At 43.9% G+C, this 57,671-nt stretch carries 63 protein-coding genes, 1 tRNA gene and 1 rRNA gene (1 of these 65 running past the window's edge); 63 read left to right on the top strand and 2 right to left on the bottom strand.

Features of this window, described 5'->3' with window-relative positions:
- The 21 genes from E4U82_RS09395 to rsmI form a co-directional block, all read left to right on the top strand.
- Positions 1 to 636, top strand: the 3' portion of a protein-coding gene (locus E4U82_RS09395) for a sensor histidine kinase (RefSeq protein WP_167751369.1). The gene continues 444 nt to the left of window position 1, outside the view; 636 of the gene's 1,080 nt are visible here — the last part of the coding sequence; its start codon lies beyond the left edge, outside the window; it ends in the stop codon at positions 634 to 636.
- Between the two features lie 168 nt (positions 637 to 804).
- Positions 805 to 1,446 carry a response regulator transcription factor gene (locus E4U82_RS09390; RefSeq protein ID WP_135109946.1) on the top strand — a complete coding sequence of 214 codons (642 nt, stop codon included), beginning with the start codon at positions 805 to 807 and terminating at the stop codon, positions 1,444 to 1,446.
- A gap of 410 nt (positions 1,447 to 1,856) precedes the next feature.
- Complete coding sequence (locus E4U82_RS09385; protein WP_135109945.1) at positions 1,857 to 2,789, top strand: ABC transporter ATP-binding protein; 933 nt, start codon at positions 1,857 to 1,859, stop codon at positions 2,787 to 2,789.
- 12 nt (positions 2,790 to 2,801) lie between these two features.
- Positions 2,802 to 4,067, top strand: a complete 1,266-nt coding sequence (locus tag E4U82_RS09380) for an ABC transporter permease (RefSeq protein WP_135109944.1) — start codon at positions 2,802 to 2,804, stop codon at positions 4,065 to 4,067.
- On the top strand, positions 4,064 to 5,182 hold the full coding sequence (locus E4U82_RS09375) for an ABC transporter permease (protein WP_135109943.1): 1,119 nt from the start codon (positions 4,064 to 4,066) through the stop codon (positions 5,180 to 5,182). Before E4U82_RS09380 ends, E4U82_RS09375 begins: the two co-directional genes overlap by 4 nt.
- Before the next feature lie 226 nt (positions 5,183 to 5,408).
- Entirely contained in the window at positions 5,409 to 5,486 is a 78-nt protein-coding gene (locus tag E4U82_RS20630) for a putative holin-like toxin (protein ID WP_425339516.1), read from the top strand.
- Positions 5,487 to 5,776: 290 nt separating this feature from the next.
- The gene (gene dnaX, locus E4U82_RS09370; protein WP_135109942.1) at positions 5,777 to 7,471 is read left to right on the top strand and encodes a DNA polymerase III subunit gamma/tau; all 1,695 of its coding nucleotides are present in this window, start codon (positions 5,777 to 5,779) and stop codon (positions 7,469 to 7,471) included.
- Positions 7,472 to 7,495: 24 nt separating this feature from the next.
- Positions 7,496 to 7,813 (top strand): YbaB/EbfC family nucleoid-associated protein, encoded by a 318-nt coding sequence (locus E4U82_RS09365; protein WP_135109941.1) that lies wholly within the window; start codon positions 7,496 to 7,498, stop codon positions 7,811 to 7,813.
- Between the two features lie 80 nt (positions 7,814 to 7,893).
- On the top strand, positions 7,894 to 8,490 hold the full coding sequence (recR, locus tag E4U82_RS09360; RefSeq protein WP_135109940.1) for a recombination mediator RecR: 597 nt from the start codon (positions 7,894 to 7,896) through the stop codon (positions 8,488 to 8,490).
- A 15-nt stretch (positions 8,491 to 8,505) separates the two neighbouring features.
- Complete coding sequence (locus E4U82_RS09355; protein ID WP_135109939.1) at positions 8,506 to 8,724, top strand: YaaL family protein; 219 nt, start codon at positions 8,506 to 8,508, stop codon at positions 8,722 to 8,724.
- Between the two features lie 70 nt (positions 8,725 to 8,794).
- Complete coding sequence (locus tag E4U82_RS09350) at positions 8,795 to 9,061, top strand: pro-sigmaK processing inhibitor BofA family protein (RefSeq protein WP_135109938.1); 267 nt, start codon at positions 8,795 to 8,797, stop codon at positions 9,059 to 9,061.
- A 217-nt stretch (positions 9,062 to 9,278) separates the two neighbouring features.
- A complete protein-coding gene (locus E4U82_RS09345) occupies positions 9,279 to 9,470 on the top strand; it encodes a sigma factor G inhibitor Gin (RefSeq protein WP_135109937.1) in 192 nt (63 codons plus the stop codon).
- Positions 9,471 to 9,827: 357 nt separating this feature from the next.
- On the top strand, positions 9,828 to 10,469 hold the full coding sequence (tmk, locus tag E4U82_RS09340) for a dTMP kinase (protein ID WP_135109936.1): 642 nt from the start codon (positions 9,828 to 9,830) through the stop codon (positions 10,467 to 10,469).
- Between the two features lie 6 nt (positions 10,470 to 10,475).
- Complete coding sequence (locus E4U82_RS09335; RefSeq protein ID WP_135109935.1) at positions 10,476 to 10,805, top strand: cyclic-di-AMP receptor; 330 nt, start codon at positions 10,476 to 10,478, stop codon at positions 10,803 to 10,805.
- Positions 10,806 to 10,879: 74 nt separating this feature from the next.
- Positions 10,880 to 11,320 (top strand): YaaR family protein, encoded by a 441-nt coding sequence (locus E4U82_RS09330; RefSeq protein ID WP_135109934.1) that lies wholly within the window; start codon positions 10,880 to 10,882, stop codon positions 11,318 to 11,320.
- 18 nt (positions 11,321 to 11,338) lie between these two features.
- Entirely contained in the window at positions 11,339 to 12,328 is a 990-nt protein-coding gene (gene holB / locus E4U82_RS09325) for a DNA polymerase III subunit delta' (protein WP_135109933.1), read from the top strand.
- Between the two features lie 4 nt (positions 12,329 to 12,332).
- Complete coding sequence (locus E4U82_RS09320) at positions 12,333 to 13,160, top strand: PSP1 domain-containing protein (protein ID WP_135109932.1); 828 nt, start codon at positions 12,333 to 12,335, stop codon at positions 13,158 to 13,160.
- Between the two features lie 14 nt (positions 13,161 to 13,174).
- Positions 13,175 to 13,519 carry a DNA replication initiation control protein YabA gene (gene yabA / locus E4U82_RS09315; protein ID WP_135109931.1) on the top strand — a complete coding sequence of 115 codons (345 nt, stop codon included), beginning with the start codon at positions 13,175 to 13,177 and terminating at the stop codon, positions 13,517 to 13,519.
- 67 nt (positions 13,520 to 13,586) lie between these two features.
- Positions 13,587 to 14,333: a tRNA1(Val) (adenine(37)-N6)-methyltransferase gene (locus E4U82_RS09310; RefSeq protein ID WP_135109930.1), complete on the top strand. Its 747-nt coding sequence runs from the start codon at positions 13,587 to 13,589 to the stop codon at positions 14,331 to 14,333.
- Positions 14,320 to 14,613 (top strand): GIY-YIG nuclease family protein, encoded by a 294-nt coding sequence (locus tag E4U82_RS09305; protein WP_135109929.1) that lies wholly within the window; start codon positions 14,320 to 14,322, stop codon positions 14,611 to 14,613. Before E4U82_RS09310 ends, E4U82_RS09305 begins: the two co-directional genes overlap by 14 nt.
- Positions 14,591 to 15,466, top strand: a complete 876-nt coding sequence (gene rsmI / locus E4U82_RS09300) for a 16S rRNA (cytidine(1402)-2'-O)-methyltransferase (protein ID WP_135109928.1) — start codon at positions 14,591 to 14,593, stop codon at positions 15,464 to 15,466. Before E4U82_RS09305 ends, rsmI begins: the two co-directional genes overlap by 23 nt.
- A gap of 150 nt (positions 15,467 to 15,616) precedes the next feature.
- Here rsmI and E4U82_RS09295 read toward each other — a convergent pair whose 3' ends face one another.
- The gene (locus E4U82_RS09295) at positions 15,617 to 15,895 is read right to left on the bottom strand and encodes a transition state genes transcriptional regulator AbrB (protein ID WP_135109927.1); all 279 of its coding nucleotides are present in this window, start codon (positions 15,893 to 15,895) and stop codon (positions 15,617 to 15,619) included.
- A gap of 301 nt (positions 15,896 to 16,196) precedes the next feature.
- On the opposite strand from E4U82_RS09295, the gene metG reads away from it, so the two are divergent.
- From metG to E4U82_RS09175, 25 genes are all read left to right on the top strand, one after another.
- A complete protein-coding gene (gene metG, locus E4U82_RS09290) occupies positions 16,197 to 18,155 on the top strand; it encodes a methionine--tRNA ligase (RefSeq protein ID WP_135109926.1) in 1,959 nt (652 codons plus the stop codon).
- Positions 18,156 to 18,221: 66 nt separating this feature from the next.
- Complete coding sequence (locus E4U82_RS09285; RefSeq protein ID WP_135109925.1) at positions 18,222 to 18,998, top strand: TatD family hydrolase; 777 nt, start codon at positions 18,222 to 18,224, stop codon at positions 18,996 to 18,998.
- Positions 18,999 to 19,236: 238 nt separating this feature from the next.
- Complete coding sequence (locus E4U82_RS20460; protein WP_135109924.1) at positions 19,237 to 20,490, top strand: resuscitation-promoting factor; 1,254 nt, start codon at positions 19,237 to 19,239, stop codon at positions 20,488 to 20,490.
- A 209-nt stretch (positions 20,491 to 20,699) separates the two neighbouring features.
- Entirely contained in the window at positions 20,700 to 21,269 is a 570-nt protein-coding gene (gene rnmV, locus E4U82_RS09275; protein WP_135109923.1) for a ribonuclease M5, read from the top strand.
- Positions 21,259 to 22,146, top strand: a complete 888-nt coding sequence (gene rsmA, locus E4U82_RS09270) for a 16S rRNA (adenine(1518)-N(6)/adenine(1519)-N(6))-dimethyltransferase RsmA (protein WP_135109922.1) — start codon at positions 21,259 to 21,261, stop codon at positions 22,144 to 22,146. The genes rnmV and rsmA overlap by 11 nt, the downstream gene beginning before the upstream one ends.
- Positions 22,147 to 22,377: 231 nt before the next feature.
- On the top strand, positions 22,378 to 23,244 hold the full coding sequence (gene yabG / locus E4U82_RS09265; protein ID WP_135109921.1) for a sporulation peptidase YabG: 867 nt from the start codon (positions 22,378 to 22,380) through the stop codon (positions 23,242 to 23,244).
- A 252-nt stretch (positions 23,245 to 23,496) separates the two neighbouring features.
- The gene (gene veg, locus E4U82_RS09260; RefSeq protein WP_135109920.1) at positions 23,497 to 23,757 is read left to right on the top strand and encodes a biofilm formation stimulator Veg; all 261 of its coding nucleotides are present in this window, start codon (positions 23,497 to 23,499) and stop codon (positions 23,755 to 23,757) included.
- Positions 23,758 to 23,940: 183 nt separating this feature from the next.
- Positions 23,941 to 24,117, top strand: a complete 177-nt coding sequence (locus tag E4U82_RS09255) for a small, acid-soluble spore protein, alpha/beta type (RefSeq protein WP_425339515.1) — start codon at positions 23,941 to 23,943, stop codon at positions 24,115 to 24,117.
- A gap of 360 nt (positions 24,118 to 24,477) precedes the next feature.
- On the top strand, positions 24,478 to 25,335 hold the full coding sequence (gene ispE, locus E4U82_RS09250) for a 4-(cytidine 5'-diphospho)-2-C-methyl-D-erythritol kinase (RefSeq protein WP_135109918.1): 858 nt from the start codon (positions 24,478 to 24,480) through the stop codon (positions 25,333 to 25,335).
- Between the two features lie 72 nt (positions 25,336 to 25,407).
- The gene (gene purR / locus E4U82_RS09245) at positions 25,408 to 26,223 is read left to right on the top strand and encodes a pur operon repressor (protein WP_135109917.1); all 816 of its coding nucleotides are present in this window, start codon (positions 25,408 to 25,410) and stop codon (positions 26,221 to 26,223) included.
- 129 nt (positions 26,224 to 26,352) lie between these two features.
- Entirely contained in the window at positions 26,353 to 26,643 is a 291-nt protein-coding gene (gene spoVG, locus E4U82_RS09240) for a septation regulator SpoVG (protein ID WP_135109916.1), read from the top strand.
- Between the two features lie 461 nt (positions 26,644 to 27,104).
- Positions 27,105 to 28,484, top strand: coding sequence for a bifunctional UDP-N-acetylglucosamine diphosphorylase/glucosamine-1-phosphate N-acetyltransferase GlmU (gene glmU, locus E4U82_RS09235; protein ID WP_135109915.1), 1,380 nt, complete (start codon positions 27,105 to 27,107; stop codon positions 28,482 to 28,484).
- A 15-nt stretch (positions 28,485 to 28,499) separates the two neighbouring features.
- Entirely contained in the window at positions 28,500 to 29,453 is a 954-nt protein-coding gene (locus E4U82_RS09230; RefSeq protein WP_135109914.1) for a ribose-phosphate diphosphokinase, read from the top strand.
- Positions 29,454 to 29,597: 144 nt separating this feature from the next.
- A complete protein-coding gene (locus E4U82_RS09225) occupies positions 29,598 to 30,239 on the top strand; it encodes a 50S ribosomal protein L25/general stress protein Ctc (protein ID WP_135109913.1) in 642 nt (213 codons plus the stop codon).
- A gap of 150 nt (positions 30,240 to 30,389) precedes the next feature.
- A complete protein-coding gene (gene pth, locus E4U82_RS09220) occupies positions 30,390 to 30,950 on the top strand; it encodes an aminoacyl-tRNA hydrolase (RefSeq protein ID WP_135109912.1) in 561 nt (186 codons plus the stop codon).
- 103 nt (positions 30,951 to 31,053) lie between these two features.
- Positions 31,054 to 31,284, top strand: coding sequence for an anti-sigma-F factor Fin (gene fin / locus E4U82_RS09215; protein WP_135109911.1), 231 nt, complete (start codon positions 31,054 to 31,056; stop codon positions 31,282 to 31,284).
- A 132-nt stretch (positions 31,285 to 31,416) separates the two neighbouring features.
- A complete protein-coding gene (gene mfd / locus E4U82_RS09210) occupies positions 31,417 to 34,941 on the top strand; it encodes a transcription-repair coupling factor (RefSeq protein ID WP_135109910.1) in 3,525 nt (1,174 codons plus the stop codon).
- A 3-nt stretch (positions 34,942 to 34,944) separates the two neighbouring features.
- Complete coding sequence (locus tag E4U82_RS19845; protein ID WP_167751368.1) at positions 34,945 to 35,091, top strand: hypothetical protein; 147 nt, start codon at positions 34,945 to 34,947, stop codon at positions 35,089 to 35,091.
- Between the two features lie 129 nt (positions 35,092 to 35,220).
- Positions 35,221 to 35,757 (top strand): stage V sporulation protein T, encoded by a 537-nt coding sequence (gene spoVT, locus E4U82_RS09205; RefSeq protein ID WP_135109909.1) that lies wholly within the window; start codon positions 35,221 to 35,223, stop codon positions 35,755 to 35,757.
- A gap of 174 nt (positions 35,758 to 35,931) precedes the next feature.
- Positions 35,932 to 37,380, top strand: a complete 1,449-nt coding sequence (gene yabN / locus E4U82_RS09200; RefSeq protein WP_135109908.1) for a bifunctional methyltransferase/pyrophosphohydrolase YabN — start codon at positions 35,932 to 35,934, stop codon at positions 37,378 to 37,380.
- Between the two features lie 5 nt (positions 37,381 to 37,385).
- A complete protein-coding gene (locus E4U82_RS09195) occupies positions 37,386 to 37,643 on the top strand; it encodes an RNA-binding S4 domain-containing protein (protein WP_135109907.1) in 258 nt (85 codons plus the stop codon).
- Positions 37,644 to 37,788: 145 nt separating this feature from the next.
- A complete protein-coding gene (gene yabP / locus E4U82_RS09190; protein WP_135109906.1) occupies positions 37,789 to 38,088 on the top strand; it encodes a sporulation protein YabP in 300 nt (99 codons plus the stop codon).
- Positions 38,085 to 38,678: a spore cortex biosynthesis protein YabQ gene (yabQ, locus tag E4U82_RS09185; RefSeq protein WP_135109905.1), complete on the top strand. Its 594-nt coding sequence runs from the start codon at positions 38,085 to 38,087 to the stop codon at positions 38,676 to 38,678. The genes yabP and yabQ overlap by 4 nt, the downstream gene beginning before the upstream one ends.
- Positions 38,679 to 38,684: 6 nt before the next feature.
- Positions 38,685 to 39,065 carry an FtsB family cell division protein gene (locus E4U82_RS09180; protein WP_135109904.1) on the top strand — a complete coding sequence of 127 codons (381 nt, stop codon included), beginning with the start codon at positions 38,685 to 38,687 and terminating at the stop codon, positions 39,063 to 39,065.
- Between the two features lie 73 nt (positions 39,066 to 39,138).
- Positions 39,139 to 39,519, top strand: a complete 381-nt coding sequence (locus E4U82_RS09175) for a S1 domain-containing RNA-binding protein (RefSeq protein WP_135109903.1) — start codon at positions 39,139 to 39,141, stop codon at positions 39,517 to 39,519.
- A gap of 517 nt (positions 39,520 to 40,036) precedes the next feature.
- On the opposite strand, the gene E4U82_RS09170 is transcribed toward E4U82_RS09175, so the two are convergent.
- Positions 40,037 to 40,110, bottom strand: a tRNA-Met gene (locus E4U82_RS09170).
- Positions 40,111 to 40,329: 219 nt separating this feature from the next.
- On the opposite strand from E4U82_RS09170, the gene spoIIE reads away from it, so the two are divergent.
- From spoIIE to E4U82_RS09085, 17 genes are all read left to right on the top strand, one after another.
- The gene (gene spoIIE / locus E4U82_RS09165; RefSeq protein WP_135109902.1) at positions 40,330 to 42,780 is read left to right on the top strand and encodes a stage II sporulation protein E; all 2,451 of its coding nucleotides are present in this window, start codon (positions 40,330 to 40,332) and stop codon (positions 42,778 to 42,780) included.
- A 92-nt stretch (positions 42,781 to 42,872) separates the two neighbouring features.
- Positions 42,873 to 43,613 (top strand): VWA domain-containing protein, encoded by a 741-nt coding sequence (locus E4U82_RS09160; RefSeq protein WP_135109901.1) that lies wholly within the window; start codon positions 42,873 to 42,875, stop codon positions 43,611 to 43,613.
- Positions 43,576 to 44,514, top strand: coding sequence for a protein kinase domain-containing protein (locus tag E4U82_RS09155; RefSeq protein WP_135109900.1), 939 nt, complete (start codon positions 43,576 to 43,578; stop codon positions 44,512 to 44,514). Before E4U82_RS09160 ends, E4U82_RS09155 begins: the two co-directional genes overlap by 38 nt.
- Positions 44,515 to 44,647: 133 nt before the next feature.
- On the top strand, positions 44,648 to 46,042 hold the full coding sequence (gene tilS, locus E4U82_RS09150) for a tRNA lysidine(34) synthetase TilS (RefSeq protein ID WP_135109899.1): 1,395 nt from the start codon (positions 44,648 to 44,650) through the stop codon (positions 46,040 to 46,042).
- Between the two features lie 16 nt (positions 46,043 to 46,058).
- Complete coding sequence (gene hpt / locus E4U82_RS09145) at positions 46,059 to 46,607, top strand: hypoxanthine phosphoribosyltransferase (RefSeq protein WP_135109898.1); 549 nt, start codon at positions 46,059 to 46,061, stop codon at positions 46,605 to 46,607.
- Positions 46,608 to 46,767: 160 nt separating this feature from the next.
- Positions 46,768 to 48,810: an ATP-dependent zinc metalloprotease FtsH gene (ftsH, locus tag E4U82_RS09140; RefSeq protein WP_135109897.1), complete on the top strand. Its 2,043-nt coding sequence runs from the start codon at positions 46,768 to 46,770 to the stop codon at positions 48,808 to 48,810.
- A gap of 176 nt (positions 48,811 to 48,986) precedes the next feature.
- The gene (locus E4U82_RS09135; RefSeq protein WP_135109896.1) at positions 48,987 to 49,769 is read left to right on the top strand and encodes a type III pantothenate kinase; all 783 of its coding nucleotides are present in this window, start codon (positions 48,987 to 48,989) and stop codon (positions 49,767 to 49,769) included.
- Between the two features lie 33 nt (positions 49,770 to 49,802).
- The gene (hslO, locus tag E4U82_RS09130) at positions 49,803 to 50,678 is read left to right on the top strand and encodes an Hsp33 family molecular chaperone HslO (protein WP_135109895.1); all 876 of its coding nucleotides are present in this window, start codon (positions 49,803 to 49,805) and stop codon (positions 50,676 to 50,678) included.
- A gap of 48 nt (positions 50,679 to 50,726) precedes the next feature.
- Complete coding sequence (locus E4U82_RS09125; protein ID WP_135109894.1) at positions 50,727 to 51,644, top strand: foldase protein PrsA; 918 nt, start codon at positions 50,727 to 50,729, stop codon at positions 51,642 to 51,644.
- Positions 51,645 to 51,713: 69 nt separating this feature from the next.
- Complete coding sequence (cysK, locus tag E4U82_RS09120) at positions 51,714 to 52,640, top strand: cysteine synthase A (RefSeq protein ID WP_135109893.1); 927 nt, start codon at positions 51,714 to 51,716, stop codon at positions 52,638 to 52,640.
- A 121-nt stretch (positions 52,641 to 52,761) separates the two neighbouring features.
- Positions 52,762 to 53,595 (top strand): dihydropteroate synthase, encoded by an 834-nt coding sequence (gene folP, locus E4U82_RS09115; protein WP_135109892.1) that lies wholly within the window; start codon positions 52,762 to 52,764, stop codon positions 53,593 to 53,595.
- Positions 53,588 to 53,953 (top strand): dihydroneopterin aldolase, encoded by a 366-nt coding sequence (gene folB / locus E4U82_RS09110; protein ID WP_135109891.1) that lies wholly within the window; start codon positions 53,588 to 53,590, stop codon positions 53,951 to 53,953. Before folP ends, folB begins: the two co-directional genes overlap by 8 nt.
- Positions 53,950 to 54,465, top strand: coding sequence for a 2-amino-4-hydroxy-6-hydroxymethyldihydropteridine diphosphokinase (gene folK, locus E4U82_RS09105; RefSeq protein ID WP_135109890.1), 516 nt, complete (start codon positions 53,950 to 53,952; stop codon positions 54,463 to 54,465). Before folB ends, folK begins: the two co-directional genes overlap by 4 nt.
- Positions 54,435 to 54,662, top strand: coding sequence for a helix-turn-helix domain-containing protein (locus E4U82_RS09100; protein ID WP_135109889.1), 228 nt, complete (start codon positions 54,435 to 54,437; stop codon positions 54,660 to 54,662). Before folK ends, E4U82_RS09100 begins: the two co-directional genes overlap by 31 nt.
- A gap of 205 nt (positions 54,663 to 54,867) precedes the next feature.
- Positions 54,868 to 56,349 (top strand): lysine--tRNA ligase, encoded by a 1,482-nt coding sequence (gene lysS, locus E4U82_RS09095; protein ID WP_135109888.1) that lies wholly within the window; start codon positions 54,868 to 54,870, stop codon positions 56,347 to 56,349.
- Positions 56,350 to 56,650: 301 nt separating this feature from the next.
- Positions 56,651 to 56,839: a hypothetical protein gene (locus tag E4U82_RS09090; RefSeq protein WP_135109887.1), complete on the top strand. Its 189-nt coding sequence runs from the start codon at positions 56,651 to 56,653 to the stop codon at positions 56,837 to 56,839.
- Positions 56,840 to 57,298: 459 nt separating this feature from the next.
- A 16S ribosomal RNA gene (locus E4U82_RS09085) occupies positions 57,299 to 57,671 on the top strand; the annotation flags it as partial.

Here is a 57,671-nt window from a genome sequence, read left to right as displayed (position 1 = left end):
CAGATGTTAAGTGAATATAGAAAACTGAAACGGATGAATCTGACTGCGGAACAGAATGCCAGACTGGAAGAACGGACAAAAATTGCCAGAGACATCCATGACTCGGTTGGGCACCGATTAACAGCATTGATTATGAAACTGGAGATGCTGGCTATTGAAACAAAGCATCCTGAATTTAATACATTAAAACAAATGGCTAATGAAAGTCTTGAGGAGACAAGAGAGGCAGTCAAAGCACTTAAAACAGATGAAAATGAAGGTATTGCAAGCGTCGTTCATCTGATTCGCAAACTGGAAGCAGAAAGTCATCTGCTTGTTCAGTTTACGATAAGACAGGGAATTTTATCGGTACATCTTTCAAATGAGAAAAATATTATTTTGTATCGTGCCATTCAGGAGGCACTGACAAATGCAATGCGGCATTCCAAGTCGAGGGAGGTTCATGTGACATTAGGAAAATCTGCAAACGAAGAGATTTCCTTTGAGGTCATCAATACAATCCATAATGCTGAACCATTTGCATATGGTTTCGGTTTGACGAATATGAAAAAGCGGTTAGAGGAAGCAGAAGGACGTCTCGAAACATACCAAACAGATGAAAAATTTGTAGTTAAAGGAACAATACCGGATTCATAAAGTGACCTGTGTGTGTCCTGCGTCGTGCAAGACCGAACAGAATCGGCCATTCAGGGACAATTTGCAGCCGTTTATAGTTATAGACGGGGTGAAATGAAGTTTTTTATTGGGACGCTTTTATCCATTGGGGATTACAGCCTTTTAAGGCGGATAAAGAGGTGAAGAGTTATGTGGCGTGTGCTTTTGGCAGAGGACCAATCCATTGTGAGACAGGGTCTCAGGGTGATTTTGGAGCAGGATGATAATATCACTGTTGTCCAGGAAGCGGCTAACGGTGAAGAAGCGATTGAAATCCTGGAAACGCACCTTATTGATTTTATTATGATGGATGTCAGAATGCCGGTTATGGACGGCATTGAAGCAACAAGGAAAATTAAGCAGAAATGGCCGGATATTAAAATTTTAATACTGACAACTTTCAACGATGATGAGTACGTGGTTGAAGCTCTGAAGGAAGGAGCTAATGGATTTTTGCTGAAAATATCGGAATCCGATAAATTAATCGAAGCTGTTTACAGTTGTATGAGCGGTGGCTTGGCACTCCACGAAGAAGTGGCTGCCAAAGTAATGCCGCGTCTTCTCCAGCGCTCCAAAAGCGGGCAGGAATTGGCTGTTTCCCTTTCAGAACGGGAACTGGCGATTACAAAGCTGATAGGCGAAGGATGGGCAAATAAGGAAATTGCTGAAGAACTCTATTTATCCATCGGTACGGTGAAAAATTATCTCACACAGATTCTGCAGAAAACAGGCCTCCGTGACCGGACGCAATTGGCTATCTATGCCGTGAAACATCATATTGCCGATGATTAGAGCACAGTTTAATCAGAATGTTTCCTTTAAGTCTTACAGCAGAAATAAACTGTGATGTAACGAAAAATTTGGGTGCAATAACATCGCTGCGGAAATAGTCCGTGCACCTTAGGGTGACCCGTGAGCCTCTTTGGTGAATGTTTTGCTCGTCCTGCGGGGTAGAAAGTAACAAACTATGCTGAAATCAACATAGCAATTACGTCGCAATTTATGGATAAGGTGTCAAAAAAAGAACCTTTAAAAATACAGCTATTTTAAACCATGGCTATTGCCGGGGCTTTCGGTAATAGCTTTTTATATTGCAAGCAGAAAATGACTTCAGTCACATAAAAATTATTGATTCAGTGACTTCAGGCAGTATACGCCTTACAGCAAACCATCGTAAAATACAAATAGAGGAGGGAGGAACAATGATTGAACTGGTGGATTTAACAAAGAAGTTCAAACAAAATGAAGCAGTCAAAAATTTAAATATGTTCATTGAAAAAGGTGAAATCGTCGGATTGCTCGGGCCGAATGGTGCCGGCAAGTCAACGGCTATTTCGATGATGTCATCATTGGTGGAACCGACTGGCGGTGACGTAAGGTTTAACAATGAGAGCATTTTGAAAAAACCTGCCCCATTACGGAAAATTGTTGGCATGGTACCGCAGGAAATTGCGCTGTATGATGATTTAACTGCAGAAGAAAACATGCAGTTTTTCGGACGTATATATCGGTTAACAGGTTCCGCATTGAAACGGAAAACTGATGAAGTGCTGGATCAGATCGGTTTGAGTGAGCGCCGTAAACAAGTGGTCAGTAAATTTTCCGGCGGTATGAAACGGCGTTTAAATATTGGTGTGGCAATGCTGCATGATCCGGAGCTGCTGATCATGGATGAGCCGGCAGTCGGTATTGACCCCCAATCACGCAATTATATTCTGGAAACTGTAAAGCGTTTGAATGAGGAAAGACAGATGACTGTTCTGTATACGAGTCATTACATGGAAGAAGTCGAATTTCTGTGTGACCGGATTTATATTATGGACCAGGGGAATTTGATCGCATCGGGCACAAAAGAGGAAATTAAGCAAATACTGTCTGCAGAGAAGACTATCTCCATCAAAACCCATCGGCTGAACGAGCGATTTATTGCGCTGCTTCAAGAAACGCCAACAATTAATCGAGTGATTGCCGGCGAAAAAGAAGTGACCATAACCGTCCCGAAAGAAATCAATATGTTTCCTAAGTTAATTCATCTGGCAGAGGAAGCCGAACTCGAGCTGAGCTCAGTTGATATCAAGAACCCGACCCTGGAAGATGTATTTCTCCATTTGACAGGTCGGGCACTCCGGGATTAGGTGGTGAATCATATGATTTGGCAAATTATGAAAAAGCAAGGACTTATGTTGATCAGAAACCCTGTCCAATTGTTTTTACTGATTGGGTTGCCTATGATATTAATTACCATTCTCGGAATGGCGCTCGCCAACTACATGAATGGAGAATCCAGCCCGATTGATGTCAAGCTGGCGATTGTAGAGCACGGCAACGAGGAAGAGCAATTGGATCGTTTTATGAATGATATGAAAACCGAATTACCTCCTGAAGCCATCGAGGGGATTGAGTCGGGAACTGCTGGTCTAACACCGATTAGTACATTAAAGGAAGATATTTTAGGCAGTGATGAACTGGACGGCAGGATTAATGTTCAAGAAGCATCTCCGGAAGAACTTGATAACTTATTGGATGATGAAACGTATACGGCTGTGATAGAAGTACCTGAGAATTTCACATATAACATGCTCGAATATATGGTACTTGATAAACAGGTACAGCCTGAATTAAAGGTTTCACAAAACGAAATGCAGGAAATTGGCGTATCCGTTGTAAACGGTATTCTGGAGCAATATCAGGAACAGTTTACATTAGGCACATTTGCAGGCAAAAGTGGAATTGATCCCGGTGTTCTTGATCTGAATGGCGATGCGTCAGAAGGCGTGATAACGACCGTTAATCAAAAAAACCCGATCACCGCGAAAGGTTATTATGCAGTCGGTATGGTTGTCATGAATGTGCTGTTCCTGGCTTCCACTATTGGCTCAATTGCATTTTACGAGAAGAAAATTCACGTATTCGATCGTATTATTCTGGGAAATGTGTCACGCTGGAACTATTTCATAGGGGTTCTGCTGTCAGGTATGATTTTCGGCTTTTTCCATTTATTGATTGTTTATGCATTTGCATGGCTTGTTTTTGGCGTAGCCTGGCCGGACTTGATGGCATTTTTAACTGTGACGTTTATCTATGCAATGGCAGTCGGCGGTATAGCTGTGCTGCTGACAGCGATAAGCTACCGGATCAATTCGGAGCTGATAACAAATTTTTTTTCCGGAATACTGGTAAGCCTGATGGCGTTTTTAGGAGGAAGCTTCTTTCCGATCGGTGACTCGTCTGCACTCTTTCGGACAATCGGCAATTTGACGCCAAACGGAGCAGGGATGTCGGCTTATATTGCTATTTTGAGAGGTGATGGCATTCCGGACGTCTGGAACCATCTCTTGTTCCTCATTATTTTTGCATTGCTGGCTATCATTCTGGCTGTTCTCAGCTTTCCGAAAAGGGGGTTGACGTCATGATTGGAATTTTACTTTCAAAACTGAAAATGTTTATCCGTAACCCGCTGATATTTATCATTTTCACCGTCATGTCGATTGTGTTTGCTCTTGTAATGGGTGGTTCAAACCTAGAGGGGAATATTCAGATACCTGCTTATGCAGCAGATGAATCAGCCAAGGAATCCACAGTTGGTGAGGCTTTTAATGAAATAGAGGGATTTGCTTTCAATTGGGTGGATGAAAAAGAAACGGTGGAAGAAGAAATATCAAACGGGAGAGCGGAGGTTGGCACCATCCTCCGGGAAGATGACTTTCAATTGATTGTCGGCGTAGAATCGCCAAATGCCGGTACAGTTGAACAGATGATTCAGAGAGCTTATACCAAAAAGCAGCGGCAGGAACAAATTCTGGAAGCGGCACGAACCTCGGGTACTATGGAAGCCGATGCTGTACGGACAGAATTGGAGAAAGCGATGACCAAACCAATATTTTCCATGGAAACGAGCTACTTCGGCAGTTCAGATGATTTTGAGTTTGACAGTACATTCCATACGCTGTTTGGCTTTGCATTGTTTTTTGTCATTTACACGATTGGTTATAATGTTTTACCAATTTTAACGGACAAAAAGGATGGTTTGTGGGATCGGATGATCTTATCGCCTGTAAAAAAGTGGGAGATGTATGTTGCCAATCTGATTTATAGTTTTTTTGAAGGCTATTTGCAGGTGCTGATTATTTTTCTCATTTTTCGTTACTTGGTAGGTGTAGATTTTAATGGGAGGTTTGCGGAAACCCTACTTCTTCTCGTTCCATACGTGTTCGCAATTGTCGCATTATCCATCCTGATAACAGGTTTGGTTAAAAATGTCCAGCAGTTCAATGCATTGCTGCCGATTATTTCAGTCAGCATGGCTATGATTGGCGGTGCATTCTGGCCGATTGAAATTGTTGAATCTGAAATTCTGCTGATGCTGTCCAAGATTAACCCGCTGACGTATGGTATGGAGATCCTGAACGGTGCTGCGCTTTATGGCTATGCGCTGGAAGAGCTAATGTACCCGGTCAGTATCCTGTTATTGATGGGTGTTGTGTTTATGGGAATCGGTATTCACTTGATGGAACGGCGGCATGTGTGACAGCTGGATCGATGCATGATGCGGTCAATCCATCCATTAAGCCAAAGGAACTGCAGGGTATTAGTTTTCCGATAAATCGCAAAAGAGACACATGTTTAAACTTTAAAATATCATAACAGTAAGGTATAATGGATACATGCAGTGATCGTTTTTCTCAAGGGGGGTCGGCGCACTTCTGTCGGTTGTAGTGTCATGCGATACGCTATAACGGAAGGAGGTGTTGCCTATGTCCGTGTTCGAGGCAATGGTTATCATGATTGCATTCTCAACGCTGGTTGTGGCAATCATCGACCATAAAAAATAGACCTCCCTTGGTTTATCAGCCGGTGAGGTCTATTCTTCACTAGCGCTGACCCCTCTTGAAGGGGAAGCGATTCATTGCTGGCCGAAGATATGACTGTATCTTCGGTCGTTATTATTTTATGTCTTTCTATGTATATTATAACACAAAAAGCCGGTTTGCAAACAAAAGTGTATGGTTAAATCAAAATTAAATCCTTCTGCTAACAGGGTTTTCATATTACTTTAAGGTTCACATTTACCCATGAAATCGGGTATAATTTAGATAGAACTGATAAAGGGGAAACATTCATTATGAGCTATCAGGCACTATACCGCGTATGGCGGCCAGGAACCTTCCAGGATGTTGTTGGACAGACCCACATTACGAAAACACTGCAAAATGCGATTGTTCAGGAGAAATTTTCACATGCTTATATTTTTTCCGGACCGCGGGGGACGGGGAAAACAAGTGCTGCGAAAATTTTTGCGAAGACGATTAATTGTGAACATGCCCCTGTCAAAGAACCATGTAATGAATGTGCAGCCTGCCGTGGTATTCAGGAAGGTTCGATTAACGATATAATCGAAATGGACGCGGCATCGAATACAAGTGTTGAGGACGTTCGAGAAATACGTGATAAGGTTAAATATGCTGCAAGCTCGGTTCCCTATAAAGTGTACATTATTGATGAGGTGCACATGATTTCAACAAGTGCATTCAATGCACTTCTAAAAACATTGGAAGAGCCTCCGAAGCATGTTGTCTTTATTTTGGCGACGACCGAACCTCACAAAATCCCGCTGACAGTTGCCTCAAGATGCCAGCGTTTTGATTTCAAACCGATTTCAAATAAATCAATTGTTGAACGGATGCGGACAGTTATTGAAGCGGAACAAATCGCTGTGTCTGATGAAGCACTTGAAACGATTGCACTCGCTGCAGAGGGTGGTATGCGGGATGCACTCAGTATTCTTGATCAGGCGATATCGTACAGCGATGAACGGGTTGAAGTGGAAGACGTCCTTGCCGTTACAGGCGGTGTGGCACAGGGAATTTTGACGGACATTGTCAAGGCCATGCATCATCAGGATGTGCAGAAAGCTTTAACATTGCTTGACGAGTTGATTCAGAACGGAAAAGATCCGGCACGTTTTGTGTATGATCTGATTTATTTTCTGCGGGATTTATTATTGTACAAAAGCGCCCCAACACTTGAGGATATCCTGGAGCGGGCGATGGTGGACGAACCATTTAAGCAGCTTGCTGGAGATGTTTCAGAAAACTGGATTCAGGACGCGATTACTCAGCTTAATCAGTGTCAGCAGGAGATCAAATGGTCAACCAGCCCGAAAGTATTCATTGAAATTGCTATTCTTACGATAACCAATCAAAACGCACAGACAGAGGAGAGACAAAATGCGGTAGACCCCGAAGCTGTTACGAGACTCACGGGCAGACTGGAACAACTGGAAAAGGAATTAACAGCATTGAAGGAATCACCTGCACCTGTTAAACAGCAGGCGCCGGGGCCGGAACCAAGACGGCAAAAGCCAAGAACATCCAAAAACAGTTACAACATTCCATATGAAAAAATCCGCAGTGTTCTGGATACAGCGGAAAAGCCAATCCTTAATGAAGTCCAGTCCCAATGGGCCTCATTTTTAAGTCAGCTGAAATCGACAAGCGCCCCTGCACATGCTACAATACAGGACAGCAAGCCTGCAGCCGCATCACGTGATACATTAATCGTTCAATTTAAATATGAAATTCATTGCGCGCTGTTTTTGGATAACCAGGATACCGTCGAATCGGTGCTGACAAGTGTGACTGGCAAAAAGTGGACGATTATCCCAATTCCAGTGAATAATTGGCAAGAACTGCGCAATGAATATTTAAGCAGGCAGGAACAATCAGCGAGTAGACAAGAAGATCAGCAGGAGGATTCCCTGGTGGAAGAGGCTAGAAAACTGGTAGGGGATGAGCTGCTGGAAATCCATGAACAATAGATAATTTTTTAGGAGGCGTTTTTTATGAAAGGCAATATGAACAATATGATGAAGCAGATGCAGAAGATGCAGAAAAAGATGATGAAAGCCCAGGAAGAACTGCATGAAATGACATTTGAGGCATCAACCGGTGGCGGTATGGTGACTGTCGTCGCCAATGGCAAGAAAGAGATCACCGATGTGCAGATCTCAGAAGAAGTTGTTGACCCGGATGATATTGACATGCTGCAGGATCTTATCCTTGCTGCGACAAATGATGTTATCAAACAGATTGACGACAAAACAAACGATACAATGGGTCAATTCACACAAGGAATGAATTTGCCTGGCGGAATGTTCTAATATTCGAGAATTGGCTGGTTGACCTTACAGGAAAAACGCAGGGATTCAAATGCCCGGTTTTTCTAACAGGAGGCATGCTCATGTATTATCCGGAACCGATTTCCAAACTGATTGACAGTTTCACAAAATTGCCGGGGATTGGGCCTAAAACTGCAGTTCGCCTGGCATTTTTTGTGTTAAATATGAAAGATGATGACGTCCTTGATTTCGCCAAGTCACTGGTGAATGCCAAAAGGGAGCTGACACATTGTTCAACGTGCGGACATATCACTGATCAGGATCCATGTGCCATCTGCCAGGACACCTCAAGAGACGGCTCGATTATCTGTGTTGTGCAGGATCCAAAAGATGTGATTGCGATGGAAAAAATGAAAGAATTCAATGGAAAATATCATGTGTTGCACGGCGCGATTTCGCCGATGGACGGAATCGGCCCAGAGGATATCAATGTGCCGGATTTGATCAGCCGGCTGAAAGATGAAGAGGTCGAGGAACTGGTTCTGGCTACGAACCCGAATATTGAAGGAGAAGCGACAGCGATGTATATTTCCCGGCTTGTGAAGCCATCGGGGATCAAAACAAGCCGGATAGCGCACGGGCTGCCAGTTGGCGGTGATCTGGAGTACGCAGATGAAGTGACGCTATCTAAAGCATTGGAAGGCAGACGAGATCTATAAAGACAGGTGAAGCGGATGGGGAGAAAAAAGCGAAAACGGGAAGTGGATGAACAATTATTGGATTCATTGTTTCATATTGAGCAAGAGTGGAAACAAATTCAGTCTATCGTGGACAAAAGCATCGAACCGACCGATGTTGGTTTTTACCACCAGAACCTCGCAAAGGCTAAGTATTTATTTTTATTGAGGGAAGCAAGGCGGCGGAAAATTAGTGCCATCCAGTACAATCAATAGATTTCAGTTCTTTTTCCCCAAGTCCTTTCATATATAAGTAGAAAGGGACAAGGAAAAGGAGTGACTCGGCATGAGTTCGACACTGGTTATTTCAATTATGGTTGTATTAATTGTCATTCTATTATTCGTAGGTGCCCCCGTTAAACCAATGCGTTTTATCGCGAACAGCACTGTGAAACTTGGGATTGGCATATTGTTTTTATTTTTCTTTAACGTATTCGGAGGAGCAATCGGTCTGCATATCCCCATTAATCTATTTACAGTTATCATTTCAGGCTTTTTGGGTTTGTTTGGACTGACATCACTTGCCGCCATTCATTTATTTATCATACCTTAAAAATTTGTTCTGGCCCATCGTTCGTTTAAATTGTAAAGAAATAAGCCCCCCTGGCATATACTTTAATTGTAACGTCAGAAAGGATCATTCATGGATAGTCTTTTTTAGGAAAACTACTCATTCACGAAAGAACAAATGCAAGTTTCTCTAAAAAAGTTTCAATGATTCGTATAAAATTCGTTAGATTAGGAGATACTAAACTAACGGAGGTGGGGAGATGGAACAAAACATAATGATGGAACGGTGCGGTATTTGCGAGGAAGAAAAGGAACAGGGCATTCATTTATACAAACTATTTATTTGCTGTGAATGTGAAAAAAACATGATTCATACCGAACCAAGGGAAGAAAAGTACCGCTACTATCTGCGAAAATTAAAAAATATGAATCAACCAACTTTATATTCCTAATAAATGGTGGTCGTCTGCGAATTTTAGCAGAGGCCTTTTTTGTTGTAGCGTCGGAAAGAGTGGCACTGCAACGGCGTCCGGACGCTAAAACTCGTGGTGCTAAGTTATCCGGATTATTTTGGTAATACTTTTGAAACAAAAGAAATTATAGCGCTCATCCATGAATACAATATACCAGTGCTGCTTACCCGGAGCTTTCCACCAATTATTAAGTGTTGTTCGCTGATGGGCTTTTGCCTTATGATGGGGTAAATTATTAAAAAAAAGCAGGCAGGTCCATTGGTGTCCAATTAAAAAATCCGCTGAATCATGGTATAATAGATACAGACAATCTTTTTGCAGAAGGAGTAACGACACGTGAACGGTTATTTTATCACATTTGAGGGTGGCGAGGGATCCGGTAAGTCATCCATTCTAAAGTCAACTGAAAAAAAACTGGCGGATCTTGGCTATCATGTCCTAGCGACACGGGAGCCCGGGGGCATCGAAATAGCCGAAAAAATCCGTGACGTCATTCTTGACCCGGAACATACCGCAATGGATGCACGGACCGAGGCATTACTGCTGGCAGCGGCACGCAGACAACATTTGACTGAAAAGATTCTCCCTGCCCTGGAAGAAGGGAAAATCGTTCTCTGTGACCGGTTTGTCGACAGCAGCCTTGCCTATCAGGGGTTTGCCAGAAAGCTCGGGATTGATGAAGTGTTTTCAGTTAATCAGTTTGCCATTCAGGATATGATGCCGGATCGGACACTTTTTTTTGATATTGAACCGGAAAAGGGTTTAGCCCGCATTGCAGCGAATAAAAATCGAGAAAGAAACCGTCTCGATCTTGAGAATATCCGGTTTCATGAACAGGTTTATGAAGCGTATCAATTACTTGTGTCAAAGTTTCCGGACCGCATTCAGGTCATTAATGCGGATCAGTCATTTGCACAAGTTGAATTTGATGCAGTGAAATATATCGACTCTTATTTAAAAATACGGAAAGGAGGTTGAGGAGCCATGAAGTTACTCATTGCAGTTGTTCAGGATAAAGACACCAACCGTCTTGTTGATGCCTTAGGTGAAGAAAATTTTAAAATCACCAAGCTTGCGACCACCGGCGGATTTTTAAAAGAAGGCAACACCACTTTAATGATTGGCTGTGAGGATCAATATGTCGACCAGGCCTTGAATGTCATCAAGGACAATTGCTCCAAACGTGAACAGATGGTTGCACCGATCTCACCAATGGGCGGCAATGCTGATTCATATATTCCAAAGCCGGTCAAAGTCGAAGTCGGCGGTGCAACAGTATTTATCCTCCCAATTGAACAATTCATGCAGTTTTAGAAACAAAGGTGTTGCAGGCGTTTCCGCAAAGCCGGATAGGAAAAGTGAAGGCGTGTGTTAAGGGGACTGATTTAATGAAAGTAAATTCGGAACTGCAATCAAAAATGGATACACCCACAAAAGCAGGGCGCTCTCCTGCAGAAGGCCGGCCGTCATTTAACGAAATGGTTCAGTCCCAAACACATCAGCTCAAGCAGCAGGAAATTCAGCAGTTGATGAAGAATATTACGGTACAGGGGAATAAGCTTGCCCGGTTTCGTTCCTTTCGTGATTTGGCCAAATTTAAACGGATGGTCAAACAATTTTTACAGGAAACCGTAAATGGTGGACTGGCATTAGAGACGTCTCACCATTTCAGTATGGATGGTCATAATCATAAACTGGCCATTGTCAAGGAAGTGGACGAAAAGCTGGTTGAATTAACCGAAGAAATCATGAATCATGAACGAAAAACGGTGGACTTGCTGGGTCTTATCGGAGAAATTAGGGGTCTATTGGTCAATCTATATATGTAAATAAAAAGAGGGGAAGAAATGAAAACGTGGTCTGAACTAACCGAAATCCAGCCGCTGGCAAGCAGAATCATGACCAACAGCATTCAAAAGGACCGCATCTCTCATGCTTATTTGCTTCAGGGTGAACGCGGAACAGGAAAAGAGGCGGTGGCGCTATTACTGGCAAAGACACTCTTTTGCAGCAACCGGTCCGGTGTGGAGCCCTGTCAGGAATGCAATGCATGTAAACGGATCGATTCAGGTAATTACCCCGATTTGCATTGGATTGAACCCGACGGGCAGTCCATCAAAAAAGAACAGATTGAACATCTTCAAAAGGAGTTCACATATTCAGGCATGGAAACCGATCAAAAGGTCTATGTTGTGAAAGGTGCTGACACGCTGACACCAAATGCTTCCAATCGCATTTTAAAATTTTTGGAGGAGCCATCGAAACAGACGACTGCTATATTGATGACCGAAAACAGTTCATCCATCATACCGACGATTCGTTCACGTTGCCAGATAATTGATTTGAAACCTCTCCACCCGCAGGCTTTTCAAGAACAGTTAATTCATCAGGGCATATCCAGGCGGTCGGCTGTGTTACTTAGCACCTTAACCAATAACCTGGACGAGGCTGTCTCCTGGAGTGAAGACGAGTGGTTTGCGCAGGCACGAAAATTAATGATACAATTGGTAGAAACGTTTTCAACAAACGCACATGATGCTTATTTGTTCATCCATCAGCAGTGGCTGCCGCATTTCAAAGAACGTCCGCAGCAGGAACAGGGATTGGATTTACTGCTTTTGGCGTTTAAAGATATCCTTTATTATCATATTGGCAGAAAGGACGCTATGACCGTTTTTGCAAAGGATGATGCGGCAATTGAAAATCTGGTGCTGTTCTTCTCACAGGAAAAATTGCTGGATATATTGAACAAATTGCTTGATGCAAAACGGAAACTTAAGCAAAATGTCCACCCGACACTTGTGATGGAGCAGCTCACCATTCAAATACAGGGGTGATTACATGGTAGAAGTAATCGGTGTCCGTTTTAAAAAGGCGGGTAAACTATATTATTTTGATCCGGGGAACAATGATCTGGAAATTGATCAATATGTTGTTGTTGAAACAGTTCGCGGTATCGAGTTTGGAAGAGTGGTCATTACGAATAGACAGGTTGATGAAGAAGATGTTGTGCTTCCACTTAAGCGCGTTATTCGTGTGGCCGATGAACAAGATAAACGAACAGTCGTTGAAAACCAGGAGCTTGCTGAGGTAGCACTGGAGTCGTGCACGCAAAAAATTAAGGACCATCAGCTGGATATGAATCTGGCGAATGTTGAATATACATTTGACCGCAACAAAATTATCTTCTACTTTACGGCTGACGGCCGGGTGGATTTCCGTAACCTGGTGAAAGATCTGGCTGCAACGTTCAAAACACGGATCGAGCTCAGACAAATCGGCGTGCGCGATGAAGCCAAGATGTTAGGCGGTGTTGGCCCGTGTGGCAGACTGCTTTGCTGCTCGACATTTCTTGGAGATTTTGAACCGGTATCCATTAAAATGGCGAAGGATCAGAACCTGTCACTGAATCCTGCGAAAATCTCCGGGTTGTGCGGCCGGCTTATGTGTTGTCTTAAATATGAAAATGACAACTATGAAACGGCAAAACGTGAATTGCCTGATATCGGCGAGCATGTCAAAACACCATATGGTGAAGGGAAAGTTACCGGTTTGAATATTCTGGAACGGGTCATTCATATTGAAATACCCGAAAAAGAACGTGTTATCGAATATACATTAGATGAAATGATTGATGAGGGCATTATTACAGCGCAGGCCACAGAATAGTGGGGTGAGTAAGCGTGTCAAAACGGCAAATTTTCGATCAGGTATCCGATATGGAAACACAAATCGGTGAATTATATGAACAACTCGGTGATTTAAAAGGAAAATTAAGTCATCTGTTAGAAGAAAAACACCGTCTGGAAATGGAAAATCATCATTTGCGCAGCCGTTTGGAGCAGGCAGATGATGATTTTAAGGAGAATGAAGTTGTGAACGAAACCAGTAATATTCCCGGAGAAGGCTATGATAACCTGGCAAGGCTCTATGAAGAGGGGTTTCATATTTGCAATGTACATTTTGGCACGCCACGGCGGGAAGAAGATTGCCTATTTTGCCTCGAGTTTCTTAACAAAACGAAATAGCGTATTATAGAGCTGTCTCTATCCTGTAGAGGCAGTTTTTATATCGCTGAAAGAACGGAAGTGTTGAATGGTACAGTTATTTGATGATGAACGGTTTGACTACCTGCTGGCAGAGGACAACATGCACATTATTCAGAGCCCTGACGTGTTTGCGTTTTCCCTTGATGCGGTGTTGCTTGCCCATTTTGCTTATGTGCCGATAAAAAAAGGCCATATTCTTGATTTATGCACCGGGAACGGTGTGATACCATTATTGTTATCACGCCGGACACATGGATCAATCACAGGTGTTGAAATACAGAAGCGGCTTTTTGACATGGCAAGACGAAGTGTGGAATTGAATGGGCTTGAGAATCGATTAACCATGATTCACGGCGACTTAAAGGAAATGAAAGATGTGTTAGGACACAGCACATTTGATGTCGTCACTTGCAATCCGCCCTATTTTGCAACACCCGCCAAAACAGAGCATAATCAAAACGATCATTTGACGGTTGCCCGGCATGAGGTTCACAGCACGCTGGAAGATGTCGTCAAAGCAAGTAAGCTACATGTACGGCCTGGCGGAAAAGTCGCCATGGTGCACCGTCCGGGCAGGCTGGTGGATATTCTGACGTTATTCCGGCAGTATAAAATTGAGCCTAAGCGTCTTCAACTTGTCTATCCAAAACAGGGACGAGATGCCAACATGCTATTGATTGAAGGCGTTCGGGATGGCCGTGCTGATTTGACGATTTTACCGCCTTTATACATCTACAATGATGATCATTCTTATACAATGGAAGCAGAGGGGATCATTTATGGAAACCAATGAACATATCGTTTATATCCTGAAATGCGCTGACAACACACTTTACACCGGATACACTAATGATTTGGAGCACCGCCTCAGGATGCATGAAGAAGGAAAAGGAGCCAAGTATACACGTGGCCGCGGCCCCTTTAAAGTTGTTTTTGTGGAGAAATTCGCGACGAAAGAGGAAGCCATGAAGAGGGAACATGAGATTAAACAGCTGAAACGGAAAGGGAAAGCCCAGTTAATCCGGGATAAGCTGAAAGAAGTGATGGTATATGAACATTCAAAAGAGCTTTAGTGGGCAGGAACAAAACGCGGTTTATGTTGTCCCGACGCCGATCGGGAATCTGGAAGATATTACGTTTCGGGCACTGAAGACATTGAAGGAAGTGTCCATCATTGCTGCGGAGGATACACGGAACACGAAAAAGCTGTTGAATTATTTTGATATTACTACCCATCTTATCAGTTATCATGAACATAACAAGGAGAAACAAGGTGAACAGCTGCTTCATCGTCTGAAAAACGGTGAATCGATTGCCATTGTCAGTGACGCGGGTATGCCAGGGATATCAGATCCGGGTTACGAATTGGTGCAGGCAGCAATTGAAGCAAATTATCCGGTTGTTGTTTTACCTGGCGCAAACGCCGCATTATGTGCACTGGTTGGCTCAGGCCTGCCAGCGGATGAATTTTTATTCTATGGGTTTCTGCCACGGAAAAAGAAGGACAAAGAAGCGGAATTGGAGCGGTTAAAGTTATTAAATGGCACCCTGCTGCTGTATGAGTCACCTTACAGAGTGACTGATACGCTGAAAATGCTGCAGGCGCATCTTGGCAACCGGGAAATCGTCATTGCCCGTGAATTGACGAAAAAATTTGAGGAATATATACGCGGAACCGTCGTGGAGCTTATTGACTGGGCTGACAAGACGGAATTAAAAGGCGAATTTTGTCTGGTGGTGGAAGGAACATTCGACAAATCACCACAAGAAAATGCGCTTTGGTGGAGCAGCTTTTCAATCGTTGAGCACGTCTCGCATTATATGGATGAAGCAGAGCTTTCCAGTAAGGAAGCCATCAAACGTGTGGCAGCAGACCGGCATATGCCAAAGCGGGATGTTTATCAGGCATACCATATCGATCAATAAATACTCAAGCTCCACCACCCACGGCTAAAAACGGCTGACGTTGAAAAACCAAAGCGTCAGCCGTTTTTCTCACATACAGAAGTTTTTATCCCGCCTTAACGGGCAGTAAAACCCCCACTGAATGAAGTTCCACTTTATAAAAAGCGTTGACTATTTATCCATCTGTGACTGAATTTCTTCAATAAGCTGACTGGCCCCTTCAGGACTAAGCACAATTTTACCATTGGCTAATGTGAAATTATCGTCGGATGTTTCCCCGGTGATCTGACATGTCTTGTTGGGTATGTGCTTTTTTAATATGACATTGTCATCATCCGTGTAAATCTCCAAGGAGTCTTTTTCGTTGATGTCGAGTGTACGGCGCAATTCAATCGGAAGGACAACACGGCCGAGTTCATCAACCTTCCGAACAATTCCGGTAGATTTCATGTTTTCCATTTCTCCCCTCTAACTAATGGTTTGTTTTTTATAATGCCGTTGTTCTAAAATTTTTCGGCATGTTTCGACACTTGCTTATGGAATATAGTACCAGCCATTATAATTAGTGTCAATATAAAACCGGCATAAGATAAAAATAAATATGAAAATTAAATTAACTAAACAATCCTTGTTTTTTCTGTTAAAATAACGTTCACTGGGAAAACCACTGATCGTTTGAGTTAAAAGGCCTTTATTGGCAAATGGATGGAAAATGGCTACAATAGACATTAATGATGGAGGAGGTAAGCCAATGCCAACTGAAAAGAACACGTTTTATATCACGACCCCAATTTATTATCCAAGCGGCAATTTACACATCGGACATGCTTATTCCACAGTTGCCGGTGATGCCATGGCACGTTATAAACGATTGCGCGGCTATGATGTTATGTACCTGACCGGGACGGATGAACATGGTCAGAAAATCCAACGAAAAGCACAGGAAAAAGGCATGGAACCACAGGAATATGTCGATGAGATTGTCAGTGGTATTCAAAATTTATGGGGCAAGTTAAAAATTACCAACGATGATTTTATCCGAACGACTGAGGAACGTCATAAAAAAGTGGTGGCCAAGCTTTTTGACCAGCTGGTAAAACAAGGTGATATTTATCTTGATGAATATGAAGGCTGGTATTGTACATCATGCGAATCGTTTTTCACGGAACGCCAATTGGATGACGGGCATTGTCCCGACTGTGGCGGGGCTGTTGAGAAGGTAAAAGAAGAATCGTATTTCTTTAAAATGAGCAAGTACGTCGACCGGCTCTTGGCATTTTATGAGGAAAATCCAGAATTCATTCAGCCGGAAAGCCGGAAAAATGAAATGCTGAACAATTTTATTAAACCAGGCCTGGAAGATTTGGCAGTATCACGGACAACTTTCGACTGGGGTGTTAAAGTTCCGGGAGACCCGAAGCACGTTATTTATGTTTGGGTTGACGCCCTGACTAATTATATTACAGCATTGGGCTACGGGACAGATGACGATTCGCTGTATCAGAAATTTTGGCCTGCAGATGTGCACCTGATGAGTAAGGAAATTGTCCGTTTCCATACGATTTACTGGCCGATTATGCTGATGGCGCTGGACCTGCCACTGCCGAAAAAAGTCTTTTCCCACGGCTGGATTCTGATGAAGGATGGTAAAATGTCCAAGTCAAAAGGCAATGTAGTCGATCCGATTCAGTTAACCGATCGGTATGGCCTTGATGCACTAAGGTATTATTTGCTGCGTGAAGTCCCATTTGGGTCTGACGGGGTGTTCACGCCCGAAGGCTTCGTTGAACGAACAAATTATGATTTGGCCAATGACCTTGGCAACCTGTTGAACCGCACCATCGCGATGATTAACAAATACTTTGACGGGGAGGTTCCAGCATATGTCGCATCAGAAACAGATGTCGAACAGTCACTGGAAGAACTTCAAACCGAAACGATCAAAAAAGTCGAAAGCGCGATGGACAATATGCAATTTTCAGTGGCTCTTTCGTCACTGTGGCAGCTGATCAGTCGGACCAATAAGTACATTGACGAAACGGAACCATGGATCCTTGCAAAAGATGAAGCTAATAAAAAGCGACTTGGTAATGTGATGGCTCACCTTGCCGAATCATTGCGTAAAGTCGCCATCATGCTGCAGCCATTTTTAACGGAGGCCCCTAAGGAAATATTCCGTCAGCTCGGTATAGACGATACCACGTTAAACGAGTGGGACTGTGTTTATGAAAATGGTCAAATCAAAGCAGGCACAAACATCCAGAAAGGTGACCCTATCTTTCCTCGGCTTGAGGTGGACAAGGAAGTTGAAACCATCAAGGCGATGATGCAAAAGCCTGCACAAGAAGAGGAAAAACCTGAAAGCCACGTACCGGAACAGAAAGAGGAAATCGCGATTGATGACTTCATGAAATTAGATTTGCGTGTGGCAGAAGTCCTGAAAGCTGAGCCGGTGAAAAAAACCGATAAACTGTTGAAAATTCAGCTGGATGCCGGCGCAGACAAACGACAGGTCGTATCAGGTATCGCCGAATATTATAAACCGGAAGATCTGATTGGCAAAAAAGTCATCTGTGTGACGAACCTGAAGCCTGTCAAACTCCGCGGCGAGAAATCAGAAGGGATGATTCTGGCCGGAGAGGATGACAGCGGGCAGGTTGTTCTGGCTTCTGTGGAGCAATCATTGCCGAACGGTTCCATCGTAAAATAATATAAAAGCGGGGAAAAGGTCAGCCCAAATGGGTTTGACCTTTTCCTGTGACGAAGGAGTGTTGCTATGTTATTTGATACACATGTCCATTTGAATGCGGACCAGTTTTTTGAAGATCGGGAAGAAACCATCCAGCGTGCATTTGACGCCGGGGTGAACTATATGGTTGTCGTCGGGTTTGACCGTCAGACAATTCCACTGGCAATTGAAATTGCGGAACAACATGACACGATTTATGCGGCTGTTGGCTGGCACCCGGTTGATGCGGTGGATATGACCGATGAAGACCTTGATTGGATTGAAGAACTCTCAGGCCATCCTAAAGTGGTGGCAATCGGTGAAATGGGGCTTGACTATCATTGGGATAAGTCACCGAGAGATGTTCAGAAAGACGTCTTCCGTAAGCAGATAGCCTTGGCCAAAAAAGTAAATATGCCGATTATCATCCATAACCGGGAAGCGACAGAAGATATTATGGAACTTCTGCAGGAGGAAAAAGCAAGTGAGATCGGCGGTATTATGCACTGCTATAATGATTCAGCTGAGTATGTACAACGTTTTCTGGATATGAATTTTTACATTTCACTTGGCGGCCCGGTGACGTTCAAAAATGCCACACTGCCGAAAGATGTGGCTGTCGAAGTCCCGCTTGACCGTCTGCTCGTTGAAACGGACGCCCCGTTTCTAGCTCCCCATCCAAATCGGGGGAAACGCAATGAACCGGCATACGTCAAATTAGTGGCTGAGAAAATTGCCGAACTGCGGGAGATGCCATTCGGGGAACTTAGTGACGTAACAACAAAAAACGCCCTTGAATTTTTTAATATCGAAAAAAAGTCATGAAATATGTCGTCATTTCATTGTAATATGACGCAAGAAGTAAGGATACGTTGGTGAGGTCAGACACAGATGCTGGCCTTTTTTTATTGTCAAAATGTGCTCATATCAGGGTTATGGGGGCGTTGTTATACAATGGTAACGTTATGAAATTCAATTGTAAACGAACCGTAAACGAAATTTCGTTGTAATTGCATAGTACTGTCTATATAATCAAAATCGCGATGGAAGGAGGCAAAATAAAATGAAAATTTTTTCTGGACTTTTGCCGAGATCAACCTGGCAATGGATTCTATCCGGGGCCGGGCTTTTGGCACTCATTGCTTTTTCAGGGTTTATCATTGTTGAAACAGCCAAAGCAGAGGTGACCGTCGTTGAAGACGGGGAAAAGCAAACCATAACAACAGGTGCTAATACCGTACACGAATTACTTGATGAGGCAGGCATTTCGTACGACAAACATGACAAACTATCCCATAACATAGATGAAGCTATTAAAGATGGCATGACGATTACATACGAAGCAGCCAACAAATTGACCGTTAAGATTGATGGCAGCGAAAAAGTTTATTACACAACAGCTGACAAAATCAGTGAATTTCTTGAAGAAAAAGACATAGCTGTCAGGAAACATGATGACACATCTCATTCCAAAAATGATGAAATAACCGATGAGATGGTCTATTCCGTTAATAAGGCATTTGAAGTGACGCTTTATGACGCCGGTGAAGAAGTCGATATCAAACCAACGACAGGCGAAAAAGTCGAGGAAATATTAGACGCTAACGATATCTCAGTTAATAAAAAGTTGGATGAAGTAAAGCCTGATCTTGAAAAGACGGTTGAAAAAGGCGACGAGATCAACATCACGCGCGTGGAAAAAGCGACAAAAACAGTGGAAGAACCGATTGAATTTGAAACGGAACAACGCAAGGACAAAAACCTGGCAGATGGGAAAGAAAAGGTTATTTCTGAAGGCAAGAAAGGTCTCCTTGAAAAAACGGTTGAAATAACAAAAGAAAATGGTGAGGAAGTCAACCGGAAGACGATTGATAGGCAAGTCAAAAAGGAAAGCCAGAATCGAGTTGTCGCACTTGGCACAAAGAAACCGGAACAGAACCTGACAACACTGTCAACAGAAAGCAGCAATCATAAAAGTAATCATAAAACGAATCACGATGATAATGGCAGCAATAACCAAAGTGGCGGCAAAGTGATGCACATGAACGCGAGCGCGTATACAGTCGATTGCCTGGGCTGCAACGGCAGTGGCTACACCGCTACAGGCATCAATTTAAGAGAAAATCCTAAGGTCGTTTCCGTTGATCCGAACGTTATCCCTTTAGGTTCCAAAGTCTGGGTTGAAGGCTATGGGAACGCGATTGCCGGCGATACAGGCGGCCATATTAAAGGTAACCGGATCGACTTGCATTTTTCATCGAATGGTAAAGCGAACAGTTTTGGGCGAAAAACTGTTAAAGTCAAAGTTCTTGATTAAGATATGAATGTGATATAATGCTCCTGTCAAACAATTGTGGCAGGAGCATTACTGTATCCCGCACATAATGGACAGTAATCCGGCAAAAAGCGCAAGATATCTGTCCGCCCAATGCCGGTTCTGTCCTTCCTGACACAAGTTGGCAACAAGGGCGTTGCGATAGGACGTCTCGCAGAATGAAGTTTCACTTTATGAGAAGAGGAATACACGTGAAAATCAAAGAAGTTATTGTTGTAGAAGGACGCGATGACACATCTAAAATCCATCAGTCGGTTGATGCGGATACGATTGAGACCAATGGCTCTGCAGTTAATGCTAACGTGATAAACCAGATCAGACACGCGCAAGCTAAGCGCGGCGTCATTATTTTTACCGATCCGGATTACCCGGGTAATCGCATTCGGCATATTGTTGATCATGCTGTCCCAGGCTGCAAGCATGCATTTTTGCCCCGTGAAGCTGCTCGTGCAAAACATCCGGATCGGAAAAGTCTCGGGATTGAACATGCTTCGGCTGAGGCGATCCGGGAGGCGCTTCGCGGTGTTTATTCGATATCTGAAAAAGGAGATTCCGACATTTCAAGGGAAGACCTGGTTTCGGCGGGCCTTATCGGCGGTTCAAAAGCACGAGCGAGACGGGACCGACTTGGCGAATTACTGCAAATCGGGCACACCAACGGCAAACAGCTGCTCAAAAGGCTTGCTATGTTCCAAATAACAAAAGAACAATTTGATGACGCCATGAGTCAGATCTTCCAGGAGGAAAACAATGACGGGTAAATGGATTGCAACACCTAAACGAACAAAGGAGATACTTGAGAAATATGGTTTTTCCTTTAAAAAGAGCCTAGGACAGAATTTTATCATTGACACCAATATCCTGAATCACATCATTCAAAAAGCAGGGATCGATAAAAGGAAAGGTGTTGTTGAAATTGGGCCGGGCATCGGTGCGCTGACCGAACAGCTGGCAGTCAATGCGGATAAGGTCGTAGCCTATGAGATTGATCAGCGTCTGTTTCCTGTCCTTGAAGACACACTGGCTGCTTATGATAACGTTCAGGTTATTCATCAGGATATTCTGGAAGCAAATGTCACTGACATGATGGAGGCCCATTTCAAGCCTGGTCAGCCCATCCATGTTGTGGCAAACTTGCCGTACTACATAACCACACCAATCCTGATGAAACTTTTACGTGAAAACTTGCCGGTAACCAGTTTTACGGTCATGATTCAAAAAGAAGTGGCTGAACGGATGGCGGCAGCGCCAAATAATAAACGATACGGATCACTGTCTATTGCCGTTCAGTATTATACTGAGGCAGAAGTGATCATGAACGTTCCCAAAAGCGTATTTATGCCACCGCCAAATGTTGATTCAAGTGTTTTAAAATTGACGAGAAGAGAGAACGCACCTGTTCAGGTTGTGGATGAGTCCTTTTTTTTCGATCTGGTCAAGGCATGTTTTGCACAACGGCGAAAAACATTGCGGAACAATCTGATCAGGCATTTTAAAGCGTCTCTCGATAACCAAACGGTTTCAAATGGATTGCAGCAAGCTGGCATTGATGAAGCAAGACGCGGTGAATCCCTGAATATGGAGGAGTTTGCCGTATTAGCCAACACATTTTACAATTTAATCGAAAAAGGAACGTAAGAGGCTGGGACAAAAAATTCAGCACAAAAGCCGAACAGTGAATTGTTTCAGCGGAGGAAATATACGTAGACTCCAGCGGGCGTCCCCAGCTTTTTATAGTTGTGCTGAAAACTTTATATGTTTCGTGTAGCCGTCTCTGTCCCTGTTATAGGAACAGACACAAGGAAGCCCTTAACGTCATAGTCTACAGGTAGAGACTTTCATCCGGATCAGAGGCTATGGGGTGGATTTATGAGTTTTTCAGCAGGTGAACGCGTCACACGGAAATCACATAAGCATGATTTATTATTCCGTATCGCCTCAGTTACTGGCAATACGGCTATATTGCATGGGGAAGATATGCGTCTTGCAGCAGACGCTCCCCTGGATGATTTGGTGCGTATCGGGGAGCGGGATTTAAAGAGACTGAAGCAGAAAACGAAGGAGCAGGAGGAATTCTCCTATCGGCTGTTTCGGCAAGATTACCAGCTAATGAAGGATAAGCGTGCGTATCAATCAGGGGATGGTTATCAGCATTCATCCGGGTTTTTTCAACTGCCCACAAAGGTTCTGCATGTGGATGGTGACCGGACATATCTCAGGAAATGTACTGAATTATATAACAGGGTAGGTCTTGAGGTCCATGGTGTCTATGTCCATGAAAAGGAAATGCCGTATGAAATTGGCTCACTTGTGGACGATATTCGACCTAACATTATCGTCATTACGGGTCATGATGCGTTTTCCGGGAATAAATCGTTAAAAAACGATCTTCGCGCTTATCGTCATTCCAAATATTTTGCCGAAACTGTCGAGGTGATCAGGCAAAAACATCCGCGGCTGGATGATTTGGTGATTTTTGCAGGTGCCTGCCAATCGCATTTTGAATCACTTATCCGGGCTGGAGCGAATTTTGCAAGCGCTCCATCCCGTATTAACATTCATGCATTGGATCCGGTTTATATTGCAGCAAAAATCGCTTATACACCGTTTATGGAAAAAGTGGGAGTATGGGACGCACTGCGCAATACATTAACCGGTGAAAAAGGAATGGGTGGCGTGGAAACAAGGGGGCTTTTACGGACAGGAATGCCTTATGTGGCTGAAGAAGACAACTAAAAGAGCGATGTGAATATCAATGGAGCGCCATAAAGAAGGAATCGGTGTCAAGCCGGTTCCTTTTACTTCTGAACCGACTATTCGGCATCCTTTCACTGTTTCATACATAATTTGTAAAGTTTTTGTCATAATAAAGATAGAAAGACGATTTTTCCAGTTGACATCGAAAAAGCAATGCTGTTATAATATAATGCTTTATTTGACTATTATACGAGCATGTGCTATTATTGTCTATGAGCGAGGTGGAGTATAGTGGCAAAAACATTAGTCGAAATTAAGCAAGGTCTTGAATGCCATGTTGGAAAACGTTTACGCTTAAAAGCCAACGGTGGCAGGCGAAAAACAATTGTACGATGCGGCATATTGGCGGAAACGTATCCATCCGTCTTTATTGTTGAATTGGATCAGGACGAGAATGCATTCGAACGTGTTTCATACAGCTATGCCGACGTGTTGACCGAAACAGTGGAATTAAGTTTTCAGGATGAACAAGCGATGATTGCAGAGCAGTGAACCCGGGTTTACTGCTTTTTATTTGGTTGTTTTAAGTTTTCGATATTAGCGCAGTAAATATGCAAGGTTTTTGGATCAAAGGTTAACGCAATATTTTTCCATTTTTGCATACATCTAACGGGTGTTTCTTTCTGCAGTTTCCATAAACTATATGGTGTCGTAAGCACTCTTTATGGAAAGGGGATGTTCTTCGTGGCCAAACGCGGCGGAGCAATGTCAGATCAGCTGAAAGAAGAAATCGCAAAAGAGTTAGGCTTTTACGACACCGTTCAGAAAGAAGGCTGGGGCGGCATCAGAGCAAAGGATGCCGGAAATATGGTGAAACGTGCTATTGAAATGGCCGAGCAAAACATGAAATAGTGAGGCAGACCCTTGAGGGGGTTTGCCTTTTTATTTAAAGAAAATGAAAGTATAAAATTTTAGCTATATGAAGCTCTTTGTCAGCAATAGCCATATCCAGCTCCAGCGCCTTCCCTCCCTCGAGGTCTTAAGCAATCATTTTACGTGGCAAAACCCGCTACGACAAATGCATGCTAAAGCTTTTCGGGGATGAACAAGGCGCCCCGCGCTTTTCTTAATTTTAAAAGCGGCTTACCGGGCTGACCAGCTAAAGGTCGCCACTGCTACCTGAATGTGATACAATTTGCTGTAGTTTTTCATTCGGAAAGTATGTTAACTCCTGCGAAAAAGCCAAGTCTTCGTAAAGAGTGGGTGGTAGAGATGGTTTTATTTGAACGGGCGCCGGCTAAAATTAATTTATCACTTGATGTCCTTGGAAAACGTGAGGATGGATTTCATGAAGTTGAGATGATTATGACGACGGTTGATCTGGCTGATCGTATTGAATTAAACACCATTGATACGGATATTATTGATGTTTCTACTGACAGCCAGTACGTTCCCAATGACGAACGAAACATCGCCTATAAGGCTGCGCTTCTTTTTAAAAATAAATATCAATTGCATCATGGTGTCCACATTGCTATTCAAAAAAACATCCCTGTATCCGCCGGGCTTGGCGGTGGAAGCAGTGACGCAGCTGCTGTGCTGCGCGGTCTTAACCGGATGTGGTCGGTTGGCGCTTCACTGGATGAATTGGTTGAGCTGGGTGCAACACTTGGATCTGATGTCCCTTTCTGTATTCATGGTTGTACCGCACTTGGGACAGGCCATGGCGAGAAGATCCATACCCTTGCTTCACCCCCCTCCTGCTATGTTGTGCTGGCAAAACCGAATATTGGGATTTCCACCAGACATATTTTCCCAAAAGTCACCATGGACACACTGCACCACCCGCAAACAGATAAGGTCATGCGTTCTTTGGAAGAAAAGGATTTTGGAAGGCTGTGCCATTATATCGGCAATGCCTTGGAAAGTGTCACATTCTCATTATATCCGGACGTCCGGCGCATCAAGGACAAGATGCTTCAGACGGGTGCAGATGGTGCCGTTATGAGCGGCAGTGGCCCGACGGTTGTGGGTCTCACCAGCCATTTCAGCAAAGCCAGGCGTATTTATAATGGATTGAGAGGATTTTGTGATGAGGTTTACGTCGTCCGGCTGCTTGATCGCCGCTGAAGATTTGGTTAAATACATACGTTAATGATATAATTAGCTAAAACATTCGGATATAAAACGAGAGGTGGCCAAATGAAACGAAGTGATCGCTTAGTATCCTTAATGAATTACTTTTTGGAAAATCCTAATGAGCATATCTCACTGCCTTATTTCAGCGATAAATATGATGCAGCGAAGTCTTCCATCAGTGAAGATCTGTCGATTGTGGACCGTGTCATGAAAGAAGAAGACGTTGGCCGGTTACAAACAATTCCAGGGGCGTCAGGGGGTGTCAGCTTCATACCCGAGTTTTCGCGGGAAAAAGGCAACCGGTTTATCGATGGACTTTGTCACACATTGGAGGACCCTAGTCGTATTCTTCCGGGCGGTTACTTGTATATGAGTGATATTTTAGGTGATCCCAAAATGGTGAACCAAATAGGCCGTGTATTAGCCTCTGCCTTTTCCGGTTTGAAAATTGATGTGGTGATGACTGTTGCCACAAAAGGTATCCCGCTTGCTTATGCAACGGCGGCAGTTCTGAATGTACCGGTTGTTATCGTCAGGCGTGATCCGAAAGTGACCGAGGGCTCCTCTGTCAGTATCAATTATGTTTCCGGGTCATCACGAAAGATCCAGACAATGGTTTTGCCGAAACGAAGCTTAAATGATCATGCGAATGTTTGTATCATTGATGACTTTATGAAAGCGGGCGGAACGATTAACGGCATGATCAGTTTATTGGGCGAGTTTAACGCCAACCTCAAAGCTATCGGTGTACTGGCGGAAGCAGATGATGAAGAAGATGAGCGGGTGGTTGAGCATTATACATCTCTGGTGAAAATTACGAATGTGGACATCAAGCAAAATACCATTGAAGTGCATCACGGAAATTTTTCCTGGAATTGAATCGCCATTCTGACCCCTTTACCAAAGAAGGCAATATTTTCTAAAACTTTTTTGGGAAATAGGCAGGATTTCTTATGGTTTTGTTGAAGTATGGTAATAAGTTCAAAAGGGAAAAGGTGGTGAAACATCATGGAAGTGACTGACGTTAGATTACGCCGCGTGAACACAGAGGGGAGAATGCGAGCCATTGCATCAATTACCATGGATGAGGAGTTTGTCGTCCACGATATCCGCGTGATTGACGGCAATAACGGGTTGTTTGTGGCGATGCCTTCCAAACGCACACCAGATGGTGAGTTCAGGGATATTGCCCATCCGATCAATTCGAACACTCGCGGTAAGATACAGGATGCAGTGCTGGAAGAATATCGACGTGCCGGAGACGGAGCGGAAAAATACGAGGAAGCCGGGGCATCCTAAATTAATCATCAACAGAGGGTCTGATCTGCGGGCAGGTTAGCCCTTCTTTTTTGAAAGATAAGGAAGTATAAAATTTTCGGCTATATCAAGCTCTTTGTCAGCAATAGCCATGTCCAGCTCCAGCGCCTACCCCCTCGAGGTCTTAAGCAATAATTTTACGTGGCAAAACCCGCCACTACAAATTCTTGCTTAAGCTTTTCGGGGGTGAACAAGGCGCTTGCGCTTATCTTATATAAGTTATGGATGACCTTATCATAAAAACGACGCCATCACGAAAGAACGAGTGAAGGCGTTGTTTTTTAATTTTGTTTGCATGATTTGGTCAGTTGCAGAGTGCTCTGTTTACATCATTCACTATATTTCTGGTATCATTTTCTTTGCCATCTTCAAGCCTTTATCTGTTGAAATTAACGTATTTTTAAGATATATTCATATTGGATAAATGGAATGGAGGATTCCTCATGGCAAAACGTTATGCTGTGATTCTTGCTGCAGGAGAGGGTACCCGCATGAAGTCGGCTCTATATAAAGTGCTTCATCCAGTTATGGGCCGTCCGATGGTACAGCATGTAATCGAACAATTAAACCCGGTAAGTCTTGATAAAATGATTACAATCGTCGGCCACGGTGCCGAACAAGTCGCTGAACATATTGGTGATGACAGCCAAATGGTTCTGCAGGAGGAACAATTAGGGACAGGCCATGCCGTCTTACAGGCAGAGGATTTACTAAAAAATAAGGATGGAACGACAATAGTCGTTTGTGGAGATACCCCATTAATTACAAATGAAACATACCAGCAACTTTTTGACCATCATGAACAGGAAGGTGCCAAGGCAACCGTATTAACCGCAAAGGCTCCGAACCCTACAGGCTATGGCAGGGTCATTCGTAATAATCGGAATGAAGTGGAACGCATTGTTGAACACAAAGATGCGGCCAGTGCAGAGCTTCAAGTGGATGAAATCAATACAGGCACCTACTGTTTTGATAATAAAGCGCTGTTCGATGCATTGCATCACGTATCGAATGATAATGCACAGGGCGAGTACTATTTGCCGGACGTTATCGAAATTCTGCAAAGCTGGGATGCGAAAGTAAGTGCTTTTCAAACTTCTGATTTTGAAGAAACGATGGGCATCAATGACCGGGTGGCGCTGGCTCGTGCTGAGAAGACACTGAAAAATCGCCTTAATGAGCAGCATATGCGGAATGGCGTAACCCTGATAGATCCGGACAACACATACATCAGTCCGGATGTTATGATTGAGCAGGATGTTGTCATCCACCCGGGTTCAGTCATTAAAGGAAAAACAACCATCAAAACAGATGCTGAAATCGGCCCCCATACAGAAATAGATCATTGCTATGTCGGACAGGCGTCGGTTATTAAACAAAGTGTTGCCAAAGACAGCCATATAGGCGACCGGGTGCAGGTCGGCCCTTATGCCCACATTCGGCCGGAAGCAACTATCGGTAACGAAGCAAAGATCGGTAATTTTGTTGAAGTGAAAAAGTCGTCTATAGGTGATAAAAGTAAAGTCTCACACTTGAGTTATATCGGCGATGCGGATGTGGGGAACAATGTTAATATCGGCTGTGGCACGATTACCGTTAATTATGACGGGAAGAATAAGTATCTGACAACGATTGAAGACGATGCTTTTATCGGCTGTAATTCCAATTTAATCGCACCAGTAACAGTTGGGCAAGGATCTTATGTGGCTGCAGGTTCCACCGTTACGAACAATGTACCTGATGACGCATTATCGATCGCCCGTGCCAGACAAACGAATAAAGAAGGCTACGCATCACGAATCAAAAATCAAAAAAAGAAATAACGGAGGGTTTATTTCATGGCATCTGGCTATAAGGATTCTTTTTTGAAGGTTTTCTCGTTAAATTCAAATCCAACATTAGCTGAAGACATTGCGGATCATATCGGAACAACATTGGGCAATTGTACGGTTAAATCTTTTAGCGATGGTGAAATTCAGATTAAAATTGAGGAAAGTGTCCGGGGCTATGATGTGTATGTCATCCAATCAACCTCTTCACCGGTCAATCAGCACATGATGGAACTGTTGATCATGATTGATGCCCTGAAACGCGCCTCAGCAAAATCAATTAATATTGTAATGCCGTATTATGGTTATGCCAGACAAGATCGTAAAGCGCGCGGAAGAGAACCAATCACTTCCAAGTTGGTAGCTGACCTTCTGGAAACAGCGGGCGCCGATCGTGTCATTACCCTTGATCTGCATGCACCGCAAATTCAGGGCTTCTTTGATGTTCCTATTGACCATTTACAAGGTGTTCCCATTTTGGCCAATTATTTTGAAGAGAAGAACTTTAATGATATCATTGTAGTTTCCCCGGATCACGGTGGTGTTTCCCGGGCACGGAAGATGGCGGATTACCTAAAGGCTCCAATCGGAATCATCGACAAACGACGCCCGCGCCCAAATGTTTCAGAAGTGATGAATATTATCGGTAATATCGAAGGAAAGACAGCCATCCTGGTTGATGATATTATTGATACAGCAGGTACGATTACACTTGCCGCCAATGCATTAATCGAAAATGGTGCCACCGACGTTTACGCATGCTGTACACATCCCGTTCTGTCAGGACCTGCTATGGAGCGTATAAACGATTCAAAAATTAAGGAATTGGTCGTTACCAACTCGATTCCGCTTTCGGAAGAGAAAAAGAGTGATAAAGTGACAGAGTTATCCGTTGCACCGCTGATTGGCGAGGCCATAACTCGTGTTCATGAGTTGCAGTCGGTAAGTATTTTATTTGACTAACCCTGCCTTTGTAACTAAAAACTAAAACGGGTGTATTTTGTGTAAAAACACAAACTATGTTTTAATAAAAACATTACTGAAACAAAAAAATCACAATATGAAAACTGTCAGAAACAGGTTTTTAAATAATGGAGGGTGATCGGAATGGCAGTAAAACTTAATGCAGCAAAACGTGAAAACCTTAAGAAATCCGCAACAAAGGAAATCAGGCTTGAAGGCAATGTCCCATCGGTTGTATACGGTAAGGACAAGGAACCTAAGACGATTTCCGTCGATAGTATCGAATTAGTTAAAACAGTACGTGATGAAGGCAGAAATGCGATTATCTCACTCAATATTGAGAATGAGTCACCTGTGGATGTCATGCTTCATGAATATCAGATGGATCCGTTGAGAGATGAATTGATTCATGCAGACTTTTATATCGTCAACATGGCAGAAGAGATGGATGTATCTGTATCCCTTACACTGGACGGCGAGCCTGCTGGTGTTAAGGACGGCGGAGTCCTCCAGCAACCACTCTATGAATTGCAGGTACGGGCTAAACCGGCGGATATTCCGGAAGTGATTGCAGTGGACGTCGCTGAGTTGGGCATTGGCGATACCATCACAGTCAATGACCTCCCGAAAGCCGACCGCTACGAAATCACTGAAGAACCAGATACGACGGTTGCTACTGTGGTTCCACCGGATACGATGGACGATCTTGAAGAGGCACCGGATGAAAATGCCGAGCCTGAACTGGTGGATGCTAAAGCCGATGATGGGGAAGGAAAAGACGAATAGCATGATGAGTAATAACCCTCCTGACCACTGGATTTTAGGAGGGTTTTGCTTCATGAGAAAATGCAGTTCAAAAAGGACTGGCAGCTTTCCTCTTTTGACTCCATACGAAAAAAGATAACTTTATAAAAGTACCACAAAGGAAGTAGCTAAATGAAATGTATCGTGGGCCTGGGCAATCCAGGGAAAAAATACTACCAAACTCGTCACAATATTGGTTTTAGGGTCATTGATGAGCTGGCCAGTCGTTACGGGTGGACATTAAAAAAGGATAAATTCAGTGGCAAATCAACGGTGGAAGCACATGATGGCGAAAAGGTCATACTTCTGAAACCGCAGACGTTTATGAACCTTTCCGGTGAATCTGTTCGCCCGTTAATGGACTTTTATCACATTGATCCTGATAACGTGCTTGTTATCTATGATGACCTCGATCTGCCGCCGGGAAAAATCCGATTACGTCAAAAAGGCGGACATGGCGGCCATAATGGTATCCGCTCCATCATCGACCATGTTGGTACAAAAGAGTTTAACCGCTTGCGAATCGGAATCGGGAGACCTGAGACAGCCATGCCAGTTGTGGATTATGTATTACGGTCATTTTCGAAAGAACAGCAGGAAGATGTCGCCTCAAGCATCGAAAAAAGTGCTGATGCATGTGAAACGTGGCTGCAAAGACCTTTTGCCGAAGTTATGAATGAATTTAACAGTTAGAATGGCGGGAAGGTCCCCCGTAAATCAATAGCGAATTCGTATAAAAATATGCTTTTCGGATAAACTTTAGGATACCCTGTGTTTACTCGAGGAGGTCATATTTTTGGCAATTGTCTATAAATGCAGACATTGTGGTCAGGAGATTGGTAAATTGGATCAGCAAATGCTCGACACATCAATGCTTGGACTGGATCAGTTATCATCTGCGGATAAACGTGATATGATCAGCTATGAAACAAATGGTGATGTACAAATCAAGTCCATCTGTGAAAGCTGTGAAGAATCACTTGGAAATCATCCACAGTATCATGAACTGGACTATTTTATACAATAACATAATATATTAAGTCAGAAAGCTTTGGTTCGTCCGGATTAGGTTGTTCAAGGAGAAAAGGTCCCTCCCCCTCCTTAAACAAGCTGATCGACGGCAATCAAGGCATTTTTGCACGTAAACAGGTGGGGAAAAATGAAGGGAATTCATGAGTTTTTACGATCTAAAGAAGATATCGCATCAGTCATAGATGGCGTATCAAACGGGATGAAGGAGCAACTGATTGCGGGTTTGTCGGGGTCTGCCCGAAGTCTGTTTGTATCCATTCTCAATGAGTCATTGGAAAGGCCTGTTTTGCTTGTCACACATCAGCTTGTACAAGCGCAGCAGCTGTATGATGATTTAACAGCATTTATTGGTGATGAGCATGTTCATTTATATCCTGTCAATGAACTGATTGCTTCGGAAATTGCTGTTGCGAGTCCTGAACTTAAAGCCCAGCGTATTGAGGCATTAACCGAATGGTCACAAAAGAAATCCGGAATCCTGATTGCTCCCGTAGCGGCGTTAAAGCGGATGCTGCCGCCAACTGATTACTGGGCCAGATATCAGCTTGACTTTCAAACGGATAACGAAATTGATTTGGATTCATATCTGGCATCTTTGATATCCATGGGTTATGAACGGGTTTCAATGGTGACGACCCCGGGCGAATTCAGCCGTCGTGGGGGCATTATTGATATTTATCCCGTTACCGAAACACATCCGGTGCGTATTGAATTATTTGATGATGAAATCGATTCGATTCGTTTTTTTGATGCGGAAAGTCAGCGCTCCCTGGATAAACAGACAGCGATCACCATTGGTCCGGCAACGGAAATGCTGCTCACAGAGGAAGATCGATTGATGGCTGCACAGCGTCTGGAAACAGCTTTAGCCGAATCATTGAAAAAAGTAAGCTCCCCGGAAGCCAAAGAAACATTGGCTGAGACGATTGAACATGATATTGAGCGTTTAAAGAACCTGGAGCACTTTCAGGAAATGTATAAATACATTGGTTTTCTCTACCAGAACCCGGCTAGTTTGCTAGATTACCTGCCGTCTGATGGTTTAATGATTCTTGATGAAATGAGCCGAATTCAGGAAACCGCAACCAATCTCGATATGGAAGAGGGCGAATGGTATAGCAGTCTGCTGGAAGCAAATAAGATGGTGCGCAACAGCCATTTCTCGTATGACTGGCATACGGTATGGTCTAATATGACACATCAGCGCATTTATATGTCTGTCTTTCTGCGGCATATTCCAGGCACCCAGCCACAAAATATTGTGAATTTGTCCACAAGGGCAATGCAGGAATTTCATGGACAAATGCATCTGCTTAAAAATGAACTGAAGCGTTGGGAGAAAGGCGACTTTTCTGTTGTGGTTCTGGCGCCGAGTCAAGAGCGCGCTGAAAAGATACAATCCATATTCATGGATTATTCGATTGAAGCGGATGTAACAAACCAGGTTGAGCTGCCAGTGCGTAGGCCAACCATAACAGTTGGCGTGATCAGCAACGGTATTGAATTTCCGATGCATAAGCTTGTCCTGATTACAGAAAACGAGCTTTTCAAGAATAAAACAAAGCGCCCGCGCAAAAAACAGAAAATTTCCAATGCAGAACGTATCAAAAACTATCAAGAATTAAAAGTGGGCGATTACGTTGTCCATGCGCATCACGGGATTGGCAAATATTTAGGGATCGAAACGCTGGAAATGAATGATTTGCACAAAGATTTCATGCTGATCAAATATACCGGTGATGATAAGTTATATGTGCCGATTGATCAGATCGACCTTGTCCAGAAGTATGTCGCCTCTGAAGGCAAAGAACCTAAGCTCAATAAACTGGGCGGCAGTGAGTGGGCCAAGGTTAAGCGGAAAGTGCAGTCAAGTGTGGAGGATATAGCGGATGACCTCATTAAGCTGTACGCCGAACGGGAGTCCAGAAAAGGGTATGCATTTAGTGAAGAAACGGAACTACAGGGTGAATTTGAAGCTGCCTTTCCATACGAGGAAACGGCGGATCAGCTGCGTTGTATTGCCGAAATTAAAGCAGATATGGAAAAAGAACGGCCCATGGATCGCCTGTTGTGCGGTGATGTCGGGTATGGCAAAACAGAAGTCGCGATTCGTGCCGCGTTTAAAGCAGTGGCAGACGGGAAGCAGGTAGCCATTCTGGTACCGACAACCATTCTGGCTCAGCAGCATTTTGAAACCATCCAGGAAAGGTTCCAGAATCAAGCGGTTGAGATTGGCATGCTGAGCCGATTCCGTACAAGAAAACAGCAAAATGACACCATTGAAGGACTCCGGAAAGGGAAAGTTGACATTGTGGTCGGTACCCACCGTTTATTATCAAAAGATGTCATCTATCACGACTTAGGGCTCTTAGTCGTAGATGAGGAACAGCGGTTTGGTGTCAAACATAAAGAAAAGATTAAACGGCTGAAATCAAATGTCGATGTGCTGACATTAACTGCCACACCCATCCCGCGAACATTGCACATGTCGATGCTCGGGGTCCGGGATCTGTCGGTTATTGAAACGCCGCCGGAAAACCGTTTCCCCATCCAGACATATGTGATGGATTATAATCCTGTCTTTGTCCGCGAGGCTGTCGAGCGGGAAATGGCACGCGGCGGCCAGGTGTTTTTCCTTCATAATCGGGTGGACAATATTGATAAAGTGGCAAGAGACCTCGGCATGCTCGTTGATGACGCGCGAATAGCTGTTGCGCACGGGCAGATGAACGAAAATGAACTGGAAAATGTCATTTTTGCCTTTTTGGAAGGTGAGTATGACGTTTTGGTCAGCACCACGATTATTGAAACGGGTGTCGATATTCCAAATGTTAACACATTAATCGTCAACCAAGCAGACCGGATGGGACTCAGCCAATTGTATCAGTTAAGAGGAAGGGTTGGTCGTTCGAATCGAGTGGCCTATGCCTATTTTACCTATCACCAGGATAAAGTCCTGAGCGACGTGGCGGAAAAACGGCTGGAAGCGATTAAAGAATTCACTGAACTTGGCTCGGGCTTTAAGATTGCCATGCGTGATTTGTCTATTCGGGGGGCAGGTAATCTGCTGGGTTCACAACAGCATGGATTTATTGATTCTGTCGGGTTTGATATGTATTCGCAAATGCTTAAAGATGCCATTGAGGCACGCAAATCAGGGAAAAAGCTTGATGAAATTGAAACGCTCGAACCCGAATTATCGCTTAAGATTGATGCGTACATCCCGGAGACGTATATTAAAGATGAAAAACAAAAAATTGATATGTATAAACAATTCCAGTCGATTAGGTCAACGGAGGGTATCACAGACCTTCGCGATGAATTAATCGATCGTTTTGGCGATTACCCTGAAGAAGTGGCTAACTTATTTCATGTGTCCTCACTGAAACGACATGCCAAACAACAGCGGATCGAATCCATCAGTGAAAAGCCGAAAAAAATGGAAGTGCTTGTCAGTCAAAATCGCAGTCAGCAAGTGGACGGATCAAAACTATTTACCTTGGCCAATCAGTTCGGGAGGGAATTTCAGCTTGGAACGGAAGGCAATAAGCTGAAGATTGTGTTTACATGGAGTCCGGATACACGCCATCAGCGCTATGACATACTTGAGGACTTTATCAGCCGGTTATCCGATATCGACCGGGAGGCGTGAGACATGCAGTTGCCAGCGACCGCCTATTTGGGATCGACCATGCTTTTTGCAAGTCGCGGCATGTTCGTGAAGGTTTGTCTGACGCTGCTTGCTTTCCTCCGGTTTAGCCCCGGAGCACTTGAATTCCAGAAAAAAGAGGAAGCCTCTTAACGAACCATGTATAGTTCTTTCAGGATGATTCATACTAAACCCACAACTGGTGTTTTTTTCACATGGAGGTAACGTTTGAAAAACAGATACACCAGGGACAATCATCATAGAAAGTGAGGGCTTCCTAAAATGAAGGCAACAGGAATTGTACGTCGTATTGATGATTTAGGAAGGGTCGTTATCCCAAAAGAAATAAGAAGGACTTTGCGCATCCGTGAAGGTGACCCATTGGAGATATTTGTTGACCGGGAAGGCGAAGTCATCTTAAAAAAGTACTCCCCGATAAACGAGCTGAGTTCTTTTGCAAATGAGTATGCAGAAGCGCTGTTTGATTCACTTAACTGCCCGGTTCTTATATGCGACCGTGATGAGGTGATTGCCGTGGCAGGTGAGTCTAAAAAAGATTACTTAAATAAAAGTATCGGTTCACAGCCGGAACAGACGATGGAAGACCGTACAATGGTTTATGAAACGGAAGGGTCGACCACAGAGCTGATCAAAGGGCAGGAAGAAGAGCTCGATTCGTATTGCATCAGCCCGATTATTGCCAGCGGTGATCCGATTGGCTGTGTTATGTTGTTTTCAAAAGACGGTCAAAAACTGGGAGAAGTAGAACAAAAATCAGTCCAGACAGCCTCAAGTTTTCTTGCCCGACAAATGGAATAACCAAACGATTATGTTTTCTCAGGTACCATACGCCTATCCAACCGGAAAAAGTGCCATTATTTTTTTAGAAATAAGGCACTTTTTTCGTTTATTCAACGGTTTTATAGTATCTTTATTTATTATGCTATAATAGGCCCAGATGTTGATTCGAATACATAAAGAGAGGGATTGCGAATGCCGTATACAATCGAAGTGGTCGGGCTTGGTGCCGGGGATTTGGATCAGTTAACATATGGTATTTATAAAAAATTAACGAATCGTGATAAATCGCTGTATATACGTACAGCAAACCATCCGGGAGTTAAGCAATTAGAGGAGGATATCACCTTCACAACGTTTGACCACATTTACGAAGCGATGGACCAATTCGGTGATGTATATCAGCAAATAGCCGATACACTGCTGGAAAAGGCTAAAGAGAGCGCCATCGTTTATGCGGTTCCAGGCCACCCAATGCTTGCTGAAAAAACGGTACAGCTGTTATTGGCGCAGGAGGATGTACCAATTGAGATCGCCGGCGGACATAGCTATCTTGATGCCCTGTTTACGACGCTGAAAATAGATCCGATTGACGGCTTTCAATTTGTTGACGCGACAGCGTTTGACCGCAGTCACTTGGATTACCGTCATCATATTGTTTTCAGTCAGGTATATGACCAGTTTATCGCATCACATGTTAAACTTGAGCTGCTGGAAGATTTGCCGCCGGATTATCCGGTAACCATCGTCACAGCAGCTGGCACCGATCAGGAAAAGATCACCGAAATTCAATTGGAAGAACTGGATCATGCTTTTTCAGACGTTCATAACCTCATTTCCGTTTACATCCCTCCCGCCCCGGATGCCATGCTGCACCATACATTTACACGGCTTCGTGAGGTTATTGCCACATTGCGGGGGCCTGAGGGCTGCCCGTGGGACAGCAAGCAAACCCACGAAACACTGCGGGAGTATGCCATTGAAGAGGTCTATGAGTTAATCGAAGCGATTGACGAACAGGATGATGCGTGGATTGTGGAAGAGTTGGGCGATATGCTGCTTCAGGTGATGCTCCACAGTCAGGTTGGTGAAGACGATGGGTATTTTACCGTCGATGACGTCATTCGTTCGATCACCGATAAAATGATTCATCGCCATCCGCACGTGTTTGGAGACGCGTCGGCTAAAACTGTTGATGCCGTTAACAAGACGTGGGACGCGCTGAAACAAGAGGAAAAAGGTGATCAACGTGAATCGGTGCTGGATGGGGTCCCCGCAGGACTGCCCGGATTGTCCAGAGCCTTTAAATTGCAGAAAAAAGCAGCCAAAGTTGGGTTTGGCTGGGATGAGGTGCAGGATATATGGTCAAAGCTTCAGGAGGAATTGGAAGAAGTGCAAATGGCCATCACCGCACAAAACCGGACGGAACTCGAAAAAGAACTTGGTGATGTATTGTTTGTACTTGCGAACATATCACGGTATTATAAAATAAACCCGGAAATAGCCCTGAATCAGACAAATCGGAAGTTTATATCAAGATTTTCCCATATTGAAAAGGAACTGCAAGGACAGGGAAAAACGATCAGACAGGTTTCCCTGGAAGAAATGGATGATTATTGGAATCAGGCAAAAAGAAAAGAGTGATTGAATTGCGGCTGGATAAATATTTAAAGGTTTCACGATTGATTAAACGCCGGACACTGGCAAAGGAAGTCGCCGGACAGGGGCGTATCACCGTTAATGGTCAGCCGGCGAAAGCCTCCACGGTCCTATCGGTTGGTGATGAACTGGTGATTAAGTTTGGTCAGAAGGTGGTCACGCTTGAAGTGACGTCATTGAAAGAAGCCGTTAAAAAAGACGAAGCGGACAATTTGTACAAAGTCATCAGTGAAGAGAAAGTCGATTAGTGCGTGTTCAAAGGGGGCGCGAAAAGGACCAGAAGATCCTCTTTCGACGTGTCATTTTCACCGGAATTTTTGAACAACCTCGATTTAGATAGTTCTATACTTGTCCTCACTATCATACAGTAATAGTGATAAGGAGGGCGAGTGTATGAATTATTATGAACAGCAACCTGTGCAACGGACGGAGCGGGAGCATACAGTCACCGTTAATAACCGAAAAAATCTGGAAATAACCGGTGTTAAAGAAGTTGATAGTTTTGACAATGAAGAGTTTTTACTGGAAACGGTCATGGGCTATTTGATTATCCGCGGGCAAAATCTGCAATTAAAAAACCTGGATGTGAGTGATGGTCTTGTTACCATCAAGGGTAAAGTGTACGAGCTTTCCTATGTTGATGAACATCACCAGGAGAAAGCTAAAGGGTTCTTTAGCAAGCTCTTCAAATGACGCTCGATGTGCAGTTCATCACGATGATTGCGATGATGATTGGCGGATTTTACCTGGGGGTGGCGTCCGATACGTTTCGGCGTCTCTGCGTCTATTGGAAGCAGCGTGTTGTTCTGAAATATTTCATGGAAATCGGCTTTTGGCTGACGCAGACACTGCTGTTATACTATGTCTTATTCCAAGTCAATAGTGGCGAGTTACGTTTCTATGTATTTGTTGCCTTATTATTGGGTTTTGCCATGTACCAGGCATTGGCTGCCAATATGTATAAGCGTCTACTGGAATATCTGATCGGAATCATCGTTCAAATATACCGCTTTCTGGTAAAAGTAACCCGGGTTATCATTATCATACCGGTCACGTTTTTAATTCAATTGATTATAACGATTATTGTAGGGACAGCAACCATACTGCTGAAGCTGATTCGGTTCACTTTTAAAATTGTTCTTGCCCCGGTCATCTGGCTATTTCGGATGGTTTTTCGAATGCTTCCTCAATCCATTCAAAAAAGATTGCACAAAATAGCAGGATTTTATAGTATAATAGAGAATACATGTAAGAAATGGATACAGAAGTCTAAGAGGAGGTAGATGCCTGTGCCGTTAAGGAAAAAGAACGTGACACGACTGGATTCGAATTATATGCAGCAATATGATGCCTACATAGAAAGACAAAAACGCAAAAAGAAGCGGCTGAAGCGCCGTCTGATTTTATTTGCCATTGTAGTAGCAATCGTTTTCGGAAGCCTGGCAACCTACCATTTAAATCAGCGGGCGCTTTATGAAGAAAAAGAGGAACAATATGAACAGCTTCAGAATGAGATGACAGCACTTGAAAAAAATGAACAGAATCTGAAGGAAGAAATTAAGCTGCTGAACGATGAGGAATATGTACTGGATATCGCACGGACCAACTACTTTTTCTCAGAAGAAGGCGAATTAATTTTTAAAATTCCTGAAGAAGAGCCCTCATATTGACACGCTTTTACAATACTGGCTATAATATATAGGAAGTATACTTTTCAAAATTCTAAGGAGGAGCACTTTTTTTATGTCAATCGAAGTAGGCAGCAAGCTGCAGGGAAAGGTAACCGGTATCACTAATTTTGGTGCCTTTGTAGAAATTGAGGAAGGAAAAACAGGTCTTGTCCATATTAGTGAGGTTGCCGACAACTATGTAAAAGACATTAACGATCACTTGAGCGTTGGTGACATGGTAACGGTCAAGGTTCTTAATGTCGAAAAGGATGGTAAGATTGGTCTTTCCATCAAGAAAGCGAAAGATAGACCGCCACGTCAGCGGAATCGTAAACCTACAGAATCCTTTGAATCAAAAATGAACAAATTTCTTAAGGATTCGGATGAACGTTTAGCCTCTTTGAAGAAGCACACGGAATCCAAACGCGGAGGTCGAGGTGCTAAAAGGGGATAGCTGTTTGCTGTCTATGAAAAATTGATAATAAATTGATCATATATAACGAAAAGCAGATGTTGCATTTGAACGCGGCATCTGCTTTTTTAAAAGATAAGAAAGTATAAATTTTTGGCTATATGAAACTCTTTGTCAGCAATAGCCATGTCCAGCTTCGACGTACAGGACGTACTAGTGCCGGCGTTGGCACAGGACGTGCCGAACTTAGCCGGCCAGCGCCTGCCCCCTCGAGGTCTTAAGAAGTCATTTTACGTGGCAAAACCCGCCACTACAAATGCTTGTTTAAGCTTTTCGGGGGTGAACAAGGAGCCCTGCGCTTTTCTTAGTTAGTTGCTATAACTGCGGCGTGTGGTCATGATGGAAAAGACTTGAAGATGGTGTATCCGGATTTGATAGGGTCGGATTATCGAAGAAACCACCCCATCAACGGTAAAGCGTTAAACGAATTGAGTGAATACAAAAAGACAGCCTTTGTGAGGCTGTCTTTTTGTATCTGATATGCTGTTAACCAGTCTGATGGCGGCAGAGGGGATCGAACCCCCGACCTTACGGGTATGAACCGTACGCTCTCGCCAGCTGAGCTACGCCGCCGAATTCAGTCACAAAAAATATAATACAACAGCAGCACCTGTCTGTCAACCAAAATTTTATACAAAAAGATGACAGTACTAAACAGAATACGGAACCTGATGTAGAAAATCGCTTGTCCACTTAGAAACCAGTCGAACGATTTATTGGTTCAACCCTGTTGTTTTGACAAAAAAAGAATGCATCCTGTGCTTTAATGAGTGATAGAGGGAGTGGTATTGTATGATCAATTCGATTTCAGGAGTGGAGTCCAAAACACTCAGCGTTCATCAGGGGCTGCTTGAAAAACTTCGGAGCAAATTTTCCACACAAATGAAAACAGTCCTGTTGGAAAAAGGATGGTTATTTTTTCTTGTCGGTTTTTTGCTTGGACGGGCCGTCATCCTATCTGTTGTTTCGCCATTTGCTGTTGCTTTTTTAGCTGCGGTCTGGCTTATACATAAGGACAAGGCTGCGAAAGTCATGCTTTCTGTTTTAGCCGGCGCATTCAGTTTTTCCATTACACATGGCGTGTTTATCATGCTGGCCATGATTATGTTTGTCTTTTTGGCAGGCATTTTTAAGCAAGCCGGTAAACAACGGCTGTTGATACCGTTGTTCGTGTTCCTGTCAACAGTGGCCCCCCGGCTGTTTATTTATTCCATTTGGGGGCAGCTGTCATCGTATGAATGGATGCTTCTATTTGTCGAAGGTGTTCTGGGAACTGTCCTGGTATTAATCTTTATGCAGAGTATTCCATTATTATCACCACAACGTTTTAAACCCGCATTAAAAAATGAGGAGATTGTTTGCCTGATTATCCTTCTGGCGTCCATTCTGACGGGCACAATCGGCTGGGAAGTTTACAATGCCTCCATTGAACAAATTTTTTCCCGGTATTTCGTACTGCTGCTGGCATTTGTCGGTGGAGCGGCCATCGGCTCCACTGTTGGGGTTGTAGCGGGACTTATTTTGTCACTCGCTAATGTGGCCAATCTTTACCAGATGAGTCTGCTTGCCTTTTCTGGACTGCTTGGCGGCCTTCTCAAGGAAGGCAATAAGATTGGCGTCAGCGTCGGATTGTTGGTTGGCACCTTTCTGGTTGCAATTTACGCTGATGTGGCGGGCATTGTGCCGTCGATTATGGAAACATCGATTGCGATCGTATTGTTTCTGTTGACCCCCTCAAGTTGGATTAAAAAACTGTCACGGTATATACCTGGAACAGAAGAACATACCAATGAGCAGGAGCAATACCTGCAGAAAGTCCGTAATGTCACGGCCAAACGCGTTGAACAATTTTCCGATGTGTTTGAAGCCCTGTCCAAAAGCTTTTCGGCAGCGGAAGAAACGAAGGAAGACAGTGTTAATGCCAGACGTGAGACCGATTACTTTTTGAGCCAGGTAACTGAAAAAACCTGCCAGTCTTGTTTCATGAAGGAGCGGTGCTGGGAACAGCAGTTTGATAAAACCTATTCGTTAATGGAGAACTTAAAGGATGACTTGGCAGAAGGAAACGAACCGAATCGCAAATCGGTTCGTAATTTTGAAAACCATTGTGTCAAATCGAAAAAAGTCTTGGATACGATGAAAGAGGAAATTTCATTTTTTGAAGCGAATAAAAAATTAAAGAAACAAGTGATGGAAAGTAAACGATTTGTCGCGGACCAGCTGCAGGGTGTTTCCGAGGTCATGGATGATTTTGCAAATGAAATTCTTAAGGAACGTCAGCATCATGAAAAACAGGAAATACAAATTATGAACACATTAACAAACATGGGGATTGCCTTGGAAAAGCTTGATATTTATCGGCTGGAAAAAGGGAATGTCGATCTGGAGATGACGCTGTCGTTTTACGATTATCATGGAGAAGGTTCGAAACTGATCGCGCCGGTTTTATCTGATATTTTAAATGAAATGATTATTGTTAAACAAGAAGAAGTCTCCCCATTTCCGAACGGCTATTGCCAGCTGGTATTCGGCTCGGCAAAGGAATATGTCGTGGATACTGGAATTGCCCATGCAGCGAAGGGAGGCGGATTGATATCAGGGGACAGTTTCCGGACGATTGAGCTTGGGGAAGGTAAGTATGCGATGGCTATCAGTGATGGCATGGGGAACGGCAGACGTGCAAACGAGGAAAGTGAAGAGACATTACGTTTGCTGCAGCAAATTTTGCAGACAGGGATCCCGGAGAGTGTGGCGATCAAATCGATTAATTCCATCCTGTCGTTACGAACAACGGATGAAATGTATGCAACACTGGATCTTGCGGTGATCAATTTGCATAATGCAGCGGTTAAGTTTCTGAAAATTGGTTCCACCCCAAGCTTGATTAAACGCGGCGATGAGATTATCAAGGTTGAAGCGAGTAACTTGCCGATGGGAATCATTCAAGAATTCGATGTGGAAATTGTCGGGGAGCAATTGCGGTCCGGTGATATTTTAATCATGATGAGCGATGGTATCCTGGAAGGGCCTAAACATGTTGAGAATATTGATGTATGGCTGAAACGGAAAGTCCGGAATATGCAGACAGATGACCCACAGGAAATGGCTGATTTAATATTAGAAGAAGTCGTCCGCACGAGAAGTGGAGCGATTGAAGATGACATGACCGTGGTCGTGGCTAAAGTGACGAAAAATTCACCGCAATGGACATCGATCCCTGTCTATACCGACCAGGCACAGTAAATATGCGGCGGCCGTATTCGCGAGACCTCACACGTATATTGGCGGCCATTTATGGTGAAGATGGTAGTGGATATAAGAGGGAGGTTTGTCAGGTGAAAAAAGGAACATTGAAACAGATTTTACTCATTACGGATGGCTGTTCAAACAAAGGCGAAGACCCGGCAGTAACAGCAGCACTAGCTAAACAGCAGGGGATTACTGTCAATGTTATCGGAATTCTTGATGATGATCAGACAGAAGATCCTGAGGGTCTGCAGGAAGTGGAAGACATTGCGTTGTCAGGCGGCGGCGTCAGTCAGCTAGTCTATAAACAAGCTTTGTCACAGACGGTTCAAACCGTTACGAAACAGGCGATGACACAAACACTGCAGGGTTTTGTCAATCAGGAACTTAAACAGATCCTTGGACCGGAACAAAGTCTTGAGGAAGTTGAACCGGAAAAACGGGGCGAAATTATGGAAGTTGTGGAAGACATGGGAGAGACGTGTGATCTGGAAGTACTTGTTCTGACAGATACGAGTGCAAGCATGCATGATAAGCTGCCAACCGTTAAAGAAGCACTGATCGATTTGTCTGTCAGTTTAAATGCCCGCATTGGACGTAACAGGTTCTGTATATTCAGTTTTCCTGGCAAGCGCAAAGATATGGAGAAGGTATTGGATTGGTCCCCTAAGCTTGACTCGATTTCCACGATTTTTCCAAAATTGACGAGTGGCGGCATCACCCCAACCGGGCCGGCAATCCGGGAGGCTGTTTATCAATTTGGCAAGAAAGGTTTATTAAAAAACTTGAGGGATGAAGATGAACCAGGCGTGGAAGAAGCAGGGTATTAATATAAGACCGGGAACCGTCATTACCGGGAAGTGGCATCAACATCGTTATGTAATTAAACAAAAGCTCGGAAACGGTGCTATTGGTTCGGTCTATTTATGTGAAAGGAATGGCCATTATGGCGCCTTGAAAATAAGTGAAAATGCCACATCCATGACAGTTGAGGTCAATGTCCTGAAGTCGCTCGGAAAGGTCCAAGGCAGTCGTCTTGGGCCTTCCCTAATGGACGTTGATGACTGGGAAGCATCACGAAACAGCACGTATTCTTTTTACGTGATGGAATACTTACGGGGGGAATCGTTAAGCGGCTTTATCAAGAAGCGCGGCCATGAGTGGACTGGCATTTTCATGCTGCAATTACTCGAGGACCTGGAACATTTGCATCAGGCGGGCTGGGTGTTCGGTGACTTTAAATCCGAGAATCTCATCGTGTTGTCACATCCCCCGAAAGTACGCTGGATTGATGTTGGTGGAACAACCCAAATCGGCAGGGCTATTAAGGAATACACAGAATTCTATGACCGGGGTTACTGGGGGCTGGGATCAAGAAAAGCGGAACCCAGCTATGATTTATTTGCATTCGTGATGGTATTTTTAAATATATATTATCCAAAGCGGTTTGAAAAAGGCACAAGTCCAAAAGCAACCCTTTTGAAAAAGTTGTATGATGTTCGCCAGTTGCGGGTATACAGGGAATGTTTAAAAAAGGCGCTTCTCGGCAACTATCAGTCAAGCTCTGAGATGCGGCACGACTTATTACATGCGATGAATCATGCCCGACGTCCGGTCAGATCACATAACCGGTCCGATCGCCGGGACTCCGGCAAAGCCCCGCTTGCAGAGGGAGGCGGGATTATGCTGGCGGCCTTGTTTTATTACCTTTCATCATTTATGTTGCCATGAGTTTCAGGTGTCATGACGGTTTGTCATAGCGTAAGATTATGATAGAATGAAGGTTATATTGTATAAGTGGTTTTTCTTATTTGTAACGTCAGAAAGTATAAGTTATGGAAGACCTTATAAGAAAGGGATAGCGATGGATAACACAGTTCGTGCATTTATGAAGCGTCATCAATTGGTTAAAGAACATGCGACGGTTTTGATCGCTGTCTCGGGTGGGCCGGACTCCATGGCGTTGCTTCATTTTTTTTGGAAGCACCGGGAAGAATGGCGTTTACGTCTGATTGCCGTGTCGGTTGACCATCAGCTTCGAGGGGAGGAATCGCTTGAGGATCTTGACTATGTCAGGCAGTTTTGCCGGAAACGGAACATTGAATTTATTGGAACCTCATTGGATGTGCCGGCCTATAAACAGGAAAAGCAAATAGGGACACAGATTGCAGCACGAGAACTTCGGTATCAATTTTTGGCTGAACAGATGACCACGTATGATGCAGACTATCTTGCACTTGGGCACCATGGGGATGACCAGGCCGAGACGGTTTTGATGGGACTCGTGCACTCGGCCAGTGTTAAATCACTTGCCGGCATGCCACTTGAACGGGATTTTGCAACCGGAAAGATTATCCGGCCTTTTTTATGTGTCACAAAAGAAACAATCGAACATTATTGCAGAAAGCATGCCATTACACCAAGAAGAGATCCATCCAACGACGAAAGTACATATACACGAAATGACTACCGCAACAACGTGCTTCCATTACTAAAAAGTAGAAATCCGAATCTGCATCGTACCATTCAACACTTAAGCCGGTCATTGCAGGAAGATGAGGCATTTCTTGAGCGCGAAGTTGAAAAGATGGTTAAACAGGCCGTTACCTTTGACAAGCAGAAAACAGCAGTCCACTTTAACATCGGAACTTTTAATTCATATCCACATTCTTTACAAAGACGAGCCTTTCATCTAATATTGAACTATCTGTATAGTGATATTCCTAAAAAAATATCCTATGTTCATGAGGTACAGTTTTTTACAATATTGAATGACCGTCATGGTAATGTCCGGATCGATTTCCCGCATCGTTTGAAACTGGAAAGATCTTATCAAAATATCTCCCTTTATTTTATGAATGGGAAGCCGGAACCTTTGTCCTACCATATGCTGATTGCACTTCCTGGGGAAACGGTACTACCGAACGGGGGGGCCATTGCAGCGGATGTCACGAGCAATCCGGGTATACCGGATGATATGGTTTATGTATGTGACAAAGAAACGGTTGCCCTTCCGTTACATATCAGGACACGTAAACCGGGGGACCGCTTGCGTTGGAGAGGGATGAACGGAAGTAAAAAAGTCAAGGATATTTTCATTGATGCTAAAATTCCATTAAACGAAAGGGATACATGGCCGGTTGTAACAGACAATAATGATGACATCCTGTGGCTTATCGGTTTAAAAAAAGGCATGCCGCGAAAGCAAGCTGAAAACGGTTCTTATATTCAATTAAGTTTCAGAAACAGTGATGCATAAAAATAGGAGGAGCAGCATGGACAACGATATTGAAAAAATATTGATTACGGAAGAGCAAATTGCCGCAAAATGCGCGGAAATCGGCGAACAGCTGACAAAAGAATACGATGAGAAGTTCCCCTTGGCCATCGGTGTTTTAAAGGGCGCCATGCCATTCATGTCTGATATATTACGTCGTATTCATACATATCTGGAAATGGATTTTATGGATGTTTCAAGTTACGGCGGCAAAATGCGCTCATCTGGTGAAGTGAAGATTGTAAAAGATTTGGATACGAAGGTGGAGGGCCGTGATTTATTAATTATTGAAGATATCATTGACAGCGGCCTCACGCTGAGTTATCTGGTTGATTTATTTAAGTACCGGAAAGCGAATTCCATTAAAATCGTGACACTGCTTGATAAACCATCTGGACGTACGGCACATATTAAAGCGGATACCGTCGGATTTGAAGTGCCGAATGAATTTGTCGTTGGTTACGGCCTCGATTACGAGGAGCGTTACCGTAACCTGCCGTATATCGGAGTATTAAAGCCGGAGATTTATGGCGGCAATGAAAACTGAATCCACAAAAGGCAACTGAAGATTCAGCCCACACAGAGCCCTTTTTGCTGAGCAATACCGGCGGCAAAATAAAAAAGAAGTTGTAAGCACAATTAGTTGTATCACGGCTTTTTTGTATGATACTATTGTTTGTAGTTTTCTCGCTTGGAGGAGGTAAGGAATGAATCGGATATTTAGAAATGTTATATTCTATCTGCTGATATTCTTGGTCGTCATCGGCGTCATAGGAGTATTTAATGGACAAAATGATCAAAAAGAACAATATAATGTGCAGGAATTCATGAGTGCATTAGATGATGGGCAAATCGAGAAAATGACCATGCAGCCGGCTAATGGCATCATGCGTATCACCGGGGAGACAGGTGAAGGCGAACAGTTTGTCTCGCAAGTCCCTGATTCCACGGATATTATTACGCAAATTACGAATACGGCTGCAGATCAGAGTACGCTTAAAGTAGCAGAAGAGGAGCAACCAAGCGGCTGGGTAACTTTTCTGACGACGATTATTCCATTTCTGATATTAGGTCTGTTTTTCTTCTTTATTCTTAGTCAGGCTCAAGGCGGCGGTGGCGGCCGTGTCATGAACTTTGGCAAGAGTAAAGCCAAAATGGTCAGTGATGATAAGAAAAAAGTCCGCTTTAAAGATGTTGCAGGGGCGGATGAAGAGAAGCAGGAACTTGTTGAAGTTGTTGATTTTCTGAAAGATCCCCGCAAATTTTCGTCACTTGGGGCGAAAATCCCCAAAGGGGTACTGTTGGTTGGACCTCCGGGGACAGGTAAAACATTGCTTGCCCGTGCTGTGGCAGGTGAAGCAGGCACGCCGTTCTTCTCCATCAGTGGTTCAGACTTTGTGGAGATGTTTGTCGGTGTTGGTGCATCCCGCGTCCGTGACTTATTTGAAAATGCCAAGAAAAACGCGCCATGTATCATTTTCATCGATGAGATTGATGCTGTCGGCCGTCAGCGTGGTGCTGGCCTTGGCGGTGGCCATGATGAACGTGAGCAAACATTGAACCAACTACTCGTTGAGATGGATGGGTTTGGGATCAATGAAGGAATTATCATTATCGCTGCAACAAACCGTCCGGATATTTTGGACCCGGCGCTTCTGCGTCCAGGACGTTTTGACCGCCAGATTACGGTTAACCGTCCGGATGTCAAAGGCCGTGAAGAAGTGTTGGAAGTGCACGCACGGGATAAACCATTTGATGATACGATTGATCTTGAAACAATTGCAAGGCGTACGCCAGGATTCTCAGGTGCAGATCTGGAGAACCTCCTGAATGAAGCAGCACTTGTTGCAGCACGCTTTGATAAAGATAAAATCGGCATGGAAGATGTAGACGAAGCCATTGATCGGGTAATTGTCGGTCCTGCCAAGAAGAGCAAAGTTATTTCTAAGAAGGAACGCGATATTGTTTCCCACCACGAAAGCGGGCACACGATTATCGGTCTGGTGCTGGAAAATGCAGATGAAGTTCATAAAGTGACGATTGTTCCGCGTGGTCAGGCAGGTGGTTATGCCATTCAGTTACCAAAAGAGGACCGTTCTTTTATAACCAAACCGGAACTTTTTGATAAAATCACCGGGTTATTGGGCGGCCGTGTGGCTGAAGAAGTTATGTTTGGTGAAGTCAGCACAGGTGCATCCAACGACTTTGAGCAGGCAACCAATATTGCACGCCGAATGATTACGGAATTCGGCATGAGTGATAAAATCGGGCCACTGCAGTTTAAGAGCGGCGGCGGGGAAGTGTTCCTCGGACGTGATCTCCAGAACGATCAGAATTACAGTGACGCGATTGCCCATGAGATTGATAAGGAAATGCAAAACTTTATTAATTACTGTTATGATCGTGCCAAATCGATTCTTACAGAACATAAAGATAAACTGGAATTGATGGCTCAGACATTGCTTGATGTTGAAACGCTGGACAGAAAACAGATTAAGTCATTGTTTGAAGACGGTGTGCTTCCTGAACCTGAAGAGGATGATGAACCAACGACTGGTAACACAACCTCAGCGAATGATGACACAAATGAAGATGTGAAAGTGACAATCCAGTCCAAAGATGATGAAGAATCTGATCCTGATTCATATGAAGAAGTTAAGAAAAGGGCTGACGAGGCGCGCAAAGAAAGAGAGAAAGAGCGTAAAGAAAATGAGGAGTCGTCTCCTGATTCAGACGATAAAAAAGAATAATACAGTTGTTGGCCTCTCAGGAAATTGAGAGGCTGATTTTTTAGCTTGTCAGTGGCAACTTAAGCTTTTGTTCAAAGATGAGAAAGTATAAAATTTTTGGCTATATGAAGCTCTTTGACAGCCTGTATGATATAGTGAAAAAATAGAAAAAGTATATACGGGAAGGTTGGTCATGAATGCTTTTTGTGCTCGATGCAGGAAACACAAACACAGTTCTGGGTGTTTTTGAGGAGGATACATTAATTCATGAATGGCGCATCAAAACGGACCGGCATAAAACAGAGGATGAGTATGCGGTCCTTGTAAAATCATTATTGGAGCATGTGAATATTTCATTTTCCGACATCAATGGGGTGGTTATTTCTTCTGTTGTGCCGCCCATTATGTTTGCGTTGGAAAAAATGTCTGCCAAATACTTTCACCTGGAACCAATGGTGATCGGTAAGGCGTCTGTTCGTTCATTTTTGAAAATGATGTATCCGAACCCCGAAGAAATCGGCGCTGACCGGATTGTAAATGCAGTTGGGGCCATTGAAGAGTACGGGGCACCGCTTGTTATTATTGATTTTGGAACGGCAACGACCTTTTGTTATATTAATTCTGAGAAAGCTTACCACGGTGGTTTGATCACACCTGGAATTCTGATATCCATGGAAGCCCTTAACAGTAAAGCATCGAAACTGCCTAAGATTGAGATACAAGCACCGGACAATGTTGTCGGACGATCAACAGTCGAAGCGATGCAGTCAGGTGTGTTTTTCGGATATGTGGCACAGGTTGACGGGATTGTGACCAGGATGAAGCGAGAAATGGGAACAAAACCGACCGTTATTGCTACCGGCGGGCTCGCATCGTTGATTACAGATGCATCCGAAACAATTGATTATGCTGATAAATATCTAACGTTAAAAGGCCTTTACCTGATTTACCAAAAAAATATGCAAATGAACGATTTTTAAGCGAGACATTTTAAAGGAGTTGGAACAGATAACATGAAAGATTACCTGCTAAAAGCAACGGCATATGACAGCAAGGTTCGTGCCTATGCGATCAGTTCGACAAATACGGTGGAAGAAGCGAGGAGACGGCAGGATACCTGGGCGACTGCTTCGGCAGCTCTGGGCCGGACGATTACCATCAGTGCGATGATGGGGGCTATGATGAAGGGTGATGATTCACTGACTGTTAAGCTTGAAGGAAATGGGCCAATGGGGGCAATTATCGCTGACAGTGATGCAACGGGTGATGTGCGTGGCTATGTGACAAATCCGCACGTTGATTTTGATTTGAACGACAAGGGAAAGCTGGATGTGGCCCAAGCAGTTGGGACAGAAGGAAATCTTAGTGTGGTGAAGGATTTGGGATTAAAGGAACATTTTACAGGCCAAGTTCCTATCGTGTCTGGTGAAATAGGCGATGATTTCACCTATTATTTTGCCAACTCTGAACAAATTCCTTCTGCGGTCGGTGCCGGCGTATTAGTGAACCCCGACCAAAGTATACGGGCATCCGGTGGTTTTATCGTTCAGGTGATGCCGGGGGCTGATGAAGAAGTGATTTCCCGTTTGGAAGAAAAGATTCAAGGATTCCCGGCCATTTCAACCTTAATTAGGGAAGGGAATTCACCGGAAGAGATTCTAGAGCGGCTTTTCGGGAATGACGAAATAACGATTCATGGTCGTCTGCCTGTCCGTTTTCAATGCAAGTGTTCCAAAGAACGTGTCGAACGAGCGATCATGGGGCTGGGGAGTGACGAAATCCAGGACATGATTGAGGAGGACCACGGGGCAGAAGCAACATGTCATTTCTGTAATGAAGTCTACCGTTTATCGGAACAGGAGCTGGAAACACTTAAAGAACGTGTTTAGGTATGTGTTTAAACGTTAGCGAACGTTTAAGGCGGAAAGGAGCAACCGATGAACAGGAAACTTCTTTGGGGGATGATCGTCGTTTTGCTTGTAACCAACATCGTCACCCTTATGTTTTGGAATCGGGTTGGGACATCAGTACCGCTTGATCACAGTGATAGACAAATCAATCAGAAAGATCCGGTTGCTTCGGCAGGCGATGAATCCGTTTCGTTTGAGGAATGGATGCTTTCATTACGTGAAAACTTTGGGAAAGAACAGTTGAAGAATATGATTAATCATCAGGTCGTACAACAGCTGGCCAAAGAAAACAACGTGACCATTGATGATAAGATCATTGCCCGGGAAATAGCCCGTCTAACGACGATGCAAGATGTCATGACAGCGGAAGAAACGAAGCGCAAAGAGGAAAAATGGCGCGAAGATATCTTGTACCGTTTTCGATTGGAAGCGCTTCTGACGGCTGATACAAATATACCTGAGGAAAAAGTACGGACGTATTATGAGGAATATGGGGACCAATATGATTTTCATGCTTCCACGCAAATCTCCCATATTGTTGTGCCCGATATGGAGACTGCTAATCAAGTAATAACCGACCTTGAAAATGGTGCGTCATTTAGTCTGCTTGCACAGGAGTATTCAATCGATGAGGAAACGAACCGCAACGGCGGGTATTTAGGATTTTTGGTTCATACAAGCCAATTTTGGCCTGACGGTTATCTGGATAAGGTGGCGGATATGGAAGAGAGGACATATAGCGAGCCTTTTCGGACGGATGCTGGGGTGGCCATTGTGTATCTCCATCGTGAACTTCCCTCCATCACATTCAATTATGAGGAGATAAAGCCCTATGTGGAACGGGAGCTGGCGATGGACCAATTGGATCAGTCACTGTCGGCAGAATCATTGTGGGATGAAACGAATGTTGAGTGGATTTACGAAACTGGAAACACTTTTGATTGACATTTTTCTGATTTCGACGTACATTAAATATAAATCCTATTAAAATACTTGGAATTAGGAGGAATTAGGATGAGAGTTGCTGACAATATTGCCGGTCTGATCGGGGAAACACCAATTGTCCAATTAAACCGCACAGCTGAAAAGGATAGTGCAGACATTTATCTGAAGCTTGAATTTATGAACCCGGGGAGTTCGGTGAAAGACCGTATTGCCTTGTCGATGATTGAGGCAGCTGAAAAGCAGGGTGAATTGAAAGAAGGCGACACCATTATCGAGCCTACAAGCGGTAACACCGGAATTGGTCTAGCGATGGTGGCTGCCGCCAAAGGATACAAGGCAGTCCTGGTTATGCCTGACACTATGAGTAAAGAGCGCCGCAACCTGCTGCGTGCTTATGGTGCGGAATTGGTGCTGACGCCCGGAGCAGAAGCCATGAAGGGTGCTATCAATAAGGCTGAAGAGCTGAAAAAGGAACATGGGTATTTTATGCCGCAGCAATTCAGTAATGAAGCAAATACAGAAGTACATGAACGGACAACCGGGAAGGAAATCGTCAAACAGATGGACGATGGTCTGGATGCGTTCATTTCCGGTATCGGAACCGGTGGAACGATCACAGGCGCTGGGAGCGTCCTGAAAGAACACTTTAACGGCATAAAACTCTATGCAGTTGAACCGGATGATTCCGCTGTTCTGTCTGGCGACTCCCCCGGTCCACATAAGCTTCAAGGACTTGGCGCGGGTTTTGTACCTGAGATTCTGGATACAGAGCTTTATGATGACGTGATTCGGATTTCCAACGATGAAGCTTTTCAAACATCCCGCGAGGTTGCCAGACAGGAAGGTGTTTTGGGCGGTATTTCATCCGGAGCAGCCATCGCAGCGGCTAAAAAAGTTGCGAAACAGTTAGGTCAAGGCAAAAAGGTCCTCGCAGTCGTACCGGATAACGGCGAGCGCTATTTATCGACGCCGCTTTATCAGTATGACGACGAATAGGGTCGCAGGCGTTGAGGGATTGGCACTGGATGCTTAAGTGCTAGTCCTTTTTTTTATGGTGTGATACGATATGAATAATGCTTAGAGATAACGCACTTACAGATTGGAAAGAGGGTACAGGATGACATTAACAACTGATTCCAAAACATTTCATTTAGACGAACGGACACATATTATGGGAATACTGAATGTCACACCGGATTCGTTTTCAGATGGCGGTCGTTATACGATAATTGAACGGGCGATCCAACAAGCTGTTTTAATGGAGCAGCAAGGAGCCGATATAATTGATATTGGCGGTGAATCCACTCGGCCAGACCATGATCCTGTATCACAGGAAGAAGAAATTGACCGCATAGTGCCCATGATTCAAGCGGTGAAGGAACATATCACCATTCCAATTTCCATTGACACTTATAAAGCCGAAACGGCGCATCAGGCCATAAAAGCGGGCGCTGAGATAATTAATGATGTCTGGGGAGCCAAGCAGGAACCTGATATAGCACGAGTTGCCGCTGATGCTAACGTCCCGATTATTTTAATGCATAACCGGACAAATAAAAATTACACATCCTTAATCTCGGATATGAAACAGGATTTGCAGGAAAGTATCGATATCGCACAGAGTGCCGGCGTTCCAGAAGCGAACATCGTAATCGATCCAGGCGTCGGATTTGCCAAAACCTCCAACGATAACCTCGTTGTCATGAATCACCTTGAGGCCTTTCACGAACTTGGCTTTCCTGTTCTGCTTGGGGCGTCCCGCAAATCGTTTATCGGCAAAATTTTGGATGTTTCGCCTGCCGAACGGGATAATGGGACAGGTGCTACAACGTGTCTGGGCATTTCAAAAGGTGTTCAGATAGTCCGGGTTCATAATGTCAAGGTACACGTGGAACTCGCAAAAATGATGGACACAATGCTTGGTAAGCAGGGAGTGAAAAGCCTTGGATAAAATACTATTGAATCAAATGGAATTTTACGGATATCATGGCCTGTTCCCGGAAGAGAACAAACTTGGACAGCGGTTTTATGTTGATGTGGAATTAATGCTTGATCTGAAAACATCGAGCCGGTCTGACGATATGCATCATTCCATTGATTATGGAGAGGTTTATAACACCGTAAGGGATGTCGTGGAAGGTGAACCGAAACACCTGGTCGAGGCCGTTGCCGAGAATATGTCGGATAAATTATTTCATTCGTTTGAACTGCTGGAGGCGTGTAAGCTGAAAGTTACCAAGCCTGATCCGCCCATACCGGGTCATTATCAATCAGTTGCTGTAGAAATTTTTCGGGAGCGAAACGCATGAGTCATATATACTTGGCGTTGGGATCAAATATTGAACCGCGCGAAACATACCTTGCAAAAGCACTGGATGCATTGAACGCCTATCAGCAAATTACCATTGTAAAAAAGTCATCGGTTTATAAGACTGCACCTGTTGGTTATACTGATCAGGCTGATTTTTTAAATATGGTGGTTGAAGTGGATACGTCCCTTTTACCGCTGACATTATTGGATGTTTGTCAGGCAATCGAAAAACAGCTGGGGAGAAAGCGGGACATCCGCTTTGGGCCGCGAACAATCGACCTTGACATTTTAATGTATAATCAGGAAAATAGAGAAACAGAACGATTGACTCTTCCGCATCCACGTATGCTGGAACGGGCATTTGTACTTATTCCATTAGGGGAAATTGCCCCAGAATTGATCATCCCGGCAACAGGTGATAAACGTGTACAGGATTATATAGAAGCACTTCCTGAAAGAGATATAGAGGGTGTAAGGCAATGGAAAGAGGAAAACTCGGCAGAAGGATAAAGGCATTTCGGAAATTAAAGGGCTATACGCAAGCAGGGCTGGCCAAAAAGCTGGATATGCCGATTATGAATCTTGGCGACGTCGAACGGGGCAAACAGCAAGCCACGGATGAACTGATTGGTCAAATAGCCGATCAATTGCATATATCAAGACGTGAATTGCAGGACGAAGCTTCCAGAGACAGGATGGACGAATAACAGCCGCTTTTTAAACAAGTACTATCACCATCCTGGACGGTACTGTTCCGGCTACGATGGTATTGATTTTTTAACTGCAAACTATACGCAAAGCTTTTTTGATGGATCGTCCTGACTGATTATCATGGTGATTAGGACGCTTACTACTGGAAAGCCGGGGTCCTTCTAAAGCACGGAACCGGCCGGATAAAATGGAGTGATAACTGTGACAGAAGAATTAAATGATCATATGCGGGCGCGGCGTGAAAAACTCGAATTCTATAATGAACGACATGTGAACCCGTTTGGCGGCAGGTTTGACAGAACCCATTTTGCAGCTGACTTAGTTAGCGCGTATGATTCATTCACGAAAGAAGAATTAGAGGAAAAAGAAGATAACGTGGCAATAGCCGGACGTATGATGACCAAACGTGGAAAAGGGAAAGCTGGATTTGCCCACATTCAGGACCTCAGCGGCCAAATTCAAATTTATGTTCGGAAAGATATGATTGGAGAAGAAGCATACGAAATTTTCAAGTCCGCTGATATGGGAGATATTGTTGGCGTTTCAGGAGTCATGTTTAAAACAAAAGTCGGTGAACTGTCGGTCAAGGCAGCAACGTTCACGTTACTGACCAAATCACTAAGACCCCTGCCTGAAAAATATCATGGACTGAAAGATATTGAACAGCGTTATCGTCAGCGTCATTTGGATTTAATCACCAACCCGGACAGCAAGGAAACGTTTATTCTAAGAAGTAAAATCATTCGATCAATGCGCCGCTATTTGGATGAACAGGGCTTTCTGGAAGTTGAGACGCCCATGATGCATGGCATTCCAGGCGGTGCAGCTGCACGACCGTTCCAAACATACCATAATGCATTGGAAATTCCATTATATATGCGAATAGCGATTGAATTGCATTTGAAACGGTTGATTGTCGGCGGTATGGAAAAAGTGTATGAAATTGGACGTGTCTTTCGGAATGAAGGGGTCTCCACCCGTCACAATCCGGAGTTTACGATGATGGAACTATATGAAGCGTATGCGGATTTCCATGATGTCATGACCATAACAGAGAATCTTATTTCCCATATTGCTGAAGAAGTGCTTGGCAGTATGCAGATTCAATATGGCGACGAAACAATCAACCTGGAACCGAAATGGCGAAGACTTCATATAGTGGATGCGGTGAAAGAGTATACCGGAGTCGACTTTTGGCCAGAGATGAGTGACGAACAGGCAAACGAGTTGGCTAAAGAACACGGCATTTCGATTGATGATAACATGACATATGGCCATATTCTCAACGAATTTTTTGAACAAAAGGTTGAAGAGAAACTAGTACAGCCAACGTTCATTTATGGACACCCGTTGGAGATTTCACCACTTGCTAAACGAAATGAGAAAGACGCAAGGTTCACTGACCGGTTTGAATTGTTCATTGTCGGCCGCGAGCACGCGAACGCCTTCAGTGAATTAAATGACCCGATTGATCAACGTGAACGGTTTGAGGCACAAGTGAAAGAACGGGCGGAAGGTAATGATGAGGCCCATTTAATGGATGAAGACTTTTTAGAAGCACTGGAATACGGCATGCCGCCCACAGGTGGTTTGGGAATAGGAATAGACCGGCTGGTAATGCTATTGACAAATGCCCCGTCTATCCGTGACGTCCTGCTGTTTCCGCAAATGCGTCATAAATAATTGTCTCTGTGGACAGGTATGATTTTGAGATGTCCGTTTGTTTGGTTATCCTTGCATAAATGTAGTTGACGACCAATCAGTGATGAGGTGTGTACTGTGATACCCCGCTTTTGCATTAATTTGAAGCGGGGTTGATTGCATGTCTTTCATCTGACCAGTAGGGAGAAATCTGCGTCTAACCATGCGGTGTTTAACTGTCAAAAGAGCATATTTAGAACAAAAGGGTTGTCCGTTCTATCGCAGTATTGATGAAAGCTGGTTTTATAAATGGTAAAAGGGCATATCCTGGGGTGGCGCAGTTTTGAGCATAAAGCAAGCTTCGGGTGGAATTATATCGGATGGAGAAAATGCGGTTTGTTTTTTTACAAAAGCAGTAGATTTTCATGATGATCCGCATTACCTGGAAGCAGCTCTGCTGCCTATAAACCTTTATAGAACTGGTGATTTCAATTTTCTCCGTACGATAGGGGAAACAATGGTACTGGAATAACGCATGCAGGAAATTGGTTTTCTCTTTCGGAACGGATCTGTATAAGGTCGAATGAGCCTTATGTGCCTTTTTAGTCGAATTTTAGATCTCCATTTAGACTGGCTCATTAGAGTTGGATAAAACAACCAATTATTTTTTTATTGATTTGCTATTGATTCAAAGAACCAATCGTGATACATTATTAATCGTTGCAAAAACAGAGGCAACGCCAAACAGCAAAATTAAAAAAGTTGTTGACTTTGTTGTTGGAAGATGGTATATTAATTAAGTCGCTTTCGAGAGGCGGCAACGAAATTGCTCCTTGAAAACTGAACAAAACAACCAGTATGACAAACAGATGTCAGAGGTAAGAGGTCGGAAGTCAAAATTTGATTTTGATGGAAGACCAATAAAACCCTGAATCAATTTTTAGCTAAGCCATGAAAGAGATTGATCGGTGTCAATCTCTTGACAAACTTCTTTTTGGAGAGTTTGATCTTGGCTCAGGACGAACGCTGGCGGCGTGCCTAATACATGCAAGTCGAGCGCGGGAAGCAGACAAACGCCCTTCGGGGCGTGCGCCTGTGGAACGAGCGGCGGACGGGTGAGTAACACGTGGGCAACCTACCTGTGAGACTGGGATAACTCGTGGAAACGCGAGCTAATACCGGATAACACTTCTGGCTGCATGGCCGGGAGTTGAAAGGCGGCATAAGCTGCGCACTCACAGATGGGCCCGCGGCGCATTAGTTAGTTGGTGAGGTAAGAGCTCACCAAGGCCACGATGCGTAGCCGACCTGAGAGGGTGATCGGCCACACTGGGACTGAGACACGGCCCAGACTCCTACGGGAG

It is taken from the genome of Lentibacillus salicampi (assembly GCF_004565465.1).
GTDB lineage: Bacteria > Bacillota > Bacilli > Bacillales > Amphibacillaceae > Lentibacillus > Lentibacillus salicampi.
Note: the sequence above shows the minus strand (reverse complement) of the source record. Positions and strands in the feature narration are given on the sequence as shown.

Coding starts and splice junctions, on each gene's coding strand:
- rsmA (WP_135109922.1), top strand. CDS start 21,259: ATGACGGGTAAATGGATTGCAACACCTAAACGAACAAAGGAGATACTT.
- yabP (WP_135109906.1), top strand. CDS start 37,789: ATGAATTATTATGAACAGCAACCTGTGCAACGGACGGAGCGGGAGCAT.
- E4U82_RS09155 (WP_135109900.1), top strand. CDS start 43,576: ATGAAGATGAACCAGGCGTGGAAGAAGCAGGGTATTAATATAAGACCG.
- tilS (WP_135109899.1), top strand. CDS start 44,648: ATGGATAACACAGTTCGTGCATTTATGAAGCGTCATCAATTGGTTAAA.
- cysK (WP_135109893.1), top strand. CDS start 51,714: ATGAGAGTTGCTGACAATATTGCCGGTCTGATCGGGGAAACACCAATT.
- glmU (WP_135109915.1), top strand. CDS start 27,105: ATGGCAAAACGTTATGCTGTGATTCTTGCTGCAGGAGAGGGTACCCGC.
- E4U82_RS09345 (WP_135109937.1), top strand. CDS start 9,279: ATGGAACAAAACATAATGATGGAACGGTGCGGTATTTGCGAGGAAGAA.
- E4U82_RS09285 (WP_135109925.1), top strand. CDS start 18,222: ATGTTATTTGATACACATGTCCATTTGAATGCGGACCAGTTTTTTGAA.
- E4U82_RS09390 (WP_135109946.1), top strand. CDS start 805: ATGTGGCGTGTGCTTTTGGCAGAGGACCAATCCATTGTGAGACAGGGT.
- E4U82_RS09295 (WP_135109927.1), bottom strand. CDS start 15,895: ATGAAATCTACCGGAATTGTTCGGAAGGTTGATGAACTCGGCCGTGTT.
- E4U82_RS09175 (WP_135109903.1), top strand. CDS start 39,139: ATGTCAATCGAAGTAGGCAGCAAGCTGCAGGGAAAGGTAACCGGTATC.
- E4U82_RS09335 (WP_135109935.1), top strand. CDS start 10,476: ATGAAGTTACTCATTGCAGTTGTTCAGGATAAAGACACCAACCGTCTT.
- E4U82_RS19845 (WP_167751368.1), top strand. CDS start 34,945: ATGCAGTTGCCAGCGACCGCCTATTTGGGATCGACCATGCTTTTTGCA.
- yabQ (WP_135109905.1), top strand. CDS start 38,085: ATGACGCTCGATGTGCAGTTCATCACGATGATTGCGATGATGATTGGC.
- hpt (WP_135109898.1), top strand. CDS start 46,059: ATGGACAACGATATTGAAAAAATATTGATTACGGAAGAGCAAATTGCC.
- holB (WP_135109933.1), top strand. CDS start 11,339: ATGAAAACGTGGTCTGAACTAACCGAAATCCAGCCGCTGGCAAGCAGA.
- E4U82_RS20630 (WP_425339516.1), top strand. CDS start 5,409: ATGTCCGTGTTCGAGGCAATGGTTATCATGATTGCATTCTCAACGCTG.
- yabN (WP_135109908.1), top strand. CDS start 35,932: ATGCCGTATACAATCGAAGTGGTCGGGCTTGGTGCCGGGGATTTGGAT.
- ftsH (WP_135109897.1), top strand. CDS start 46,768: ATGAATCGGATATTTAGAAATGTTATATTCTATCTGCTGATATTCTTG.
- E4U82_RS09375 (WP_135109943.1), top strand. CDS start 4,064: ATGATTGGAATTTTACTTTCAAAACTGAAAATGTTTATCCGTAACCCG.
- E4U82_RS09320 (WP_135109932.1), top strand. CDS start 12,333: ATGGTAGAAGTAATCGGTGTCCGTTTTAAAAAGGCGGGTAAACTATAT.
- rsmI (WP_135109928.1), top strand. CDS start 14,591: ATGAACATTCAAAAGAGCTTTAGTGGGCAGGAACAAAACGCGGTTTAT.
- E4U82_RS09100 (WP_135109889.1), top strand. CDS start 54,435: ATGGAAAGAGGAAAACTCGGCAGAAGGATAAAGGCATTTCGGAAATTA.
- ispE (WP_135109918.1), top strand. CDS start 24,478: ATGGTTTTATTTGAACGGGCGCCGGCTAAAATTAATTTATCACTTGAT.
- metG (WP_135109926.1), top strand. CDS start 16,197: ATGCCAACTGAAAAGAACACGTTTTATATCACGACCCCAATTTATTAT.
- E4U82_RS09225 (WP_135109913.1), top strand. CDS start 29,598: ATGGCAGTAAAACTTAATGCAGCAAAACGTGAAAACCTTAAGAAATCC.
- folP (WP_135109892.1), top strand. CDS start 52,762: ATGACATTAACAACTGATTCCAAAACATTTCATTTAGACGAACGGACA.
- spoVT (WP_135109909.1), top strand. CDS start 35,221: ATGAAGGCAACAGGAATTGTACGTCGTATTGATGATTTAGGAAGGGTC.
- mfd (WP_135109910.1), top strand. CDS start 31,417: ATGAAGGGAATTCATGAGTTTTTACGATCTAAAGAAGATATCGCATCA.
- hslO (WP_135109895.1), top strand. CDS start 49,803: ATGAAAGATTACCTGCTAAAAGCAACGGCATATGACAGCAAGGTTCGT.
- E4U82_RS09310 (WP_135109930.1), top strand. CDS start 13,587: ATGGTACAGTTATTTGATGATGAACGGTTTGACTACCTGCTGGCAGAG.
- dnaX (WP_135109942.1), top strand. CDS start 5,777: ATGAGCTATCAGGCACTATACCGCGTATGGCGGCCAGGAACCTTCCAG.
- spoIIE (WP_135109902.1), top strand. CDS start 40,330: ATGATCAATTCGATTTCAGGAGTGGAGTCCAAAACACTCAGCGTTCAT.
- E4U82_RS09385 (WP_135109945.1), top strand. CDS start 1,857: ATGATTGAACTGGTGGATTTAACAAAGAAGTTCAAACAAAATGAAGCA.
- yabG (WP_135109921.1), top strand. CDS start 22,378: ATGAGTTTTTCAGCAGGTGAACGCGTCACACGGAAATCACATAAGCAT.
- E4U82_RS09380 (WP_135109944.1), top strand. CDS start 2,802: ATGATTTGGCAAATTATGAAAAAGCAAGGACTTATGTTGATCAGAAAC.
- spoVG (WP_135109916.1), top strand. CDS start 26,353: ATGGAAGTGACTGACGTTAGATTACGCCGCGTGAACACAGAGGGGAGA.
- E4U82_RS20460 (WP_135109924.1), top strand. CDS start 19,237: ATGAAAATTTTTTCTGGACTTTTGCCGAGATCAACCTGGCAATGGATT.
- purR (WP_135109917.1), top strand. CDS start 25,408: ATGAAACGAAGTGATCGCTTAGTATCCTTAATGAATTACTTTTTGGAA.
- E4U82_RS09365 (WP_135109941.1), top strand. CDS start 7,496: ATGAAAGGCAATATGAACAATATGATGAAGCAGATGCAGAAGATGCAG.
- E4U82_RS09135 (WP_135109896.1), top strand. CDS start 48,987: ATGCTTTTTGTGCTCGATGCAGGAAACACAAACACAGTTCTGGGTGTT.
- E4U82_RS09350 (WP_135109938.1), top strand. CDS start 8,795: ATGAGTTCGACACTGGTTATTTCAATTATGGTTGTATTAATTGTCATT.
- E4U82_RS09230 (WP_135109914.1), top strand. CDS start 28,500: ATGGCATCTGGCTATAAGGATTCTTTTTTGAAGGTTTTCTCGTTAAAT.
- recR (WP_135109940.1), top strand. CDS start 7,894: ATGTATTATCCGGAACCGATTTCCAAACTGATTGACAGTTTCACAAAA.
- E4U82_RS09305 (WP_135109929.1), top strand. CDS start 14,320: ATGGAAACCAATGAACATATCGTTTATATCCTGAAATGCGCTGACAAC.
- pth (WP_135109912.1), top strand. CDS start 30,390: ATGAAATGTATCGTGGGCCTGGGCAATCCAGGGAAAAAATACTACCAA.
- E4U82_RS09330 (WP_135109934.1), top strand. CDS start 10,880: ATGAAAGTAAATTCGGAACTGCAATCAAAAATGGATACACCCACAAAA.
- folK (WP_135109890.1), top strand. CDS start 53,950: ATGAGTCATATATACTTGGCGTTGGGATCAAATATTGAACCGCGCGAA.
- E4U82_RS09255 (WP_425339515.1), top strand. CDS start 23,941: ATGTTCTTCGTGGCCAAACGCGGCGGAGCAATGTCAGATCAGCTGAAA.
- E4U82_RS09125 (WP_135109894.1), top strand. CDS start 50,727: ATGAACAGGAAACTTCTTTGGGGGATGATCGTCGTTTTGCTTGTAACC.
- E4U82_RS09355 (WP_135109939.1), top strand. CDS start 8,506: ATGGGGAGAAAAAAGCGAAAACGGGAAGTGGATGAACAATTATTGGAT.